This window comes from Murimonas intestini, assembly GCF_024622195.1.
In the GTDB taxonomy this organism is placed as follows: domain Bacteria; phylum Bacillota; class Clostridia; order Lachnospirales; family Lachnospiraceae; genus Murimonas; species Murimonas intestini.
This window is the reverse complement of sequence record NZ_JANKBI010000017.1, coordinates 1-57671: the sequence shown is the minus strand read 5'-3', so window position 1 is coordinate 57671 and position 57671 is coordinate 1. Positions and strand designations below refer to the sequence as shown.

Genomic DNA, 57671 nt, shown 5'->3' with positions numbered 1-57671 from the left:
AAGGTCATGCAGATCAAGAATGACTACCAGCTGGAGTGGGAAGTGCGAGGAAATTACGGCATCCCCATTGAGAAAGGGGCTGGCGTCTTTAACGGTGATATGGGTGTTATCAGGGAAATAAATACATTTTCAGAGACAGTGACAGTAGAATTTGAAGAGCGCAGGTTTGTAGAGTATTCCTTTAAACAATTGGAGGAATTGGAACTGGCCTATGCCGTAACTATACATAAATCACAGGGAAGCGAATATCCGGCAGTGGTGATCCCTCTTTTATCAGGTCCGAGGATGCTGATGAACAGGAATCTTCTTTACACAGCGGTGACAAGAGCCAGAAAATGTGTGACACTTGTAGGCAGCCAGGATACATTTTATCAGATGATACAAAATACTACCCAGCAGAAGCGGTATACATCCCTGGATAAAAGAATCAGAGAGCTGTATGAGCAGGAAAAGGAGATGTCCGGTCATGATGCCGGTGAAGAGAGTTTCAGGTCCGGTTCTGATACGGAATCGGAGTTTCATACTGCTTCTGGACGTGTTTCTGAATTTGAGCCAGAATTTGACGCTGAATTTGATTTACATTACGACTGAGAATCATGGTTAGTTATAAGGCCCGGGAGAGAGCCTGAAAACAGATGAACTGGAAAGAAAATATTCTTGCAGTTTTATATCCGGCAAGATGTCCTGTGTGCGGGAGAATACCGGAGGGGGCAGGAAGAAAAATATGTGTAAAATGTGATGAACAATTAAAGCCGCTCAGAGGCTCCAGATGCTTTAAGTGCAGCAAGCCTCTGCACTCAGAGCAGAGAGAATACTGCGGGGACTGTTCATCAGCGAGGCATGCGTTTAAGCAGGGGATAGCAGTTTATCCCTATGATAAAGTGCTGAAGAAATCTATTTACCAGATCAAATACTACAATAAAAGAGAATATATTCCATTCTTTGCCGAAAGTGCGGTAAAAGAGACAGCGGCTGTCATAAAAAGATGGTCGCCTGATTTTATGGTTCCCATACCTTTGCACAAGAAAAAGCAGAGAATACGCGGATTTAACCAGGCGGAACTGCTTGCCAGGGGTATCGGGGAGAAGTTGGGGATACAAGTAAGAAATGACCTGCTTGTCAGAATCATAAATACTGTTCCCCAGAAAGAACTTACTCTGAAGGAAAGGCAAAACAATCTGAAAAAGGCTTTTAAAATTGTTGGAAATGATGTAAAATTAAAGAAAGTATTGCTGGTAGATGATATTTATACGACAGGCAGTACCATCGATGCAGCAGCACAGGCTTTGCTGGACGCAGGCGCAAAAGAAGTCTGCTTTATCACCCTGTGCATAGGAAGCGGCGGAACTTAAACTTTCCTTATTCTTTTTGGTATGGTATAATGTCGGTAGACATTATACGCGCCGCAGCGAAGCGAAGTGCGCATCTCCCAGAGGGATACTATATCGCAGATATGGTATAATGTCGGTAGACATTATACGCGCCGCAGCAATATATAAAATAAAAGGAGGAGCAGGATGATCCATCAGAAGCGTGTCAGCCTTATGACCAGGCTGGCTATTTATGAAAAACACAGTAAAGTAGAGCTTGACCAGGCCAGCTCCTATTACAGAAGCGATTATATAAGCACTTACCTTTTGAAAAATGGATTCAGGGCCACAGCAGCCTTCCTGATCGGACTTCTGGGATGGGGCTGCTATAATTTCAATAGTCTGATCAATAATCTGAATGATCTGGATTTTATGTCCATGGGCATTAAAATGTTGGTCTCTTATGTGGCAGTGCTGGCAGTTTATCTGCTGATAACATATATAGTATATACGATCAGGTTTTATCATGCAGGCAAACAGCAGCAGGAATACAGGATCTTATTGTGCAGGCTGGAGCAGGAGTATGCAAAGGAAGAGAAAGAGTCAGGCAGAAGAAAAGGAAAGAGTGTCAGAAACAGACAGACAAGAGGTAAAAGTACCAGGTAGAGAACAGGACAATTACAGTTATGAGGAGGCATGAATGGAGAGTTTGTTGCAGATAAAGGAAAAGTTAAAAAGTGTTTACGGAAAATACGACAGTTATTTTTTATCAGTCGTAAAATTTTTACTGGCGCTTGTAACTTTTTTAATGATAAATAAGGGACTTGGCTATTTTCAGAAGCTTGACAACATAGTTATCATATTGATTCTGGCATTAGTCTGTTCTGTCTTGCCGGTGAATGCAATCGTACTTATCGGACTGGGACTGCTGGCAGTGCAGCTGTATGGCTTATCCATGGCGGCGGCAATCGCAGGCGGTGCACTGATATTGATAATTCTCCTTTTACATTTTGGGATTGCTCCGAAATACGGATATGCACTTGTCATTACCCCACTGGCACTGGCACTTCAGATTCCGTGTGCTGTGCCCCTTGTGTTGGGATTGTGCGCTTCTCCCCTGGCAGGTGTGGGGACAGTGTTTGGTGTCATCCTTTTCTATGGCATTAATGTAATCATGAAGACGGACGTGTCGGCAGTTTCAAATTCAGCTTCAGCGGGAAGTGATATTGCAGGGCTGGCTATCATAGAAGAAATTAAAATGTATCTGGATGCAATCTTAAAAAATACTGAGATGATCGTTATGGTGATTACACTGCTGGCAGTTTTGCTTGTAGTATATGTAATCAGGAAGATGGCGATCAAACATGCGTGGAGTGTTGCGGTGGGTGCAGGAGCTTTTACCTATCTGGCAGTAACAGTTATAGGAAGAACAACACTGGAAATGGAGCTTGATCTGCTCTGGATGATTCTGGGTACCGTTCTTTCAGCAATCATAGCTGTAGTCCTGGAGTTTTTTGTGCTTGGTGTAGACTATAGAAGGACAGAATCTGTACAGTTTGAAGATGATGATTATTATTACTACGTAAAAGCAGTTCCTAAAATGAAAACAACGGCGGCAATGAAAGAAGAGAATGGACGCCGGAAAGCAGAAGAAAGAGTGAAGGCGGGAAGTATAAGGACAGCTGAGGGGCGTCTGGCGGAGGAAACAGGAAATTCTTCCCGAAGTGTTACAGATCGCTCTGGTGCGAATATCAGCGGTTCATCACAGGTGCGCAGCAGAGAGAGTACAAGAGCAGTTTCTCATGAAAGGGTCAGAGAGAGTTCTGTCAGGCCTGAAAAAGAACGTGTACGTGAAAATATACGCAGGCCGGAGGGAGAACGTACAAGGACAGCGGCGCGGCGGAATGCGGAAGCGCCTGAAGAGCGCCAGTACCGCAGAACTTCAGCTGCACCAAAGAAACCAGAGGTTCTGGATGTACCGAACGTGCAGAGAACATCGAAAAGGATGGGGAATCTGCCTGAAAGAGAGAAATAAAACCGCAGTAATGCGTACAGCCATAAAGAGGAGTATGAGCAGAGAGGCCGCTAAATTTCAGGCCTCCTGTATATGACAGACAGAAGGGGAGTGAAAAAAGATGGAGAGTATAAAAGCATTCTTTGATACCTATTTTTCATGGTTATCAATGCCTGCGCTCACCATTACCATAACCGATATTGTGGAAATATTGATTTTGGCATATCTGGTATACCGTCTTCTGGTATGGATCAGGAATACCAGAGCATGGTCGCTGCTAAAGGGAATCGTATTTATATGTTTTTTTGTGTTCCTGGCAGCTGTATTTGAAATGAACACAATCATGTTTATTATAAGTAAGGGGATAGATGTGGCCATAATGGCAGCAATTGTTATCTTCCAGCCTGAACTGAGGCGTGCGCTTGAGCAGATAGGAGAAAAAAAGATATTTTCATCACTGATACCTTTTGAAAGCGCAAAGGAAGTAAAAGAGAGGTTCAGCGATAAAACTGTCAATGAACTGGTGAAGGGCACAGTTGAGATGGCCAAGGTTAAGACAGGCGCGCTGATTGTCATAGAGCAGAATACAACTCTGGCTGAATATGAACGTACAGGCATTGCTCTGGACTCCATTATTACAAGCCAGCTTTTGATAAATATTTTTGAGCATAACACACCTCTGCATGACGGTGCTGTAATCGTCAGAGGTGACAGGATAGTGTCAGCCACGTGTTATCTGCCGCTCTCCGATAATATGGAGCTGAGTAAGGAGCTTGGCACAAGGCACAGAGCCGGTGTTGGAATAAGCGAGGTGACGGATTCACTGACTATTATTGTGTCAGAAGAGACTGGAGGGGTATCTCTGGCATATAAAGGTAAACTGACGCGGGATGTGGATGCACAGACACTCCGCAAACAACTGGTTATTCTTCAGGACAAAACCGTAGACACAAAGAAGTTCAGGCTGTGGAAAGGAAGGGGAAAGAATGAAGAAAAGCAGGGATAATTTTTTGACTAATAATCTGGGGCTAAAGGTCATTGCATTATTTGCTGCCTTCTGTATCTGGCTGATTATTGTAAATATGAACGACGCAGAAGGAATAAGAACCTTCTATAATGTTCCGGTCACCATTGAACACTCAGAGTCGATCACCAGCAATGACAGAGTGTACAGTATCATTGAAGGTGATAAGGTAGTTCTGAAAGTCAGAGCAAGGCGTTCGGTGAGGGAAAAACTTCAGGCTTCAGATTTTAAGGTTACAGCTGACCTGAGAAATATGACTTTTATGGAGACTGTTCCATTGAAAGTTACATGCAGCAATACTTCTGTTTCAGAGGACAATATAAAGGTTACTCCATCATCCCTGAAGATAAGTGTGGAGAATAAGGCCGAACTGGAATTTCCGGTAAAGGTATCTACAACAGGTACACCGGCGAAGGGTTATGCTGTAGGACGCACAGAGATTGCAGATGGCAATACAATACTTATTGCTGGTCCTGAAAGCCTTCTGGCCATCATTGATAAGGTCACACTCCCCATATCTGTGGATGGGATGTTATCAGACAGTGTACTTGAAGCAGGGCTGAAAATCACAGATAAGAATGGTGCTGAATTTACCGAGGCCCAGATGAATTCTCTGGATATTAAGACTATAGAAGGATATACAATCACTACCCAGATGAAGGTTAAGGTAGAATTGTGGAGGCTGAAAACAAATATCCCTGTGATAGTAAATCCCAAGGGAACTCCGGCAGCAGGCTACAGAGTAGTAGAGATGACAACAACACCTGAAACAATCAGCCTTGCGGGGACAGAGGAAGCGCTTCAGAAGCTTGCAGATGGTTTTATACTTCCGGCATCTGAAGACATAGATGTAAACGGCGCATCAGCTAATATTGAGAAAGAAATAGATCTCCAGAAGGTACTGCAGGAAAACAGCGAGGAATTTGCAGACCTGAAATTTGAGGACGATGCTGCCACGACCATAAAGGTTAAAGCCCACATAGAAAAGCGGGGCAATAAGACAGTAAATGTGTCTATTGCAAACCTTGAGGTGATTGGAGCGCCAGGGGGAATGTTAATTAAGCTGACACCAGCCGATAAGGTTCCGGTAGAGGTTACGGCCCTCACAGAAGAGCTGGAAGATCTGGATGCAGACAGCATTACTATGAAACTGGATCTGACAGATTACCAGGAGCCGGGGAATTATACACTTCCTCTGGAAGTGACAGTACCTACAGGATATGAACTTGCTTCACAAGTTACCATCATAGTAAATATAGAACCGGAAGTCATCGAGACGGAAACAGCAGCAGAGGGGGAATAGAAAATGGTAAGTCAGAGAGTAGTAGTAAAAAATCCAACAGGCCTCCATTTGAGGCCGGCAGGAATCCTGTGCAAGACGGCAATGCAATTTAAGTCGCTGATCACATTCACCTTTCAGAACACCACAGCAAACGCAAAAAGTGTTCTGAGTGTTCTGGGGGCATGTGTAAAGAGCGGTGATGAAGTAGAATTCGTGTGCGAAGGTGAAGACGAGAAAGAGGCTCTGAAGACCATAATCGAGGCTATTGAGAGTGGGCTTGGGGAGTAAAGTTTAAATGTAAAGAATAAAAGGGACGCTGCAAAATCATTAATATAGATTTTGCAGCGTCCTCTTTTTATGCGAGCAATAAATCAACCATGCTTATTGCCAGCTATCTGACATTAGGATCTGTAGGATCCCAGTTCTGTGAAGCAGGTATCTTCGCCACAGTCGGCTTGCCAAGAGGCATTGCCTCATAATCGCTGATAGTAACAGATGTTCCTACCGGACAATTATCATACAGCCATTTAGCGTCTCCTACAGTAAGACGGATACAACCGTGAGATGCAGCCTGTCCAAGCAGGTTGTATTCATTTGCAGGTACTGAGTAGTAATTTTTAGCTGGCATAGGAACAGAGTGGAATAAAATCTCACTTGTTATATGTGAGCAATACTGACCCCAGGTAGGTCCATCCAATTCATGCCATCTCAGTTTATCCAGGATCTGGAAATTACCCGTAGGTGTAGGTCCATAAAGGCCGGTAGAGCAGGCCATAGCTTTAACAGCTGTATTGCCTTTATAAATAGTGATGCAGTTATTAGCACGGTTTAATTTAATAGACCAGCTTCCAGGAATCTCGCTTGGATTTACGCTGATGCCTCCGCTGTTTCCAAAATTATATGTCTTTCCGTCAACAGTCTGTGTTCCGGTATACATACGCCCTGATAACGGGTCAAGGTAGTAGCGTTTCATGTTAACCATAATCCATCCGGTTTTCATATCACCGTTGTTTCCAAGATAATACCAGTAACCATTAGATTTGATCCATCCGGTCTGCATAGCCCCGGAAGTGTTTAAGAAATACCACTTGCCTTTTAACTGCTGCCATCCTGTCAGCATTTTACCGCTGCCATCCATATAGTACCATCTTCCGCCTGAAATCTGCCATCCTGTTTTCATGGCGCCGGAATTATTAAATAAGTACCAGTTGCCGTCTACCTTCAGCCATCCTGTAGCCATAGCACCTGAGCTGCGCAAATAATACCATTTTCCGGCATCATTCATCCAACAGTTAGCCTTCATAGTGCCGTTGCCATTCAGATAATACCATTTGGAACCAACTTTTTTCCAGCCGGTCGCCATAGACCCGTTGCTGTTTAAATAATACCAGTCACTTCCGGCCTGGAGCCATCCTGTTTTCATAGCGCCTGAACCAGTTAAGTAATAATATTTTCCGCCTACATTTATCCAGTCATTTGCTACCATAATTCCTGTACCGGGCTGTAAATAATACCATTTGTTCTTGGACTTCACCCAACCGGTTTTTTTGGAACCGGAACCATCCATATAATACCAATTGCCGTCGATCCTCTGCCATCCGGTGAGCATTGCGCCGCTGCCTGTGACAAAGTAATCTTTGTTATTGACTGTTATCCAGCTGTTTGCGGCCATTCTTCCATCAAGAGGACTGTAGTAGTACCATATACCTTTAGATTTGCGCCAGCCTGTTATCAACTGCCCTGACTTATTGGCATAATACCATGTGACCCCATCATTGCCTTTGAAATCACCGGTACGCATTACGCCGTCCTCACCAGTATAATACATTTTTCCGCCCTCACGGATGAGGCCTACTGCCATCATTCCATTTTCAGGAGCGAAATAATACCATCTATTATTGATGTTTTTCCAGCCGGTATCAAGGTGTCCGTCCGGATTTATAAAGTACCATACATTGTCCACATTCTGCATGCCGCTTATTCCAGCTGCAAGTGTTCCATCATTGCGGAAAAGCCAAAGAACATTATCAATATAAACAGGGCCGGTTGCACGGCGCCCTCCTTCATATGGATTGAGATAGTATCTCTGTCCGTCTTTGTCGAGCCATCCGCTGTAAATATTTCCGCTGCCGTCATAGTAGAATACATTACCTTGCCCGTCATCTGAAAACATATCAACCTTAGGCGCTTCAGTCTCAGCAATTGCCTGTGGGACATCAGCAGCAAATGGAACAGCAGCAGGTACCTCTGTCGAAGGAACTTCAGTAACAGGCGGTTCAGCTGCCGGAGCATCAGTCACTGGAACTTCGGTCATGGGAGCATCAGTTTCTGGCGCTGCAGTCCCCTCAGTCTGGCCAGTCATTGGAGTTTCAGTATTCTGTTCTGTCATTGCGCCGGATTCAGCTTCTGCCGCTCCTGCCACCATTGGCATAGCGAGCATTAACCCTGCGCTCAGGCAGATTACAGAAAAAAGTTTTTTCATTTTCATAGCTTTTTCCTCTCATATTTCTTTTTCAATGTACACTTAACATAAGTTACCTACCTATAATTTACTATAAAAAGGAAATGAAATCAATCGAGTTTCAAAGATTTATGATAATATTAAGAAATTATAAAATGTTCAAAAAGTGTTGACATATATGTTCAATAATTATAAAATCAAGATGTTCAAAAAATGAACATACTTGGAGGGATACTAATTGGATAAATTTGATAAAGTATTATACATAATAAATCAGCGGGAAGTTAAGAGCCAGAGAGACCTGGCTGCAAGTGCAGGGATATCAGTTGGTCAGGCAAATTCTATTCTGAAGGAACTGGAAGCTGCAGGATGTATAGAAAAGAAACAGGGCTGCTACTATTTAAAAAAGAAAGGCAGAAAAGCACTTGAAGAGAAGCTGAGGCAGAATCTGGAGCAGAGAATCAGCTTTGACGGAGAGTCCCAAAAGCGTCTGAGGACAGCAGTAATTCTGGCAGCGGGTGAAGAGAAAAATTTTGAATGTCCGTCCGGGCTGTTAACGTTAGACGGCGAGGCCGCAGTTGATATTTTGATCAGGAAAATGATGAATCTTGGCATCGAACAGTTTTATATAGTTACAGGCTATGAGAAAGAACGATATGAAGAACATTTCAGAGGCCGCAACGTTCATCTGGTGGAAAATCCCCGTTATAAATGGACAGGCACGATGGCATCGCTTGCACAGGTCAGACCGTATGTAAAAGAAGATTTCCTGCTTGTGGAGTGTAACCAGATTCTGGAGGAGGGAGCGTTTGAGAAGGTGATATATGCTCCGGGACCTGACAGCCTGCTGCTGGTGAATCCCAGCGGGTCTGCGGACTGCGCTTATGTGGAGATGGATAAGCACGGAAATATATTCCGGATTTCAAAGGATATACGCCAGATGAACAAAATTGACGGAGAACTGGTGGGAGTGAGCAAGATTTCCAGGGCTCTCTTTGATAAAATGATGGAATATTATCAGGATAATGAAAATCCATTCCTGAATTACGAGTATGTAATTGAAAATATAGGCAGGCTGTATAAAATACAGGGTGTCATCGCGGATGACCTTGTGTGGGGGCTTCTGGAAGATGAGGCAATGTACGCGAAGGCAGAAAACCTGATATATCCCAGAATAAAGATAAGAGAAAAGCTGGCAAAAGAAAATAATGCAAGAGCAACCCTGAAAGAATGCCTGCAGATAGAAGAAAAAGATATAGAAAAACTGCGTATTATCGGTGGTATGACGAATATGAACTTCTATGTGAGGACCTGTAGTAAAAAAGAGTATATATTGAGGATGCCAGGCGCAGCTACAGAAGAAATGATAAGCAGAAGCAAAGAACAGTTTAATACGCTTCAGGCTTCGTTGGAGGGTTTCCATCCCCAGATCTTATATTTTAACGTTAAATCGGGGGTCAAAGTGACAGAGTACATTAAAGGCGCCCAAACATTAAATGGGAAGACAGCCAGACTGGAAACAAATATGAAGCGAACAGCATCTATACTGAAAAGACTCCACCAGTCAGAAATCCAGATGCAGGGTGAGTTTGACGTATGGAAAGAATATGAAAGCTATGCTGAAACAATTAAAAATATGAACGGAAGGTGGTATCAGGAGTCCAGAAATATAGAACCCTTTTTTTACAGGCTGCGGGATGACCTGGAGGCTCTTGGGCGGGTAAGAAAACCATGCCATAATGATCTGGTGCCGGAAAACCTGGTAAAAGAAGAAACTGGCAGGATGTACCTGATCGATTGGGAATATTCAGGATTTAACGACCCAATGTGGGACGTGGCTGCACACCTGCTGGAGGGAGAGTTTTCCAAAGACGAAGAAGAACTTTTCTTATCTTATTATTTTGAAAATGGCATTACTGATATTCAGAAACAGAAGATAGAGATTTTTAAAATGTGCCAGGATATATTATGGAGCGCCTGGACGATTATAAAAGAAGCAAAAGGCGAAGATTTAGGTACTTATGGAAAAGACAGGCTTGCAAGGGCAGTGAAGGGAGAAAAAGAGTATGAGAAGAGATATGGAAAGCGTTAAGAAGAAATTAAATACATCAGGGGTTGATTGGACTATCACCATATTTCCTCTCGTTATTATTATCTGCATATCAGCACTTTTAATGGTGGTACCGGATGCAGCAGGAAATGCGCTTACCTTCCTTAAAAATTTTTTTGTTAATAAGCTTGGCTTTTTCTATATTCTGCTGGGGCTGGGCGTTCTTCTTACGGCAGTGGGGCTCGGCTTGTCAAAAAAGGGAAATATCAAATGCGGGAGTATTTCAAAACCAAAATACAGTAATTTCAGCTGGGGCGCCATGATTTTTACATCTACCATGGCGGCGGATATAGTATACTGGTCCCTGATAGAATGGTGCTACTACTATACAGCAAAGCCCTTTGCAAAAGAGGCGCTGACGCTGGCGGAACAGCAGGATTATGCATCTGCGTATCCGCTGTTCCACTGGGGTCCAATACCTTGGGCTATTTATCTTCTGCCAGCGTGTGCATATGCTTATATGATGTTTGTGAAGAAAAGAAAACGTCAGACGTTATCCGAAGCCTGCAGGCCGATTCTGGGAGAAAGATCAGATAGAAAAACAGGCAGGATCATTGATATCTTTTCAATCGTAGGTCTTCTGGCAGGAACGGCGACAACATTTTCACTGGCTACACCGCTCCTTGCTGAAGCAGTCGCACGGATTCTGGGGATAGAGACGTCACCTGCACTGTCTGTTATGATACTGATGGTTATTGGCCTCGTGTTTATTGTGGCAGTGCTGAAGGGGATGAAAGCCATATCCTATCTGGCCAATATATGTGTTATTCTGTTTGCCATGATGATCGCATTATTTGTTATTTTTGGGCCAAAGGTGTATCTGATAGAAACGGGAATCACTGCTATCGGAAATGTAATAGATAATTTCTTCCATATGGCTACCTGGATGGACCCGCTCAGGCTTTCAGGCAGCGGCGGCATGGGCTTTCCTCAGAATTGGACGATTTTTTACTGGGCGTACTGGATTGCATGGTTTGTGGCAACTCCGTTTTTTATCGCAAGGATTTCAGAAGGAAGGACAATACGTCAGATTATATTTGGGGGCCTGACATGCGGGCTGCTGGGGACATATACTTCGTTTATTGTATTTGGAGGGTTTGGACTGCACCTTCAGACATCAGGTACAGTAGATCTGGCGGGTTTGCTGGCTTCAGGAGCAGAGCCTTCAGCTGTTATTATGCAGATGTTTGAACAATTTCCTGTAACTGAGGCAGTACTTGTAGTTCTAGTTCTGGCCATGATCGCATTTTATGCCAGTACATTTGATGCTATCACACTTGTTGTGGCGGGATATTCGGAGAAGGATATGGGACAGAAGGAGGAGCCAAGGAAGAGGCTGCGTGCATTCTGGGCATTCGTATTTCTGCTTCTGCCGATAGCTCTGATGTTCTCGGAGAGTACTCTGAGCTCGCTTCAGACAATTTCTATAATAGCGGCATTTCCATTGGGAGTTATTATGATACTGATCATAGTCAGCTTTTTTAAAGAGCTCAAAGAAGATAGTAAATAGACAGCGGAAGAAAAGGCAGCAGGGGCAAATAACTGCCTGCTGCCAGAGTACCTGAAACGATTACAGGTTGATTTCCTGGAAGTCGATCCATAAATCATCATAGATTTTGACCTTTATTTTATCCTGGAAGGTATATGGAGTTGCTTTGAAACTGTCTTTTTCAAGGTAATATACAAAAATAGTTTGCTCAATAGGGTTCACAATCCAGTATTCCCGAACGCCTGCGTCAGTGTATAAATTCAGCTTCCGGATGTAGTCATGACTGGAATTACCCGGGGAGATAATTTCAATAATCCAATCAGGCGCACCAGTGCAGCCCTTGTCTGTGAGTTTGTCAGGGTCACATATTACGCTTATATCCGGTTCGACTATAGTTTTTCTGTCATTGAACAACTTAACGGCGAATGGGGAAGGATAGACTTCACAGGAGCCGCCCTTTGCCTTGATATAGTTATAAATAGTGTTGTTGACAGCGTTTAAGATTTTTTGGTGTATCCGGCTGGGTGCTGCCTGGTAATAGAATTGGCCGTCAATGAGTTCGGCCCGGATATCCTCCGGCAAATTATAATAGTCGGTTTCTGTGTAAATTTGTTTTTGTGGTATTGCCATGGTATACACTTCCTTTCATGGTGGCTATTGGCTGGCGATTGTTTCTTTTCCTGCTTCGGGGACGTTTTCCATGATGTCCCCGGGTTGGCAGCTTAGAGCATCACAAATTTTTCCGATAGTGTCACTTTTTACAGTTTCATTTTTTGCCAGTCTTGCCATTATTGAGGCGGTAACGCCCGCTTTTTCCTGGAGTTCCCCTTTTTTGATGTTTCGGTCAATGAGAAGGTGAAAAAGTTTTCTGTATGTGATTGCCATTTTGTCAGCTCCTTTCTGTATGATTGTATCGTAACATTAAAATAACATAAACGCAATATTTATTTTGAATACAAGAAAAAAATATTATAAACGGTATATTTATCCTATATATATACAACATAAACAAGAGTGCTACATACCATTGCTGCATTTCTTAATAAGCTTGACACTGATAGAAGCACCTCCTATAATATACATGACAGTAACCAACAACAAAAGGATAAGGGGAAAACCTATACCAAACAGGAGAAATAAAGGGGAGAGATAATGAGACACTTTAAAAAGGCAGCAGCGTTGGGCCTGGCATTTTTAATGACATTTACTGCGCTTCCAACAGAAGCATATGCATCAGGAAGTGTTGAAACAGAAAGTGTACAGGAGAAAAATACGGAGAGCCAGGAAGAGAGTACAGAGAATACAGAAGCTGCAGCTCAATCAGAAACAGCTGGTGAACAGGCAGGCGGGACACAGACAGAGCCTGAAACAGCTGCAACGCTGCCCGGTCAGGGCGGGCAGCCGGAAACATCGGCTCAGTCAGAGAGCTATACTGAGCAGGAGTCTGATGCCAATTCCTTGAGCAAGCCAGGAACAGAGACGGATGCAGAAAACACAGAGGCAGGGACGGAAATTCAGACAGAGCCGGAGACTGAAAGTGAGCTGGAAAGTGAATCAGAAAGTGAAACGGAAACAGAAACGGAGAGTGAATCTGAGTCTGAGTCAGAAAAAGCAGAAGAGGCAGTTCTGGAGTTTTTGTATGCAGCAGCTCCGGAAATGGCATCCGAAGCCGGACAGGCAGTTATTGCAAAGGTGAAAAGTAATGGAAGGCCATTAGAAAAAGCAGTTATCTATTATAAAGGTCAGGATGGCAATGAATACAGTGCAGAGGCTGTAGAACTGGTAGAAAATTATGCAGCATTCCTGTTTAGCGGCCAGGGGGTTTTACAAGACTCATTTACAAAACTGGAAGTATACTGGGATGGGATGTTACATACGGCAGATCTTATGAAAATGCAGAGCGCGCCTGACACACTTGTGGCTCAGGACAACAGTCCTCAGGTGATGGCTGCCTCAGAAAGTGCCGAGGAGGCAGCAGTATCAGGTATGGTGGCAGAGGATTCTTCTCAGATAGAGGGGGCTCTGGAGTATGCAGCCAGTCAGGCGGCCCAGAATGGTGGAATGTATAGAAGCAGGGCGTCATCACGAAGTGTTGAACCGCGGGATGGAGGAAATGTGATAATTGTCCTGGATCCCGGACATGGAGGAAGTGACCCGGGGGCATGCAGGACTATTAACGGTATTTCCTATGTGGAGTCGGCTATAACGATGCAGATGGGATGGGCGGTAAAAGCAGAGCTTGAGACTTATGAGGGTGTAACTGTTTATCTGACAAGGGCCGAGGATAGATATGTTACATTAAAAGACAGGGTGGATTATGCAGCTGCCCTGGGGGCAACAGCTCTTGTGAGCCTTCATATAAATTCTACAGTTGATGTTCAGCAAAATTATGCCACTGGTGCTTTGGCATTTGTACCTTCTGGAAATTACAGGCCTGAGCAGGCATATGATACGAAAATACTTTCCGAGTGGATTTTGAAAGAGTTATCTGAGGTAGGATTTAAGAATAATGGCCTTTATAAGAACCTGTCAGAGACAGGAGATCAATATCCCAATGGAAGCCTGGCAGATTATTACGGTATTGTAAGAAGAAGCGTTCTGGCAGGATTTCCGGGTATGATCATTGAACATGGATTCGTAAATAATCCTTCTGATGCAGCCACCTGGTATAATGATGCCGGTATTGCAAAGATAGCTCAGGCAGATGCGGCCGGTATTGCCGCATATTATGGGCTGCAGAAAAAAGGTACGTCCGGAGGAAACAATGGGCAAAATAGCGGGACATCCCAGGGTGGCAGCACGTCAGGAAGCAATACTGTCCCGCCTTCATACAGCGGACCAACAGGCTGGCAGCAGACATCAGAGGGCTGGGTATACTTGAAGAAGGATGGCAGCAGGACTACCGGCTGGATGGATGACCCGGGGGATGGCAGAACATATTATCTGAACAGTTCAGGAATCATGCTGAAAGGCTGGCAGAGAATCAATAATATATGGTGCTATTTTAATGAACAGAGCGGATATTTTCAGCCGGAAGTTAAGTATATCCCTGAATTCCAGCAGGGATTGACTGGCTGGCAGAGCCTGAATGGTGTGTGGTATTATCTTGATGGAAACAGCCAGGCCGTAACCGGATGGAAAAAGGTAAACGGCAGATGGTATTACATGGCAGACAATGGGGTCATGCAGACGGGCTGGCAGCAGGTGGACGGAAAATGGTACTATCTGAATGGAAGCGGAGCGATGCTGACAGGCTGGCAGAAACTTGACGGCAAATGGTATTATCTGAATGGAAGCGGAGCCAGGCAGACTGGCTGGAAGCAGCTCGGCGGCAAATGGTATTATATGGACGGCGATGGGATAATGCAGACAGGCTGGCAGCAGGTGGACGGAAAATGGTACTATCTGAATGGAAGCGGAGCGATGCTGACAGGCTGGCAGAAGCTTGACGGCAGATGGTATTATCTGAATGGAAGCGGAGCCAGACAGACAGGTTGGAAGAAGCTTGGCGGTAAATGGTATTATATGGATGAGAATGGTATCATGATGACCGGCTGGCAGCAGGTAGAAGGTATATGGTATTACATGAATGGAAGCGGGGCCATGCTGACAGGCTGGCAGAGACTGGGAGGTAAGTGGTATTATCTGAACGGAAGCGGAGCAATGCAGACTGGCTGGAAAAAGCTTGGCGGTAAATGGTACTATATGGATGAGAATGGTATCATGAAAACTGGCTGGCAGCAGGTGGAAGGTATCTGGTACTATTTGAACGGAAGCGGTGCAATGCTGACGGGGTGGCAGAGACTGGGAGGCAAATGGTATTATCTGAATGGAAGCGGTGCGATGCAGACGGGCTGGCTCCAGCTGAAAGGCAAACGGTATTATCTGAGAGACAGCGGAGCTATGCTGGAAAAGGGGACATATCTTATTGATGGCCAATATTATACGTTTAATTCCAGCGGAGCGCTTATTTAGAGAACAATAGAATAGAGATGGGCTGTTGCAAAGCAGGTGGACAATCTATCCTGGCAATGGCTCATTTTTTTGTTCTTCTATAGGAAACTTCATTCCCTATAGAAGAACCCCCTTCGGGAGGATGCAAAAAAGGAGCATCGCTCCATAGATGATTGCTCAGCTATTTGCAACGCTCCCTTTTGAATATGCAGGGATTAATCATTTCACCCAGGCACCGCTGGAATTAAAGGTGTATTGAACACCGTCAATATTTGCTGTGGTGCTTGCCAGCATTCTGCCATTATCGGACAGATAATACCATTTCCCGCCTGTATATATCCACTCATTTTCAGCCATAGAACCGTCTGATTTCAGATAGTACCATATGCCCCCTGATTTCACCCAGGTATTTGCCTTCATGACTCCGCTCTGGTCAAAATAATAGTATTTGTCATTTATATAAGACCAGCCGTTTGCTATCATACGTCCATTGTTGGACAGGTAATACCATTTCCCATTCAAACGTATCCATTCATTCTCAGCCATGGAACCATTCGATTTCAGGTAGTACCATATACCGTTTGATTTGATCCAGGTATTTGCCTGCATAACGCCGCTGGCGTTCACGTAATAATAAATCCCATCTATATATAGCCAGCTGCTGACTGCCATTTTGCCGCCGCTTCGCAGATAGTACCATTTCCCGTTAGATTTCACCCACTCGTTCTCACCCATAGTGCCATCTGCATCCATATAATACCAGCTGCCCTTGGAGCTGATCCATCCTGTCTTACAGATTCCGTTTGAATTAGCAAAACTCCAGTATTTTTCACCCTTTGTCCAGCCGCCTGAGGACATGGCACCGCTTGCGTTAAAGGAGTAGAGCTTGCCGTTTATCCTTGTAACGTCTTTGACCATGATTCCGTCGGGCTGCATGTAATACCATTTCCCGCGGACCTTTTTCCAGCCTGTGACAAGGTATCCTTCAGAATCTGTCAGGTAATAGTTATTGTTGATCAGAATCCATTTATCAGCATCGGTAACAGCCTGATCAGAACCATTGTAGAGACGGAGAACTTTTTTATTTCCAATCATCTCAGTGCGGACACTCTCCTGACCGGGGATGGCCATTTCAATTTCAGAACTGCCGGCATTCATATAGGCGATAATAGCGCTGTTAGCCGGAAGCCCGTTAGTGGAATAAAGCGTAGTTCCAAGACTCTGAAGATCTTTTGAAGTGGAGGACATGACACTGCTTAAAGGTCCTGTCACTACCGCATACTGAGGATTCAGCGTATTTAAAAATACTGAAGAATTAGAACCTGACAGGCCGTGGTGCGCCAGCTTTAGAAGATCCACTTTGCCCACCTGGGAAGCTACCTTTGATTCAATATAGGTAGGCGCATAATTGTTGATGTCCGCAGCAAGAAGAGCACTTAATCCATTTGCTGAAACTTTTACGGCCAGGGCATTATAATTATCATCAGGCCTGGTAACTACACGGCCCAGCGCATCGTACTCCCTCTCGGTATTCAGTAAATCAATGGTCATCTCTCCCATGGTAAAATGACTGTTTTCTGCAGTGAAATTCTGGATCACAGGAATATTCAGCCTGGCAGCTGTCTCCATAACATGGTCATAACAATACTGGTTGTCCCAGAGGCTATATACACCCGTTATATAACTGTCATCGTATTCTCGCAGATAAATCCTTTCTGCTCCAAATACTTCCAATATCTCATCGGCACTGCCAATATGGTCACTGTGGGCATGTGTGCCAATATAAAAATCCAGCTTCGTGACACCGACACTCCGCAGATAATTAATCACAGCAGCTTCACTGCCGCCCCATGTCACAATCTTTGGACGGCTGTCGGGACCTGGATATCTTGGGTCACTGCCATCAGGGTAATCAGTATCCTCACCTGAATCTACCATGCCGAAATGGCCGTTGCTTTCCAGCAGTATGGCATCCTGCTGGCCCTCAATTGCTATGAAGTGGATCCTGGTCTGCCCCTGAGCTTTTGAAGTAAACGCTGATGCCATGCACGTTACCGCTAACAGAGCAGCAATCAGAAAAACACTCCGTATCTTTTTTCTCATTTCGTTTCATACTCCTTTATATACTTCTTCTTATTAAAATACTAACATATATCGTGATTTATTTCAACGAGCACGGGAGATATATTTACATAACTTTTTGTGAATGGCGTTCTAAATTCTGGTGTTCTAAAATCTTTATAAATAGATGAAGGGCAAAGTTGAATAAGATAAATATTCATGTTATAATCCAACTATTGGGCTGTCGCAGGGTGTCGGATTTTGATATTCAGAGGCAGGAGCAGATAAAGGAGCAGTTTTTATGTTTGGAGAATACAGGCCGGAAGATTTAAAACGGGTGAAAGAGATCGAATTGGAGATCTTAATAGAATTTATCAGAATCTGTGAAAAGCACGATCTGAAGTATTTTGCTTATGGCGGTACAGCGATAGGAGCCGTAAGGCATAAGGGGTTTATTCCCTGGGATGATGATGTGGATGTGGCTATGGTCAGAGATGAATACGAGAAATTTATATCCATAGCTATGAAAGAGCTTGGGGAAGAATATGAACTGACAGCCGGGAATATTCAGATGGACTGCTCGGCAGTATTTGCACGGATATCAAAGAAAGGGACTCTGCACATTACGGAGCAGGAAAACAGGTGGAAGAGAAAACATGGCATACGCATAGATATTTTTCCCATGGATTTTGTCCCTGAAGATAAACAGGAGTTCAAAAAGATGATATCGAAGGTCAGGTTCTGGCGTGGTTTGTACATAATCAAAAATATTAGAAATCCGCTTTTTGAAAACGGCGGCTGGAAGGATAAGGCCATTAGGACAGCATGTTTTATTATGCATTACCTGCTGAAGCTTGTACCTGTCAAATTTATAGTGAAAAAGATGATGGACAGCTACCGGGCATACGAGGGGAAAAGTACGCTGGTAGACTGCCTGGATGATAATTATCCTGAAAAATGGGTGTGCAGCCTGGATGATATCTATCCTCTGCAGAAGGGTGAATTTGAGGGAGTCTCCATCAGCCTTATGCACAGGAATCATGAAATGCTGGTAAAAGGATATGGAGATTATATGGAACTTCCCCCAGAGTCTGAGCGGGAGAACCATTACCAGGGATTCCTGGAATTTTAGAGTTACAGTTCAGCCGTCTGCCATTCGGTAGCTGTCTGACCTGTACGTTTTAGATTACTATTCACTGCGTATTGTGCCGTTACATGAATAATGTTATAATGGTAGCTGTTCAGCAGGATTATGTTTTATTGCTGAATGCTGCGTATAAAGAAAAATGAGAACAGACAGAAAGAGCGGTAAGAAAATGCCATTATATAAAGAATATGATGAACTGACACTGAGAAAACTTCAGGAGATCGAGCTTGGAATCTTAAAGGATTTTGTGGATCTCTGCAATAAATATAAGATTGATTATTTCGGCTGCGGAGGAACGGCTATAGGGGCAGTCCGCCATGGCGGATTTATTCCCTGGGATGATGACATAGATATAGCGCTGCCCAGAAAGGATTATGAAAAATTTTTAAAGGTTGCCGAGAAGGAATATGGGGATAAATACAGGGTCATCAATACAAGAAAAGATCCCAGGTATCCGCTGACAACTACAAGATGGATGCTGAACGGGACAAAGTTTAAGGAAGATGCCTTAAAGGACATTCCCTGTGAGCTTGGCATATTTCTGGATTTATACTGCTTCGATAATATAGCAGATGATGATAAAGAGATGAAAAAGCAGGGTTACGCAGCCTGGTTCTGGGGCAAGCTTCTCATTTTGCGCTCTATTCCCAGGCCGGTTCTGTATTTTGGCGGATGGAAATCAAAGCTTGTGTATGCCTGCTGCAGGGCAGCCCACATATTCCTGAAGGTATTTGGAATTTCAGGGCGTTCACTTTATAAGAAGGCAGAACATGCTGCAGGCAGATATTATAGGCAGGATACGAAGCGGATGGCTTACTTTTTCGATCCTACGCCATTTACTAGTGTTGTACAGAAGGAATATATTTTTCCGACTGTAGAGAGGGATTTTAATGGGATACAGGTGAGATTCCCCAATAAATTAGATGCATATCTGAAACCGCGGTATGGAGACTATATGACGCTGCCTCCGGAAGATAAGCGTCATAACCATCCGCCGTATGAGCTGGATTTCGGGAAATATGGAAATGAAACGAAGGCGGAGACATGATTAAGAAATTTTTTCTGGCTCAGTCAGGAAATCAGATGAAAAGCGGATATTTTTGGACCACGGTATCCGGGCTGCTTTATTCCGGCAGTACTTTTCTCATGCTGCTTTTCGTTACCCATCTGACAAATGCATATGAAGGCGGGGTTTATTCCATAGCCCTGGCAATAGGGCAGCAGCTGGTGACGATTGGATATTTTAATGTAAAGACATATCAGGCATCGGATATAAAAGAGAAATTCACCTTCAGTGACTATCTGGTGAACCGTTTTGTGACTACATTTTTAATGCTTCTGATCGGTATCGGATGGATGGCGCTGGGAGGATATGAAGGAGAGACACTGCAGGTCATCATATGGATGCTGATATTTAAGATGGGCGAGTCAGTGGCTGATGTCCTTCAGGGGCTTTTTCAGCAGAAAAACAGGTATGATATATCTGGAAAATGTGTATTTTTTGAAACGGCCATCTTTCTGGCAGGATTCGCCGGAAGTTTGTGGATCAGCAGGAGTCTGCCGGCAGCAATGTGTGTGATGGCGGTTCTCTACCTGCTTTCACTTCTTGTTATTGACTGCAGGCTTGTTTCTGCATTTTCAGAGATTAAAATTAAATTTGATTTTACAAGACAGAAGCAGCTTTTTTTGGAATGTCTTCCCTTATTTATAAATTCTTTTCTGCAGATGTATATAAATAATTCAGCAAAGTATGCCATAGATGCACATGAGACAAAGGAAGTGCTGGCTTATTTTAATGTATTGTTTATGCCCGCATTTGTGATCAACCTTTTTGCGGGAATCCTGCTGAAGCCATTGGTTACTTCCCTGGCACTGCGTTATCACGAGAGGGAAAAAAGTGTATTTGTAAATACATTAAAAAGACAGACTGTAATGATTGGCGGACTGACAGTCGTATGCGTGCTTGCGGCCTATGTGGCCGGAATACCTGTGCTGTCTTTCTTATACGGCCTGGATTTGTCAGACTACAGGATGGCCCTTTGTATTATGATACTGGGAGGTGCTTTCTGTGCGGTGTATACAATGTTCCAGTATGCAATCATTATCATGCGGCACCAGTATTACAGTCTTATAGGCTGTGGGATCACAGCCCTGACTGCTTCTGTACTGATGCCCTGGATGACAGGAAAATATTCTATTATGGGGGCTGCATGGGGATATCTGGCCCTGATGATAATGATGTCAGTGATTTATATGGTTATGGCGGTATATTTCATGAATAAAAGCTGGAGCGGCAAAGATAATGGAGATTGAAGATGAATAGTAAAAAAGCAGTAGTTCTGCTTGCGAGCTACAATGGAGAAAAATATATAGGGCAGCAGCTGGACAGTATTATAAGACAGACTTATCCGGTGGAAGCTGTGTATGTGCGGGATGACGGGTCAACAGACGGCACTCCTGGAATATTAAAGAAATACAGTGAGAAATATCCCAATATCCATGTGGTAGAATCCACAGGAAATCTTGGCTATCCGGGATGCTTTTATGCTTTGACGGACCTGGATATTGATGGGGACTATTTCTTTTTCAGTGATCAGGATGATGTGTGGCACAGAGAAAAGATAGCCAGGGCAGTCGAAATGCTGGAAAAAGAAGATGGCAGTATGCCTGTCGCTTACTATGCAGGCTATCACATCTGCGATGAGAATTTGAATATAGTTTCAGAATCTTTTAAACAGGACAGGCCAATAGAATTTATAGATACCTTATTTGAAGTATGCGGCCTGGAGTTCACTATGGCTGTCAACAAGGCGGCAAAGGATTTTCTGCTGACCCACAAACCTGTCAGAGCCAGGGCAAGAGGAACCTGGATGAGTATGCTGTATTCAGGGTTTGGAAAGATCATCTATGATAACCGCCCATGTGCACTTTACAGAAGACATTCAGCTTCAGTGACTTCTTCTGACATGGGATTCATTGGTCTGTGGAGCTGGCGCATAAAGAAATTCTTTGGAGGGGGCTTTGAAGGATACAGGGTTCTTTTGGAGGATTTTTGTGAGACAGCAGGGGGAGAACTGGAGGAAAAAAATAAAAAGGCTCTGGAATTATTTGCCCGGAAAGAATATCTGCCAAATGTATTCCTGAAGATTTTTTATCCACACAGGCTGAGAAGAAAGCTGATTGATGAAGTAATGCTGAGATTTGTATTTTTGATTGGAAAATTGTAACTGTTCAGTGCCTCACAGTTACATGCAGAAAGTGAGGAAATATAAGATGCCGGAAGAGTGGCGGGAGCATACCTTTGTAATATGTGCCTATAAGAAAAGTGAATATCTGGAAGACTGCATCAGATCTTTGAAAAAGCAGACAATAAAGAGTGAGATCCTTATGGCAACATCTACACCAAATGACTATATCAGCGGGCTGGCTGAAAAATACCAGATTCCTCTGTTTATCAATGAAGGAGATTCAAATATTGCAGGTGACTGGAATTTCGCTTATCATCAGGCAGCTACGCCTTATGTGACCCTGGCCCACCAGGATGATATTTACCAGAAGGAATATGCTGCGCATGCCAGGGAAATGATGGATAAGTGCAGGACGCCGCTGATCTTTTTCTGCAATTATTACGAGCTGCGCGGAAAAAAGCTTATAAAGGATAACAGCCTGTTAAAGGTAAAACGGTATCTGGCTGCGCCTCTTGCCCTTAAAAAGGCGGGAAAAAGCAGGCTTGTGAGAAGGCGCCTGCTGGGACTGGGAAATTATATCTGCTGTCCTTCTGTGACATACGCAAAAGAGAACCTCCCCAAGACTTTATTTAAGGCGGGATTCCGCAGTAATGTGGACTGGGAAGCATGGGAAGAGATATCCAGATTAGACGGGAGTTTTTTATACGACAAGGCATTTCTCATGGCCCACCGCATACATGAAGGTTCAGAAACTACAGCTGTTATAGAAGAGACAGGTCGGGGTGAAGAGGATTATGAAATGCTGTGCCGGTTCTGGCCGAAAAGAATAGCCGGCCTGCTGGAACGGGTATATAAACAAGGTGAAAAGTCAAATCAAACGGAGATAAATGAATGAAAATACTGATTGTGATACCTGCTTATAATGAAGAAAAAAGTATAGAGCGGGTCGTGGATAATTTAATAGAGAATTACAGCCAGTATGACTATATTGTTGTAAATGACGGGTCAAAAGACGACACAGCCAGGGTCTGCAGGGACAGGGGGTACCGGTTTATCGATCTGCCAATCAATCTGGGGCTGACAGGGGCATTCCAGACAGGTGTGAAATATGCCGCTGCAAAAGGATATGACAGAGTGCTTCAGTTTGACGGGGACGGCCAGCACAGGGCAGAATACATACAGGACTTAATGGATGAGATGGATAAGGGGTATGACATTGTCATTGGCTCCAGATTTGTGAATGAGAAGAAGCCAAAAACCTTGAGGATGGCAGGGAGCCGTCTGATCGCGGCTGCAATCAGAATCACCACGGGACAGAAGATAAAAGACCCCACATCGGGCATGAGGCTGTTTAACAGGGTTATGATCGAACAATTTGCTGTGGGCCTGAATCACAGCCCGGAGCCAGATACGATCTCATATCTGCTGAAATGCGGGGCGAGGATTTCAGAGGTCCAGGCTAATATGGATGAGAGGCAGGAAGGGCAGAGCTATCTGAGCTTTGCAAAATCTATTGGGTATATGGCAAGGGTAGTTACATCGATTATACTCATACAGAATTTCAGGAAAAAAGAGCCCATTGCCAGAAAGGATGAAAGATGACACCAATACTTAGAATAGTTCTGATTGCAGCTTCTGTATGCACTATGGGGTATATGCTTAGAAAGATCAGACAGTCAAAGGTCAAAATAGAATACTCTATATACTGGATCGTCTTTTCGTGTATTTTAATAGTTTTCAGTGTATTTCCGCAGATACCCAGCGTATTGTCTAAAATTCTGGGAATCCAGACACCTGTTAATTTTATTTATCTGTTTATTATTTTTATCCTTTTAATAAAACTGTTTTACAACAGCCTGCTGCTGTCAAAGCTGGAAGAGAAGATTACTAATCTTGCACAGAGGGTAGCTGTAGAAGAGACGATAGAGAAGGAAAAAGCGGAGTATAAAGAAAATGAGTATAAAGAAACGGGGCGGGAGGATAATGCGAAGTGATAAAAGGTACTAAAATAACGAAAAAGAAAATATGGGCTGGTATTGCCATAATTTTCGGTATAGTCATGCTCCTTCTGCATGCTGTTCTTATCTATGACAAAAAAATATCGGAACTAAAAGATAATCCCAAAGAGATATTTAAGGTGTCGAATGAAGGGAAGATCATCGGTGATCTGCAGAAGGACAATGAGATCCTTCAGACAGTTTCAGGGCTTGATTTTGAGGTGGATTCTCTGGAAGTGTGTTTTGGAACCTTCGGCAGGACAAATACAAATACCCTAAATATTTCTTTCGAAAATGCGGATACTAAGGAAATAATTGGAGAATGGAGTTTAAATGCAGCAGATATTATAGACAATGCTCCCCAGTACTTTGAATTTAGCGAGCCGCTGCAGCTTGTGGAGACGGAAAAATATCTTATACGCATCAGTTCACAGGACGGTAAATCCGAGAACAGTGTTACAGCGTATATGACTGAAAAGAGTGTGTTCCCGGAAGGAGAACTTTATCTGGGGGGAGAACTCCAGAAAGGTGACCTGGCATTTGCGTTTTGTAAAGGGACAAAAGGTTACCTGGTATGGATGTTTATTCTCATAGAAGGGGTGTTATTTGCACTTCTGGCAGCTGTCTGTTATGGAGGCTTCTGGAAAAAGTGGAAGATAGAGAGGATGTTTGCAGTAACGGCTATCCTGATTGGAGTGCTGTATATGCTTATTATGCCCCCGTATTCCGCACCAGATGAGCAGAGCCATATTAATACCAGCTATTATTTTTCCAGCCGGCTTCTGTTTCAGGAGGGAATAAACGAGGATGGTGAAGTCCTCATGCGCCAGGGAGACCAGCTTTTGAATTCCAGCCATATTTATTCATCAGAATATGTCTACAGCACTGTCTGGAATCATTTTTTTGAAATGGACAGAGGCGGGGAGATGACCGCAGTTCCGGGAAGCTATGTGCTTAATGCTCCGTCTGTTCTTTTTCTTCCTCAGACTCTGGGAATTACTTTGGCCAGAATACTGCATTTTGGCTGTATTCCAATGCTGTATCTGGGCAGGCTTTTTGCGCTTCTCTTTTATGTGCTGTGTGGGTATCTGGCAATTAAAAAGATTCCCTTTGGGAAAATGGCGCTGTTCTTTGTGGCACTGCTGCCGATTTCAGCAGAGCTTGCGGCTTCATTTTCTTATGACAGCGTGATAAACGGGATCGCCTTCCTGTTTATAGGCTACTGTCTCTACCTGGCTTATGAAAAAGAAAAGGTGGGCATACGGGAATGGCTTCTTTTAGCGGCCTTGATGGCTGTGCTGGCTCCCAGCAAGATCGTCTATGTGCTGCTGGCTCTTCTGTGCCTTCTTATTCCGAGAAAAAAGGCGCAGACAAAGAAAAAGTATTATATGGGCATGGGGATCATGGCGGCAGGAACTCTGCTTCCACTGGCTGTTTCAAGGATAGCTGTTATGACCAACTACATTTCCAGAGGAACTAATACAGTATCTTATGCCGGAAAGGAAGGGTTCACTGTTGCAGGACTTCTGCAGATGCCTAGGGCTCTTGTCAGGCTGGTATATGATTCATTTAAGGTGAATGGGGAATTTTATCTGCAGACCCAGCTGGGCGGGCTGTTAAGCTGGCTGTATTTGAATATTCCCTGGAACATACTGATTTGTTTCTTGATAATTCTTGTCTTATCCTGTATTATGGAAGAAAAAGAAAAGGTATATGTGGATGCGAAGGCCAGGACTATATTTGGCAGCACAGCCGTACTTGTTATACTGGCGCTTGCGGCGGTGTTCCTGCTCACCTGGACAACTACAGATGCAAAGGCTATCCAGGGAATTCAGGGAAGGTATTTTACACCCATCCTTCCGCTGATCTTGTTCTCCTTCAGGAGCAGGAATCTGACATTTAAAAAGAACATCAATTACCAGCTGATCCTTGGCTGGTGTATTATGCAGTACTATACATTGTGGACTATATTTGAAACTATACTTGCATGGACGTAGAAAAGGAGATAAAGGTATGAAGATTTTAGTGACAGGATGCAACGGCCAGCTGGGCCGCGCAGTAAATGAGCAGTACGCAGGAAACGAGAATGTGGAACTCATTAATACAGATGTAGATCAGCTGGATATTACAAATGTGGATGATGTCCTGAAAATGGTCAGGGGCGTGAAACCTGATGTCATACTCAACTGTGCGGCCCACACGAATGTAAATCTATGTGAGTCCCAGCAGGATCTGGCATACAGGATCAATGCGATCGGGCCGAGAAATTTAAGTATAGCGGCTGCTGATGTGGATGCAAAAATGGTTCAGGTATCTACTGACTATGTATTTGCAGGTGATGGAAACAGACCTTATACAGAATTTGATCCTACGGACCCCCAGAGTATGTATGGGGCAACAAAGCTGGCAGGAGAGCAGTTTGTACAGCAGTTCGCAAAACGCTACTTCATAATCAGGACTGCCTGGCTCTATGGAGACGGCAAAAATTTTGTTAAAACCATGCTGCAGCTGTCAGAAAACAATGATAAAGTCCGTGTTGTGGGAGACCAGCTGGGGACGCCTACAAGTGCGGCAGAGCTTGCCAGAATGATCAAATATCTCATTCCCACAGAGAATTATGGGATATTCCACGGAACATGCGAAGGCGTATGCAGCTGGGCGGATTTTACAAAGGAGATCTTCAGGCTGGCCGGGAAGAAGACAGAAGTTGAGTATATCACCACAGATGAATTTCCTACACCTGCTAAACGTCCGGCCTATTCTGTGCTGGAAAACTATATGCTGAAATTAACTACAGATTACAGCTTTGCACAGTGGGAAGATGCCATTGCAGAATATATGAAATGGCTGCTGGGATAAGAAAGACAGAGAAAGGGCAGGCGTATGGTGATACTGCAGATATTATTTACAACGGCGTTTTTTGTGATCGTACCTTGCATATTGGGATCATTCTGGACTGTCAGGAGACCAGTGACTCCCCATACTGTTTTTGTGATGTTATTATCGGGGCTGGCAGCTATGCTGGCCCTTTTTGAAGTCATTGTGATCCCATGTGTTCTGCTGGGAGTGCCATATGGCATATTCTGCTGGGGATTTACAATCTTTCTGCTGGCACTCTCTGTATTTCTGCTTGTCAGAAACAGAAAGCATTTTATTGAAAGCTTTGGAAAATTATTAAGAAATTTAAACGGATGGGGTTTCGCAGGGATTTTTGTGCTTATTCTTATAGGAGTTCAGATCTTTGTGCCTGTATGGTTTCGCGCAAATACAGGCTGGAATCCCACCGCAGCAGTAATACAGACTTCCATTAGCACGGATACCATGCTGAAGTTTGATGCATATACGGGGCAGCAGCTTTCCGGATTACAGTTATCAGAAGTTATTTTCCCGCTGCCGCTGCTGTACGGGATTGTATCAAAGATCACGGGTATATCCCCGGCTCTTCTGTTATATACGCTTATGCCTGCTGTCTGGATTTCTTTTGCATATGCAGCCCAGCTGATGACAGCCAATGTGCTGCTGGACGGAAAGCAGAGACAGGAAACGGTGTACATGTTTTTTGTGTGTATGCTCACAATGTTTGGATTTTACAGCAATAGAAGCCTGTTCATGAAATTGCTTCAGGAGAGCTATACATGGGAAAGCATTATTTTTTGTATCCTGATACCCTCGGCGGCAGCATTAGTGCTGACCGCTGTAAAGAAGCCACGAGCGGCGGCATCAGGGGCGACGGCCGTAAAGAAGAAGCCATCATCTGCCGCATCAGGCCAGACGGCTGCCAGAAAAAGGCGCGGGAGGCGGAAAAATGGGTGAGTCAATGCTTAGAATTTTAGATACCAGGCAGTTGTACTTTGGAAAAAGTATGGTATTTGGCCTGTTTCTCGCTTCCCTGCTTTGGCTGGCAGCAAGGGAACAAAAACAAAAACCGGCTATAAAGGCAATAGGGTACGGGAGCATTGCATATATCCTGCTGACCATGAATCCTATAGCGCTTACAACCTATCTCAAATGGTTTGATGAAAAGGATGTTTATTGGAAAGTGTTTTGGCTTCTTCCCATCCTGCCTGTTATCGGATATGTTTTTACCGAAGCAGTTTCAATGGGAAAAAGAAAAATTGAGAAAGCCTGCATCTTATTTGCTTTTTCATTCCTGATTATTTTAAGCGGCAGCCTTGCCTTTTCTTATAATGCTTTTGAAAAAAGAGAGACAAAGGAAAAGCTGGAGCAGGATGTCATGAACATACTTCCGCTGATAGAGAGCGCAGAGGGTGAGGGATATGCAGCCGTAACAGATACACTGCTTCCGTATATCAGGGATTATACAGGTAAGATCACCCTGCTGTATTCCAGAAACCTGGAGGACAATACAACGGTCTGCTATGGGGATGTGGAACTGCGAAAGCAGGCAGAAGCAGTCAGAGACCAGATGAACAGCGGGCCGCTGGATGCTGCCGGGCTGGCCGGGGCAGCAAAAGAGGCAGGTGTAGCGCTGATAGTTCTGAATGCGGGGACCTGTGATGTGCAGCAGATGGAAGCGGCCGGATATAAGCTGACAGGATACAATACGAAGTATGAGGTATATACAAATGTTGACAGCACTTGAGAGCGTAGGAATGATCATTTTATATTTATTTATGTTTCTGGCATTTGGGAGCATGCTGACAGGGCATATGAAAAAGTGGAAATTCTCTTTTTCACTGTCCGTGTTCTTAGGGATGCTTTTTTACTATTCAGTTTTCCAGCTTCTGGCAGTACCTGTCACATTGCTGAAGCAGCCGCTATCACTTCTGTCTGCCCTGTGGGCGGCCACAGTTGTTATTGTGACGGTCATATCTGTTATACGAAACAGAAAGATGTGGTATAAAAGGGGAAGAGAGCTTGCGCTCTGTTCCGGAAAACAGAAACTATTACGTCTGGTGCCTGCTGTGATTACAGCGGCAATGGCCGTCTATGTGTCTCTGAGACAGATATATTACCTGGATGCAGCCTATTATGTGGGAAATGTGACAACGTCTGTGTTCACAAACACAATCAACAGATATGACCCCTATACGGGCAATCCTCTGGAAGTATTCGCCATACGCTATCTGTTCTCAAACTACAATATACAGGACGCAGTTGTCTGCCAGATCACAGGGATCCACCCACTGATAGAGACAAAGACGATTATGGCTGCAGTAGTAATGATAGTTTCGAATATAGTGATGTGGCAGATATGCGGCCTGTTCTATAAAGAAGATACTGGAAGCAAGGTGATGATGTTTGTATTTGCAGCTGTCATTCAGCTGTTTAGTGTTACTTATTATATTACCTATTCCAGCAGCTCCTTTTTGCTTATGCGGACTTATGAGGGGAAAAATATACTTGCCAGCATCCTGGCGCCGGGGCTTCTGCTCCTGTTTGGCAGGATCGTGCAGCAGCCAGAACAGAAGGCCAACTGGATATTTTTATTTCTGTTATCCTTCGCAGGGCCTGTTTTGTCTACATCTGCGTCAACCCTGCTGCCCGTGGGACTTTCAGCCTGCCTGCTGCCTTATATGATATGGAAGAAAAAAGCGCGGATTATGATTCCCTATTTATGCTGCATACTGCCAAGTATCGTAATATTCGGAATATATTTCTTGTCCACTAAGGGATTATTTTACATCAGGGCATGGTGAGGTGGAGGAATGGATATAATACTTAAGTTAAACGAAGCTTTTGAGAGTTTTATGAGTTACTTTAATGGCAGGAAGGAAAGTATAGCGTTTCTTGGCGTTTATTTTCTTGTACTCATATATATTTGGTTTCAGAAAGATAAAGAAAAGATACAGATGCTGATACCTATGTCTGTATTCCTGGCAGCAACAGTATTCAATTTTTTTGTGATGGAATATTTAGTTATTCCTCTTGGGCTTGATACTGAGTGGTACAGGATGTACTGGCTGGTGCCTGTAATACCTGTGACGGCATACGGTGCTGTAGAATTGATACGGATGCAGGAGAACAAAATAAGGAAATGCGTGATAGCCGCATTGTGTATCATGTGTATTTACCTTTGCGGACAGCCGGTCTGGAAACTTGGGTATAACCTGCAGGATAACGAATATAAAGTCCGTGACTCCCTTATAGAAATCGTTGAAATCATACGCCAGGACAGGCAGGGTGACACCGCCAGGGTACTTTTCCCGTCAGAATATTATATTTATGAAGTCAGACAGTATGATGCTTCTATTTTAATGGCTACGGGAAGAGATACGGCCATGTCGGCTGTCAGGAAAGCACAGAATGGGGAGGAGATAATTTTTTCAGAAAACCCCGGTGAGAGAGTGCAGCAAGAACTGGCAGCAGCAAATATGTGCAATAAGAGAGTTGATCCGGAGGTACTAAAGGCTGACCTTGCAGCGACCGGTACAGAGTATGTCGTCTGCGATTCAAAGACAGACAGTGAGGCGTGGTTTGAGGAAGCAGGTTGTGCGGAGATTGGGGGGAGCGGGCAGTATAAGGTTTTGAAAGTAGTATTTTAAATTAAGAATGGAAGAAGAGGGAAATAGAGGCTGCATTTTTATTGGTGTTGATTTTGCAGGTAAAATCACATATAATTAATATGCACATATGAAACGTATAAAATAGGAGCATAAAAAGTATGGAAAAAAGAGAAGAATATAAGCGTTTAATTATGTTTACGGCTTCTTTCATAATTATAGCACTGCAGACATTGGTATTTGCCCATTTATGGTACAGCTATTACCGATTCGGAGAAATAATAACGATTGAATTTTGGAAAAGAGGGAACTGGACAGTAATCGCAATTTATGCATTGATGGTCTTTTTATTTTCAAATGCATTTGGTGCATTTAAAGTTGGATATCTAAGGGTTATGGATGTTTTGTTTTCCCAGTTTTTGTCAGTCTTGTGTGTTAATGGCGTGACATATCTGCAGTTGGCATTAATTGGAAGATGGAAGTTTCTAGAGTATAGCCTGCCGATTGTAAAAATAACTGGTATAGATTTAGTGCTTGTTTTCTTCTGGGTTATATTTATGCGATGGATCTATGCAAAGATATATCCCCCAAGGAAGATGCTTCTTATCTATGGGGAACACAGCCCGGACGCATTGATTGAAAAAATATCGACAAGAGAAGACAAATATAATATCTGTGAAACTATTCATATTGATTCAGGAATGGAAGAATTACAAAAGAAAATTGGTTCATATAAGGCTATTGTACTTGGGGATATACCGTCAGGAATCAGGAACCGTCTTCTTAAATATTGTTTTGCTAAGTCTATCAGATGTTATACGATCCCCAAAATATCGGATATTATGCTTCGGAGTGCAGATGATATACATCTGTTTGATACACCCCTTCTGCTTTCTAGAAATAGAGGGATGACGGCGGAGCAGAAGTTTTTCAAAAGAATGATGGACGTTATTGTTTCAGTATTAGGTATTTTAATAGCATTGCCTTTTATGCTGATTATATCTGTGTGTATTAAAGCGTATGACAGAGGGCCTGTCATATATAAACAGGAGCGCCTTACATTACATGGAAAGCCTTTTTATGTGTATAAATTCAGAAGTATGAGAGTAGACTCTGAGAATGAGGGTGCACGTCTGGCTATGAAAAATGACGACAGGATAACGCCGGTAGGCAGAGTGCTGCGAAATATTCATTTTGATGAACTTCCTCAATTGTTTAATGTTTTAAAAGGGGACATGTCACTTGTCGGTCCAAGACCTGAAAGACCATGTATTTTCAAAGAGTATGAAAAGGAAATTCCAGAATTTACATTCAGATTAAAAGTAAAAGCTGGTTTAACAGGATATGCTCAGGTCTATGGTAAATATAATACAACACCTTATGACAAACTTAAGTTGGACCTGACCTATATAGAAAAGTATAGTATTTGGCTTGATTGGAAAATAATGTTTGCCACAATAAAGATACTTTTCCAAAAAGAAAACACTGAGGGCGTAGAAAACTGGCAGACAACTGCTGCGACTAAAGAAAAAACTCATGAAATAGAAGAAGAGTGACAGGAGATAATATGGGATTCTCTGTATTAATGTCGATTTATGAAAAAGAAAAACCGGAATATTTCAGGGAGGCAATAGACAGTGTGCTTGCACAGACTATGCCTCCGGATGAAATAGTTCTTGTTGAAGATGGACCGCTTCCATTAGAGCTGGATTGTGTTATTGAGGAATATCATAAGAAACATAGTATTTTAAAATTGGTTCAGCTAAAGGAAAACGTCAAATTAGGAAAAGCCTTAGCGGAAGGGTTAAGGTATTGTAGCTGCGAGTTTGTGGCAAGAATGGATACGGATGATATAGCTGTTAAAGATAGGTTTGAAAAACAGTATAATTATATGCAGGAGCATGGAAATGTTTCTGTGGTAGGAGGAAGTATCTGTGAGTTTGGAGAGAGAGGCGGGGAGGTTAGAATCAAGAAAATGCCTCTTTCACATGAAGAGATTAGAGAGTATGCGAAATATAGGAATCCGCTTAACCACATGACGGTAATGTTTAGAAAGGAAGATGTTCTTGAGGCTGGTGGCTATGAACATTTTCCTTTTTTGGAAGATTATGATTTATGGTGCCGGCTGCTTGCTAATAGGAAAGTACTAAATAATCTGCCGGATGTGTTAGTTAATGCCAGGTGTGGAGACGGACTCTATGGACGGAGAGGAGGATGGAAATATTTTACAAGATATTGCAAACTTAGAAAAAAACAACGCGGACTGGGACTGCTTAATTGGCTGGAATATTGTATTAGTATTGTTTTGACTTTTGGAGTGACAGTGCCGGGAAACAGAATTAGGAAAGTTATATATCGATATGTCTTAAGAAGAAATGATAATAAATTACAAAATATTGAAAAAAGGCCGTTTTGATTGCAATATCATATGGCTTGTGCTAGAATAGGAAAGGCAATGGTTATAAACTGTATACAAAAACCAATAAAATGAGAGAAAATCAATGAACGAAAAAATTTTGACGGTTGTAGTACCGTCTTATAATGTTGAAAAATATTTAAATCAATGTCTGGATTCATTTATTGTTGAAGATATTCTTGCAGATTTGGAAGTGCTTATTGTGAACGATGGTTCTAAAGATAACACAGAAAAAATTGGTCTGCAGTATCAAACAGAATATCCACAAACATTTAAAGTCATTACAAAGGAAAATGGCGGGCATGGTTCAGCAATTAATACGGGTATTTCAAATGCGTCAGGAAAATATTTTAAAGTCGTTGACGGAGATGACTGGATTAATACATCAGAATTGAAAGATTTTATGCGGTTTTTAAAGAAAAGCAGCGTGGATATAGTGGCATCAAATTACTGCTGGATCGATCACGGTACTCAGAAGCCCATGCAGCGTCAGGAGCATCCATTTGAGGGTATAGAGTATAAAAAAGATTATCTATTTGATGAGATCAGCAGCAGAGTTTTTATTAAGATGCATTCTATGACCATTAAGACCCAAATATTAAGTGAACATAATATAAAAATTTCTGAACACCGGTTTTATGTGGATGCGGAATATATCTTTTTTCCTATTCCTTATGTAAGAACGGTTTCTTTTTATGAATCAGAGATGTATATGTATCGTTTAGGGCTTCCGGGACAGAGCATGGATGTTAAAAAAATGCAGAAAAATTTGCAGCATCATTATGACGTTCTGATGAGAATGATATCATATTATGAGGAGTTAGATAAGTCTGGGTTATCAGAAGCTAAACTTAAGTATCTTCAGTACAGTATTTCCAGAATGCTTACCAGCCAGTTTAAGATTTATATTAGCTTTCCTCTGGGAAATGGTATGCGAAGAAAGATGATGGATTTAGATAAACAGGTAAAAGCTGCATACCCTCAGATATATAGTGCTGTAACTAATAAAAGTATCTGGATATTGCGCAAAAGTGGTTACTTGCTGTTTCCGGCGGCTGTAGTGAGCTTTAGGCTTTTGAAGGCGAAAATAAAGTAAAAGGGTTGATTATGTTGAAGATTGTGACGTTTATAATACCTGCTTATAATGCAGAAAAGTATTTAGAGAAATGTTTAAAATCCTTTTTAAGTCCGGAAATTAATGAAACAATAGATGTCCTTATAATTAATGATGGGTCTGGTGACAGGACTTCCATGATTGCCCGTGAATTTGCTGAAAAGTATCCAGGGATTTTCAGGGTTATTGATAAGGCCAACGGGGGCCATGGTTCAACTATTAATATTGGGGCTGAAAAGGCTTTAGGTAAGTATATAAAAGTAATTGATTCAGATGATTGGGTTGAGACAGATAATCTGATAAAATATGTTGAAAGCCTAAAAGAATCTGAAGCTGATGTTATCCTGACTCATTATTATACGTTTGATATAAATACGTGTAAAAAGCAGCAGCATAAAGTATATGATGAGGATTTTAACAGTACAAAAAGCCTAAAAGATATTATGGGACAATTCGACAAATACGATGATTGTCTTTGTTTTCATGGGATTACGTATAATACAAAATTTTATAGATCATGCGGAATAAATCTATCAGAGCATGTGTTTTACGAAGATAATGAATATGCTACCTTTCCTTATTATAAAGCGGAGACAATCTGCAGCCTTGATTTATTTCTGTATGTATACAGGGTAGGAGATGTCAGCCAAAGTGTATCTGTTGAAAGCCGAATTAAGAAAATAGATCATGAAAGAAAAGTTGCATCTTCTATGATAGATTTTTATTATTCGCATAAAATGAGTGAGGCGGCTAAAGATTATTTTTGTGTGAAAATAACAAGAGTGCTTGCCAGCTATTGGATAACTTGCTTTTTGTGTATACCAGACAGAAAGGAAGGAAGGCGTCTTGGAAAAACAATGTACAAACAGCTTGAAGACAAAGATGAGATCAGAGATGCTTTGAAAAAAAAATATATAACGCTGCTGTTTATGGGCTATTTACATTTGGATAAAAAGTGTCTGGACAGGATGATTGAGTTTGCAAAAAAACGGAGGCAAAGATGAATCTGATAGGAAGAATGCAGGGATTCTATAAATATAAGGATTTGCTGGTGCAGCTGGTATCCAGGGATTTAAAATTAAAATACAGGAGAAGTTTTCTGGGATACGTTTGGAGCATACTAAATCCTTTACTTTTGATGCTGGTAATGACAATTGTATTTTCACATATATTCCGTTTTGATATAGCGAATTATCCGGTATATTTGATTATAGGACAAACATTGTATAATTATATGAATAATTCCACAACGCATGCTATTTATTCAATTACAGATAACGGGCCTCTTTTGAAAAAGACATATGTACCCAAGTATATCTTTACGCTTGCGAAGATTACAAGTGGGTTAGTGGATTTCCTTTTTTCTTTGGGAGCTATGCTTTTAGTAATGATTTTTACAGGTATTTCACTGAATTTTAAAATGCTTTACCTGCCTGTTATTGCTGTGCAGCTGTATCTTTTTTGCTTGGGACTTGGAATGTTTCTGGCGCAGGCTGCTGTTTTTTTCAGAGATATCCAGTATATCTATAATGTGGTCTTGATGGCGTGGATGTATTGTACTCCTGTTTTTTATCCGATGGATGTTCTGCCTGCAACGCTGCAGTGGCTGGTATCACACTTTAATCCGTTGTATATATATATACAGCAGTTCAGGAGCATTGTCCTGGAAAATCAGTTTGTATCTATGAGATTTGAAGGGCTGGGATGGCTGTATGCTTTTATAGCACTGCTTTTAGGATGCATCACATTCTTCAGGTCGCAGGACAAGTTTATACTTTATATTTAGCAGTGAAAGGATAAAAAATGGAAGATTACATCGTGTCAGTTGAAAATGCAACTGTGCGCTTTAATATGGCGTCGGAAAACATTGATAATATAAAGGAGTATTTTGTAAAACTCATACAAAGGAAATTGATGTTTCAGGAGTTTTTTGCTCTGAAGGATATAAATCTACAGATAAAAAGAGGAGAGGCTTGGGGAATCATAGGGACAAACGGGTCTGGAAAGTCCACATTGCTTAAATTGATCAGCGGGATACTTAAGCCTTATAAAGGAAAAGTTAGGGTAAACGGTATTATAGCACCGTTGATTGAGTTAGGAGCAGGCTTCGATATGAATCTTACAGCAAGAGAGAATGTTTTCCTGAATGGAACTTTACTCGGTCATTCAAAGAAATATATGGAAGAACATTTTGATGAGATTATTGAGTTTGCAGAACTGTGGGATTTTTTGGACGTGCCAATGAAGAATTATTCGTCAGGTATGCAGGCCAGACTTGGTTTTTCAGTGGCGACCATGGTTCGGCCGGATATTTTAATCGTAGATGAGATTCTTGCAGTAGGCGATTATAAGTTTACAAAAAAGTGTGAGCAGAGGATGAAAGAAATGCTGGATGGAGGGACTACGTTATTGTTTGTTTCACACACTATTGAGGATATAAAAGAGATGTGCACCCATGCAATATGGATTGATAAAGGCATTGCAATGCAGCAAGGGCTGGCTGAAGAAGTCTGTAATGCCTATATAGCAGCACAGCAATAAAAATTGAGGAGGAATAAAAAATGAAATATGATTATTTGGTAGTTGGAGCCGGATTATTCGGGGCAGTATTTGCCTATGAGGCAAACAAGAAAGGGAAAAAGTGTCTTGTGATTGACAAAAGGGATCACATAGCAGGAAATATTTACTGTGAAAAGGTTGAAGATATCAATGTCCATAAATATGGGGCACATATTTTCCATACCTCTAAAAAAGAGATTTGGGACTATGTCAATCAGTTTGCAGAATTTAATAATTACGTCAATTCACCTGTGGCGATATATAAGGATGAATTATATAACCTGCCGTTTAATATGAATACATTCAGTAAAATGTGGGGTATCCGCACCCCCGAAGAAGCAAGGAAAAAAATTGAAGAGCAGGTAAAGGAACTGAATATAACTGAGCCTAAGAACCTGGAAGAGCAGGCGCTTTCTTTAGTAGGCCGTGATGTATACGAAAAATTGATAAAAGGATATACAGAGAAACAGTGGGGGCGTGACTGCAAGGATCTGCCTTCATTTATCATAAAACGTCTTCCTCTGAGGTTTATTTACGATAATAATTATTTTAATGACCGTTTCCAAGGGATACCAATGGGCGGATATACAAAAATAGTTGAAAAAATGCTGGAGGGAATCGAAGTTAAGACAAATACGGATTTTTTTGAGTTTAGAAAGGAAAATCCAGATATTGCAGGCAAAATAATATTCACTGGAATGATTGATGAATACTTTGGTTACAAGCTGGGAGCTTTGGAATACCGTTCTGTTAGATTTGAGACGGAGGTACTGGACTGTGAAAACTATCAGGGAAATGCTGTGGTGAATTATACGGAAAGGGAAGTTCCATATACTAGAATCATCGAACATAAACATTTTGAGTTTGGAAAACAGCCTAAGACTGTTATATCAAAAGAATATTCTTCAGAATGGAAAGTGGGAATGGAACCTTACTATCCTGTAAATGATGAAAAAAACAACACATTATTTGAACAGTACAAGGAACTTGGAACTAAGGAAGAGAATGTGATTTTTGGAGGCAGACTTGGAAATTATAAGTATTATGATATGGATAAAGTAATAGAAGCTGCTCTTGAGGCAGCAGGGCAGGAGTTACAGGAGAGAGAATAAAATGGCAAAAAATACAGTGATATTACAAAATATTTTATTTCCTGAAGTAGGAGTGTGTACGGAAAGGGAGTTGTATTTTCGTTATAACAGCAAAGTGAGCTCGTTGGCGGAGGAAAAGGGTATTCTGTTCATGCAGGATGGAAAAGTGAAGTTTGATACCTATTTCAATGGATTTTCAATGGGAAAGTGGAAGAAATATACAGTGCTGGATAGTTTGAAACTTAACCTTTGTATAAGAGGAAAGTTTCTTGTTGAGTTATGCAGTATAGAAAAAATCCATAAAGATATCCTGAAAAAAGTGCTAAGCAGGGAAGTTGTCCAGTGTGATGAAAAAGGCGAGGTTCAGGTAGAATTCCCACAAGGTAATGGAAAAGGGATGTATACCTTTTCATTAAAAAGTCTGGATAAAAAGGCCTATTTCTATGGAGGATGCTATTGTACTGATGTTGAAGAAGAGAAGCTGCGTAAAGTAAAGATTGGTATAGATATTTGTACATTCCGCAGGGAAGCCTTTGTTGAAAAGAATATTAGAATCCTGAAAGAGAGCATTCTGGAAAATGAAAATAGTTTAATGAAGGACAATCTGGAAATTTTTATTTCAGATAATGGTCAGACTCTGGACAGGGAAAAGTTACAGACTGATAAAGTCCATATTTTTCCGAACAGAAATCTGGGAGGCTCAGGCGGTTTTACGCGTGGGCTTATAGAAATCAACAAGAGTAAAAATGATAATGGCGTTACACATGCACTTCTGATGGATGACGACATTGTTATTGAGACAGAGTCTTTATTTAAAACGTATCGAATATTGACGATGCTGAAAGATGATTATGCGGATGCCTTTATCGGCGGAGCAATGCTCAGACTGGACAAACAGAATATCCAGGAGGAGTCCGGCGCCTCATGGAATGCGGGATATCTGAATTCACTAAAAAAGAATTTGGATTTGAATTTATTAGATGCCTGTCTGTATAATGAGTTTGAAGAGTATACCGAATTTAATGCGTGGTGGTATTGTTGTTTCCCTATATCGGTAGTAAAGGATGATAATCTGCCGCTGCCAATATTCATCAGGGGTGATGACGTGGAATATGGACTGCGCAACATGAAGCATCTGGTTTTAATGAATGGCATTTGCGTGTGGCATGAACCATTTGAAAATAAGTATTCTTCATTTTTACAGTATTATATTTTAAGGAATCAGCTGATCGATAATTCTTTTCATTTTCCAGGATATAAAAAGAAGACTTTCTACCGGGCATTAGTTGGAAGCTGTCTGCGGGAAATGATGTATTACCGTTATAAAAATGTTGACTTAATCCTGCGAGGCGTGAATGATTTTTATAAGGGACCTGAATGGCTGATGAATCAGGACGGAGAACAGCTTCATAAAGATATAATGGCTTCCGGATATAGAGGCGTTGATATTGATGAACTGGATATACCGTTTAATTATCCGATGTATGAGAATAGTAGGATAAATGCAGATAATAAAAAGAAAAAAATGAAGAGAATACTTACGTTTAATGGTATGCTGCTAAAAGCCAAAGGGTATAATGTTGTTCCCATGGCAGGGGCAAGGCCAACTAATTTTTATAGAAAGAAACGTGTATTAAATTATGATATAACAAGTAATAAAGGTTTTATAACAGAGAAGAGCTATAAAGAATTTTTTAGATGTATGGGCAGGCTTATAAAGGTTTCAACTGCAACACTTGGAAAATTTGACAAAGCAAAGAAGGTTTATCAGACAAAAGGGCCTGAACTTAGAACCTTAAAGTTCTGGAACCATTTTTTGGGATTAGAAGAGGAAAGATAAGTTGAAAAAGAAAGCAATAGCAGGCGGAATAGTACTTTATGTTATAGTGGTACTTGCCCTGAGAATTGGGGATCTGCCATATGAAAAAAATGGGGAAGCGGATCTGGGAGCTGTGCAGATAGAAACAGGACAGGTCACAGACAATGTACCACAGACAGATGTGCCGGAGAACAGCAGACAGTTTGAAACAGTCAATAATACGCGGGAATATTCAGACGCTGACAGCCAGGAACTTTATAATGAAACTTCAAGAGTGAGCCTGATGCCAGGGGATACGGAAGATATTATAAAACAAAAAGCATTGCCGGCACTGGAGCGTATGGCACAGGAGGACCAGAAGGAATTAATGGGGAATCTCCAGGTGTTGAAAAGGATAGAGAATTTAGGCGCGGTGACAGAAGAGTTTAATACTCCGGAATACAACTGGAAAGTATTGTATCAGGATTCAATAAACACTGTAGATGCTTTCCTCAGCAACTTTACTGAAAAAGTGATATTTGACGGGGATAAAGCTTCTGAACTGAATGTATTTCTCGATGAAAATGCAGGAAAAGTAGTAGAAATAGCAGCAGATAAGATCGAACTGGATGAGACGATAAGTGTTCCGTCAAACAGTTATCTTAATGGAAATGGTGTTATTATTACAGGAGAAAACTCTCTGGATTATGGCGTACTGCTTGAGAATGCAGAGAATATTTGCCTGCAGAACCTGCATTTTGCCGGCGGTATGAAGCATGCAGTTTATATCATTTCATCGGAGAATGTACTGCTGAACAAAAATATAGTTGAACAGTCAGAGAACAAAGGGATAGTAGTGATGGGGACTAACAGCTATATTAACCTTGTGAAAAACCAGATCTTTGAAAATGGAGATGGTGCGGTATTTTTAAATGGAAAGATAACTAACTGTATTATAGAAAACAATGTTATTATGAATAACAGAGGGGCAAATAATTTCAATGCCGGGATTTCAATTTCCTCAATTCCGATAACGGACTTAAAGACACCATATAATGCAGCACAAGATGAGTATTTGTATGATATTACAGAGGTGCCGTATAACAATGTAATACGTGGGAATGAAATAAAGAATGGATTTTCTTCTGGAATATATTCCCATGGAGGATACCAGAACTACATCATTGACAATAATATCGTCGAAAATGATAAAGAGGGAATCTGCCTTGATTTCGGAAGCTATGGCAATTATATAGCTAACAATGATATCATACAAAATGGGGGCAGGAGAAAACAGTCTGATACAGACCTGGAAAATGATTTTATTAAAGATCTGGGCAGGCTGGAGGATGGTTCGTCACCAGCTAAATTGCCGGGGATTTCACTGGATAATGCAGCTTATAATATTATCATGGCAAACAATATTGATGGGAACTATGGAAGCGGGGTAAAAATGGTACGTTCAGGCTACCGCAATCTTATTATTGAGAATATCATAAGTGATAATAATATTGGCGAGAATCAGACGTTTCATTTCTTCGGCGTAGAACTGGGTTATGCACAGCAGCCGGATCAGCCTGTGGAGGGGATGGATTTTACCTCAGATTATGAGAATATCGTTTGCAGAAATATTATAAGCGGAGGACATTATTCAGGAATATTTCTGGCGGAAGAGGCTTACTGTAATGACATGATAGATAATGTGATTCTGGATTGTAAATTGTTTTCTGTAGAATGCTTGAGCGATAAGTTTAACAGTACATTGAATAATGATACTAATGTAGCGGCAAGCGGGATAGAATTAATAAAAAATTAGAGGAAATATAGTATGATAAAGGTCAGATTTAAATCACTTGCGATAATAGCGTATTTGTATATTACTATACCAATTTTTATTTTTTTTGGTACATGGCTAAAATTATATATAGGCATACCTATGGCTGCTGTATTTGGATTTGGCCTTTGGAAAATGTTAAAAAAGGATTATTTTGGTCATATGGGAGTTCTTGAAGTCCCGAGAAAGGCCTTGATAGTTTCTTGTATTCTTTTATTGACATGGGTGTGGGTATCGGGAAATGGGGGCTTTTTTTATCAGACTTGGGATCAGCATTGGAGAAATGCTGTTTTAAGAGATTTAATTAATTATAGTTGGCCAGTGGTGTATCCTGAGACTGGGGGCGGATTGGTTTACTATTTAATGCATTGGATAGTGCCTGCTATTTTTGGCAAGTTATTTGGATGGACAGCCGCCAATATTGTACTGTTTATTTGGACGACGTTAGGAGTTCTATTAACGTTCTTTTTGTTGCTTTATATATGCAAAGCATGTAAAAGCTGGCATGTTATAACGATTAGCATCGTATTTATAACTTTTAGTGGTTTAAACCAGATTGGTATGGCACTGATGGATTTAATTGGAAAAGGTACATATGGTCTGACTGTTTTAGGTAGTGAAGGGCAGGCATTTTCAACAGATGCGTGGCTTAATGGAATTAATGGTATACAGTATTCCAGTAATAACACTTTACTAGCCTGGGTATATAATCAGACAATTGTACCGTGGATAGCGTTACCTCTGATTTTGGAAAATAGGAAGGTTAGAAATTTTGCATTTATTGGACTTTGCATACTTCCATATGCACCTTTACCTTTTTGTGGATTTTTAGCCTTGTTTATAATACTTGCATGTATGTGGATGTTTCCAGTCATTAAGAAGAGGCAATTTAAATTATTGGCAGGTGAAGTATTTAGCGTACCGAATCTTTGCTCAATCTTTTCAGTATTTATTGTGTTTTTGTTATATTTTAAAAATAATGTCCAGGGTACAACTGTGGGTACTTATATACAAGAGGATATTAGTGTCAAACAGTTTTTATTATTAATAATAGCGTTTGCGTTGTTTTGGCTGCTAAAAGTGGGGATTTATTATTTGTTACTTTTAAAGAATTATAAAAAGGATTTTCTTTTTGTGAGTATAGGAATCGTACTTATGATTATTCCTTTTATAAAAATTGGGTCCAGTGCTGACTTTTGTATGCGTGCATCTATACCATGGACTTTTCTTTTGATGATTTATGTTTTGCAGTATTTTATTAAAGAAGGAAAAAAGAGTGATAAGATGTTGACCAGGGTATGTCTTATTATAGTGCTGACGCTGGGGGGGTATAATATATTTACAGATACTGTATGGGAGGTAAAGCAGATTTATATGCATCGGCAGTTCCCTATAGTAGCTGATGAAAAAGGCAGTTTTGAAAATGATAAAGGCGGCGGCAATTTTGTGACAGACAATGCTGATGAAAAAGCATTTTATAAATATTTAGGAAGATAGATAGGAGGAAATGGTTATGAAGGTAGTCATACTAGCGGGAGGATTTGGAACCAGAATAAGTGAAGAGAGTCATCTGAAACCTAAACCCATGATAGAGATTGGAGAAAGACCTATACTATGGCATATTATGAAAGAGTATTCTTATTATGGGTTTAATGAATTTGTAATCTGTCTTGGTTATAAACAATACATTATAAAAGAATTTTTTGCTGATTATTTTCTTCATACATCTGATATTACCTTTGATTTAGCAAAAAATGAAATGAAAGTACATAATAATTATTCTGAACCATGGAAAGTAACTTTAGTAGATACAGGCCTTAATACCATGACAGGTGGCAGAATAAAAAGGATAAAAGAGTATGTAGAGAATGATACTTTCATGATGACATATGGCGATGGAGTATCAGACATAAATGTCAGGGATTTGCTGGAGTATCATAAAAAGAATGGAAAGATTGCTACTCTTACAGCTGTGAACGTAGGGCAGCGGTTTGGTGTATTAGATATTTCGGGTAAGGATAATTCAATAAGGGCATTCAGAGAAAAGGCTGAGTCTGACGGAAGCAGGATAAATGCAGGGTATATGGTATTGGAGCCAGCTGTTTTTGATTATATTGATGGAGATAATACTGTTTTTGAACAAGAGCCTTTGCGGGCACTGGCAAATATGGGTGAATTATGTGCATATAAGCATAATGGCTTTTGGCAGTGTATGGATACTCAGCGTGAAAAGGAAAAATTAGAAAAAATGTGGGCAACTGGACAGGCCCCATGGAAAGTGTGGTAATTATGCTGGATTTTTATAAAGGCAAAAGAGTCCTGGTAACGGGACATTCGGGATTTAAAGGTGCCTGGATGTGCAAAATTCTGATTAATGCAGGGGCTAAGGTTACAGGATTTGCCCTAAAGCCTCCTACCGAGCCTAACCTGTTAAGTATGTGCGGCATAGCAGCAGAGATGGAATCTATAACAGGGGATATTAGGGATTACGAACATTTAAGCGATGTGTTCCGGAAGGTACAGCCGGAAATAGTATTTCACCTGGCTGCACAGCCTATTGTAAGGGATTCATATAAAAATCCGTTATATACATATGAAACGAATGTGATGGGAACAGTTAATGTCTGCGAATGTATAAGACAGAATTCTTGCGTGAAATCCTTTTTGAATGTTACGACTGATAAGGTTTACGAAAATAAAGAATGGGAGTGGGGATATAGGGAAAATGAGCCGCTTGATGGTTATGATCCGTATTCAAACAGTAAATCCTGCTCGGAACTTATCACTCACAGCTATAAGAGATCCTTTTTTGATAAAATGGGAACGTCAGTATCGACAGCCAGAGCAGGAAATGTGATTGGGGGCGGTGATTTTGCAAATGACCGTATTATACCAGACTGCATAAGAGCAGCAAAGAAGAAAGAAAACATCATAGTCCGTAATCCACATTCCACAAGGCCGTACCAACATGTCTTGGAGCCCCTGAATGTTTATTTAATGATTGCTGAGATGCAGTATATGGACTGTGCATATGCTGATTATTATAATGTTGGTCCGGATGATTGTGATTGCCTGACAACAGGTGAACTTGTTGATTTATTTTGCGAAAAATGGGGAAGCGGGATTCGTTGGGAGAACAAGTGTGTAGAAGGGCCGCACGAAGCTAACTTTTTGAAACTGGACTGTTCTAAGATAAAACGTGTTTTTGGATGGCGTCCGCGGTGGCATATAGAGGAGGCAATTGAAAAGACAGTAGAGTGGTCAAAGATATATGTTGAGGGCGGTGATGTATCAGCCTGCCTTGACAGGCAAATCCTGGAGTTTTTTGCGGGTTGAGAAAAGAAAAAGAGGATTTTATTAAAACCTTGTCATAATATGAAAAAAGTGTTACAATGGGTGACAGAAATGTGATAAGTGGCAACTAAAGATAAGGTATGAAGTCTGATAATAGGTAATAGATATGTTATGCTATATCACATATTATTTTAGTAAGGAGTTAAAACGTTAATGTTTGAAAATAAAACAGAACTTGAGGCAAAAAATGAAATATTAAATATGGTAAAAGTTTACTGTGATACTTATCATATTAAGAAAGAGTACCAAAGGGGTGACCGTATTCCTTATGCTTCGAGAGTATATGACAGCACTGAGATGGTTAACCTTGTAGACAGTTCTTTAGAATTTTGGCTGACGTCAGGAAGATATACGGAAAGATTTGAGAAAGAATTTTCTAAATATTTGGGAATACGTTATTGTTCCCTTGTCAATTCTGGATCTTCAGCGAATCTATGCGCGTTTATGGCTTTAACATCTCCTTTATTAGGAGAGCGAAGCATAAAAAGAGGGGATGAAGTAATTACTGTAGCTGCCGGCTTTCCGACTACAGTAGCTCCAGCTATACAATATGGAGCGGTGCCTGTATTTGTAGATGTGACAATCCCACAGTACAATATTGATGTGGATCAATTAGAAGCGGCGTTATCTGAAAAGACAAAAGCTGTTATGGTGGCTCATACTTTAGGAAATCCATTTGATTTGAAGCATGTAAAAGAATTTTGCGATAAAAATAATCTGTGGCTGATTGAGGATAATTGTGATGCTTTAGGAAGCAAATATTTGATTAATGGAGAAGAAAAGTTTACAGGAACGATAGGTGATATTGGTACATCTAGTTTTTATCCTCCACATCATATGACTATGGGAGAAGGGGGAGCTGTATATACAGATAATCCTCTGTTGAATAAATGTATACGTTCATTCCGTGACTGGGGGCGTGACTGTATCTGCTCATCAGGTCATGATAATATGTGCGGACATCGTTTCGACAGACAATATGGGGAACTGCCGTTGGGATATGATCATAAATATGTATATTCGCATTTTGGTTATAATTTGAAGGCTACAGATATGCAGGCTGCAGTCGGATGTGCCCAATTAGAAAAGTTCCCTTCCTTCGTTGAAAAGAGGCGTCATAATTTTGAACGTTTATACAATGCACTGTCCGGTTTAGAGGATAAGTTGATTCTTCCTGTTGCATGTCCAGATTCTAAGCCAAGCTGGTTTGGATTTTTGATTACATGCAAAGCAGGTGTGAATAGAAATGAAGTAGTCCGGGCAATAGAAAATCAGGGAGTGCAGACTAGAATGCTCTTTGCGGGAAATTTGATCAAGCATCCGTGTTTTGATGAAATGAGGGCAAGCAAAGAAGGGTACCGGGTTATTGGAAATTTGGAGAATACAGACCGTATAATGAATGATACGTTTTGGGTTGGAGTTTATCCTGGAATGAATGATGAAATGATTGATTATATGGCTGAGGTTATTAGAAAGGCTGTAGTGTGAAACCTTAAGTTAGTTACTTGAGGAATGAAAAGATAAGGGGGTAAAGTAATGAGACAAAGGCTGGCAGATTATGTAGCGGATTTTTTAGTGGCAAAAGGGATAACTGATTGTTTTATGGTGGTAGGCGGTGGTGCTATGCATCTCAATGATGCTTTTGGACACAAGGAAGGACTACATTGTACATATAATCATCATGAACAGGCTTCTGCTATCGCAGCCGAGGCGTATGCGAGGGTCAATAATAAAATTGCGGCTGTCTGTGTTACTACAGGACCAGGAGGGACGAATGCTATCACAGGTGTTGTCGGGGGATGGCTTGACTCAGTACCGATGCTTATTATATCTGGCCAGGTCCGTTATGATACGACTGCACGGTATGCGGAACGCTATACTGAGGGGCATCCTTTACGTGCAGCAGGTGATCAGGAATTCGATATCACCAAAGCAGTAGGATGTATGTGCAAATATGCAGTCATGCTTGAGGAAGCCAACCAGATCAGATATGTGCTGGAAAAGGCATATTATCTTGCACTTTCAGGTCGTTGTGGCCCATGCTGGATTGATATCCCTGTGGACTACCAGGGATGTTACATAGAGACAGATACACTTCCAGGTTATTCTCCTTCAGAGGATCCAGATGAAATGCCTGAGAAAGTGAGCGATGACGTTCTGGAATGCATTCTTGAAAAGGTGAGAACATCCAGGAGGCCTGTATTGTATGCTGGAAATGGAATACGCCTCTCAGGAGGGTACCAGGCATTCCGGGAGGCAGTTGAAAATCTTGGTGTTCCTGTGGTCACATGTTGGGATTCTATTGATGCAATAGAAGACGCCAGTCCCCTCTACGTGGGACGCGGCGGTATTATGGGAGATCGCCCTGGAAATTTTGCTGTTCAGAATGCTGACTTTGTACTGGCTGTAGGAAACAGGCTCTCAATCAGGCAAGTAGGATACAATTGGAAATCTTGGGCGAGGGAAGCGTATGTGGCGATGGTTGATATAGATCCGGCTGAATTGAGGAAACATACGATTCATGTAGAACTTCCAGTTTGTGCAGATGCAAAGGACTTCTTTGAAGGACTGAACAGGAAGCTTACTAAAGTAAACAGCCCGCTTTTTAAAGGTAGGGAATGGCTTAACGCCTGCCAGGGGTGGAAACGGGATTATCCGGTAACATTACCCCAGCATTGGGAAGAAGACGGGGCTTATGCAAATGTATATGCATTTATTAAATATCTCAGCAGCAGCCTTCCAGAAGGGAATATGACTGTTGTGAGTAATGGGAGTGCATGTGTTGTTGGAAGTCACAATTATGTGATTAAAAAGGATGCTCGTTTTCTGATTAACAGTGCAATTGCGAGCATGGGATATGGCTTACCAGCTGCAATTGGCGCTTGTATTGCTTGTAGTAATGAAACAACGGTATGTCTGGAAGGTGATGGAAGCCTGATGATGAACTTGCAGGAACTGCAGACGGTATTACAAAACAAACTGCCAATTAAGCTGTTCTTGATAAATAATCAGGGCTATCATTCGATTAGACAGACGCAGAATAATCTATTTAGCGAGCACAGTAATGTGGGGATAGGACCAGAGAGTGGTGATTTATCCTTTCCAGATTATGAGAAAATTGCTAGAGCATTCGGTTGGCCGTATTACTCGGCACACAGTAATGCTGAAATGAAGGAAGCGGTTGATGTAGTCTTAGAAACAAAAGGGATGGCTTTCTGTGAGGTGTTCGTCTCACCGGATCAGAATTTCGAGCCGAAAAGTGCAACCAAACGTCTAGCGGACGGTACGCTTGTTAGTCCGCCGTTGGAGGATTTGGCACCGTTTTTAGGGCGCGAAGAAGTGCTAAAGAATCTGTTTATAACACCAGTAGATGAGTAATTAGACCTATAAGAAGTAAGGAAGGGGAGATTGATCTCTCCCTCTTATTTCTTCATGGGCCATAACAGTCCATTGAAAGGAAGAGGAATGCTATGAGAAGAGCAATTGTTACAGGCCCGACTGGTGCAATAGGAGTGGCATTAGTACAGAAACTGCTTGCTGAAGACACAGAAGTATATGCCGTGTGTCGGCCTTGTTCTACACGGCTCGGGAATCTTCCCAAGGACAAGCGGTTGCATGTCATTAGCTGTGATCTGTCACAGCTGAAAAACCTTAAGGAACAGATACCAGTGGCGTGTGATACCTTCTATCATCTGGGTTGGGACGGGACCACGGGAAAGATGAGGAACGATGTATATGTACAGATACGTAATGTGTTCTATTGTGTGGATGCAGTTGAGGCGGCATATGATTTGGGGTGCACTGTGTTTATTGGCACAGGTTCACAGGCAGAGTACGGACATTGTATATCTCGCTTGTCTGAAGCAACCCCGGAATCCCCTGATACCGGCTACGGAATTGCAAAACTCTGCGCCGGGAAGATGTCACGTCTCAAATGTGGTGAGTATGGAATCAAGCATATTTGGACAAGAATTCTGAGCGTTTATGGCCCTTACGATGGAGACGGTAGCTTGGTGATGACAGCAATAAAAGGGTTCCTGGAGGAAGAACCACCTATTTTAACTAGGTGTGAGCAATTGTGGGACTATATTTATTCGAAGGATGCTGCGGATATTCTCTATCAGCTTGCCCGGAAAGGGAACGACAAAAAGGTATACTGTGTAGGGAATGGTAAGGCAGTCCATCTTTCGGAGTATGTACAAGAAATAAAGAAAGCGTCTGGTGCTAGGTGTGTACCAGTTTTTGGTGGAATCCCTTATCCTTCAAATCAGGTCATGTACTTGTGTGCGGATACTTCAGCCTTAGAAGAAGACATCGGCTATTCTCCACAGTATACGTTCTGTGAGGGAATACAGGAGACTATAGAATGGTATAAAAAGGAAAAAGGTTATGAAAAAGATTAGCATAATGATTCCTTGTTACAATGAGGAAGAGAATATCAAACCGATTACAGAGGCAGTTGTTGAGATGATGGTGCATGAACTCCCGCAATACGATTATGAGCTTCTGTTTATTGATAACTGCTCACAGGATCGGACAAGGGAATACATAAGGGAATTGTGCAGCGAGAACCCGAAGGTGAAGGCAATTTTTAATGTAACAAACTTTGGACAGTTCAACTCGCCATTCTATGGGATGTGTCAGACATCAGGTGATTGTACAGTGGTGTTATGCTGTGATTTTCAAGACCCAGTAGAGTTAATTCCGCGTTTCGTGGAGGAATGGGAGAATGGCTATAGAATAGTAAGTGGGATAAAGACGAGCAGCAAGGAAAATCGCCTGGTGTACTGGATACGTTCAGCATACTACAAAGTCATCCGCAACATGTCAGAGGTGGAGATGATTGAGCATTTCACAGGGTTCGGACTTTATGATGCGTCCTTCATAAAACTTTTACGAGAGTTAAAAGATCCACTTCCTTTCTTAAGAGGTATCGTAGCGGAATATGGGTTTAAGAGAAAGGACATTGAATATGAACAGCCTAGGAGACGTGCTGGGAAGACAAAGAACAACTTTTATACATTATATGATGCAGCGATGCTAAGCATTACGTCCTACACGAAGGTTGGGCTGAGGATTGCTACATTCTTGGGATTTGTATCATCGATTATCTGTTTTGTTATAGCAATCGTGTATCTGGTTTTGAAACTGTTGCACTGGAATGAAATGGTGATGGGGATGGCGCCTATAGCTATTGGAGTATTCCTTATTGGATCCATCCAGTTATTCTTTATAGGTCTATTAGGCGAATATATTTTAAACATCAACAAGCGAGTAATGAATCGGCCTTTGGTTGTTGAGGAAGAAAGAATTAATTTTGAAGAGTGAAAATAAAGAAAATCGGCAAATTCAGAGCAGTTTTCAAGTATTATAGCTGGAATCCATATAACCTGTATTTATATAATTAAGCGTAGATATAGTGCTATTGGAAAGGAGAGACTAGAACAGAAGTCATTATAATAATCTGTTTTAGCTGAAACGAAAATGAAACATGTTATGAAACACTGGGAGATTGTGATATACACAATAGCTGTTTGTACAATATTAGTCACAATAATCGCTATTTTTTTTGATAGAGAGTCTATTACAGAATACTATAATGTAAAACAAGGCTCTGTGTTAGAACAGAGAGAAGATACTAATAAATTAAGTTCTTTGTTTGCAGGTAATGGGACAAAAAAAAGTCCTTATTTAATCAGTACTATAGATGATATTGCCAAACTAAGAGATGTATTAGTTGATAACATTGATTGTGAAGGTATTTATTTTGCGCAAACAGATGATATTGATGTGTCTAATGAAGGTATCTGGCAACCCATAAGTCCCATAAATGGTGAAAGTTTTTTTATGGGTGAATATGATGGGCAGGGACATATAATAACTAATCTTTTACTTAGTCATGAAAATACATCTTTTTTTGGAAAAGTAGGCGGATTAATTAAGAATTTAGGATTTGAAAATATTACCATTAATTCTGATAATTGTGCAGTTATTTTAAATAATGTGGTGGAAGAACATCAGTTATCAGTTGTAAATTGCTATATTAAAAATGTGAGTATATCTCAAGAGTTTTTCAATGTTGGTTTATTTGCAAATGATTTTTCGAGAGGAACATTGATCCACTGTTGGAGTAATTCTAACATGCATTTTATTATAGATACAACAATGGATTATGCATCAGTTAATTATTGCTTTTATATGGGTGATATTTATGATTTATCTAGGGAATTGCTAATTTATTCTGAGAACAACAGTAATATTGCTAATATAACGGAAAATAGAATTTCGGAAAGTATGAATTCTAGTATGGATCAAATTGCTAATTATGGGGTTACAGGAGAGTTTTATGGTTTTCAGGGAGATAGTCTTGAAAAACTGAAATTTTCAAGACAGTTAATAACGATAAATAATAAAGAAAATCTGACTATACTATATAAATTTATTCGGAATTTGATTATCTATGCAGGACTGTTTGCTTTGATCTTTCTGATTTCATTTGTAATATCAAGAAAGAACAAAATTAATATTACCAAATGGGTTTTTTATGGATCGCTATCAGTGTGTATGATATTAACCATAGTTTATGGAGCAATGACACACGGAGTATCAATAATCGCTTTGCTGTATGATGGTAGAAGTGATGGACAATTAAAAATGTTCACGGATTTTTTTGACTGTATAAGACCAGGTTTTACCGCTTATACGGATAGTCAAAACGGGATATCTACTATATATCCACCATTGGTTTCTGTTATATTCGGACTTTTGAATATGTTTATTCCTAGGGAGGAGTTATATAGTTCGATTGCAGCAAGAAATAGTCAAATGGGAACAGTTATGATAGGATATGTAATTGCACTAGCAGCTATTTTATTTTATAAGACTATTATAAAGTATAAACGAGGGTCTAAGTTTGAAATTGGTGTTTTTATAATGCTGATAGCCTTCTCTTATCCTGTATTACATGATCTCGAGCGTGGAAATGTTTCTATTTTTTGTGGAATGCTTATTACTGTATTCTTGTTTGGATATCGATCAAGTAGTGTTTCAAAACGAAATATTGCATACATTGCGTTGGCTGTTGCAGCAGGTATTAAGATTTATCCGGCGCTATTAGGAATCCTTCTTTTCAGGGAGAAGAGGACAAAAGAAATATTTAATTGTCTATCTATAGGAATTATTATTAATTTGATTCCAGCCATTTTTTTGAATACTGGTTTTTCATCTATTGCATACATGGTAATTAATGCTAAAACAATGATTTCAAATAATTCTATCATTGGCGGAAAGGTAGATTTGTCACGTTTGATTCAAATACCGCAGAAAATTAGTAATTCTTTAGTTCTGGATGGAATAGTCGAACATTATTTTTTAATCTGGATTATATTGGCGTTATTGGTACTTATAGTGATTTTATATAGTAGAATTGAAGACTGGAAGATTTTTTCATTAGCGATTCTTGGGATTATTCTTTTGTCATCATTCTCTCCATTTTACTATTATATATATATGTTGGGTCCTTTAATTATTTTTCTGGATTCCAACATAAGAAGAAAAAAGAGAGATATTCTTTATGCCCTTTTATTTGTTGGTATATTTATGACGTTTGCATCAATTCATAAGTATCCATTGGTAGCTTTTATACCAGAAGAAGGTGTATGGAATATGACAGTAATTGCAGGGTGTACATCGGTGGTTTTTTTTATAGTATTGTTATTGGAAGGAATATATGATTGTCTAAAAAGATTAATTAAATGTGGTAGATGGAATGGATAAAGATCATATTTTAAATAAAATCAAAAGTTTTTTTAGTGATTCTATATGGAGTATCCTTGCATTGATGATGCTCAATATAATATCACAATTTATTGTCTATCCAGTATGGTCACGATACTATGGAAACGAAAAATATGGAAATATTGTTTATGCTATGTCTTTAGTAAATATTTGTGCTGTATCCGTAGGTGTAGCATTGAACTATGCCAGGATGTCTGAAAGCTCGAAAAGAACAACAGTAAATGGAGATTACAATATACCTCTTGTAGGATTTGGTTTCCTGTCATCTATATTTTGTTTTTTCATGGTTTTATATGGAAATATAGGAATGACAGTGTTGGAGGCTATAGTTGTCGCCATCCTTTGTTTCGTTACTGTTTGTAGATATTACGCAGATGTAGAATATAGACTAAACTTAAATTATAAAGGGTATTTTATATACTATCTTATAATTAGTTTTGGATATGCAATAGGAATAATCCTTTTTAAAGCAACAAAATGTTGGCCAATTGCTTTGTTAATAGGAGAAATATTTGGAATAATATGGATAGTAATTAAAGGAAGACTTTTTCGGAATTTATTTAAAATTAGTAAAAATTGGAAAATAAATATACGTGCTATTCTTATTTTAATCCTTACAAATCTTATTAGTAATATTATTTTTAATGGTGACAGACTTTTACTGCAATATTTAATAGGGGGGGTTGCAGTTACAATATACTATCTAGCCTCATTAGTTGGAAAGACAATGAGTTTAATTACAACTCCATTAAATAGTGTTTGTATTGGCTATTTAGTGAAGTACCGTGGAGATATAAAAAAGAGTTTGATAAATTTTTTATTTGTGATAACAATTTTGGGAATTATATTAGGAACTGTTGTAGGGGTAATAGGATCGCATATATTAATACAAGTTTTATATCCTCAAACTTATGATTTGGTAAAAGGTTATTTTGTGATTGGGACATTAACTCAAGTCTTATATTTTGTTTGTAATATTGTGACAACAGTTTTGCTAAGGATCGCAAAGGAAAATATACAACTAATAATTAACGGTATTTACGCTGTGTTGTTTATTCTTTTATGTATTCCATCTACGCTCTACTGGGGGATCAGAGGTTTTTGTATTGCATTGTTAATTGTTAATTTACTCCGGTATTTTATTGCAATAGCATTTTGTTATGCAGCAATAAAAAATAAAAGTGTGAAAGGAAAATGAAATGAATTTTGCGTTAATTTTATCTGGAGGAGTTGGAGCCAGAATGAAAAATGTTGGCGTTCCAAAACAGTACATTGAAATTGATGGAAAACCAATCATAATGTTTACATTAGAAAAATTTGAAAGTAACAATAGAATTGATAAAATTATTGTTGTTGCTTCAAAACAATGGCATAGTCAAATTGAAATATGGAAAGAAGTATATCAAATTAATAAACTTGTAGGGATTGCCGAAGCAGGAGATTCACGCCAAGAGTCTATTTTAAATGGTTTAGAGTATTGTGGAATTCTTTCAAAGGAAGAGATGGATAAAGTTATTATTCATGATGCTGTCCGTCCATTTGTGAGTGAACATTTAATATCAACTTGTATAGACACACTGGATAAACATGAAGGATGTATGCCTGTTTTGCCAATTCACGATACTGTATATCAAAGTCAAGATGGAAAAAATATAACGAAATTGCTAGATAGAAATACCTTGTTTGCAGGACAGGCGCCTGAAGCTTTTCGATTGAAACGATATCTGGAAATAAACAGAATGGCTACAAAGGAAGTACTAAAAAATACAAGCGGCACTAGTATGATTGCTTATAGATATTCTATGGATGTTTGTATGATTTCAGGTGAAGATACAAATTTTAAGATTACCACACCATCTGATTTAATTCGATTTCGCACTATTATAGGAGAAAAAAATGAAAGCATATAACTTACATGCTGTAAACGATATCCGTTATGAAAATAAGGAAAAGCCCAGTTTAAAGGAAGGGTGGGCTTTGGTTAAGGTAAAGGCTGCAGGTATATGTAGTTCTGATATTCCGAGGATATTTGAAAAAGGGACATATCACTTTCCTACAATACCAGGGCATGAGTTTTCCGGTATTGTAGAAGAAGTATATGATAAAACGGATTCTGAATGGACGGGAAAAAGGGTTGGAATTTTCCCACTAATTCCTTGTAAGAAATGTACCAATTGCCTTCGAGGAAAATATGAGTTGTGTGATAATTATGATTATATTGGCTCAAGGAGAGATGGAGGATTTGCAGAATATGTAGTTGTTCCAATATGGAATCTAATTAAACTTGATGACGATATTTCATATATTGAAGCAGCTACAATAGAACCATTTGCGGTAGCATATCATGCTATAAAACAGGCAGAAATAAAAGAAGGTGATGATGTTGCCGTAATTGGTAGTGGAATGATTGGTTTTGCAGCAGCACAATGGGCGAAACTTAATGGTGCTCGCAACGTTTTGGTTATTGGAAGAAATAATGAAAAACAAGAAATTGCTAAAAAACTAAATGGCATCGGATATGTATGTAATAATGAAAAAATAGAAATGGTTTTTAATAAAGTAATAGATGCGGTGGGAACATCTGAGACAGTTGAATTATCAATCCGTTTGGCAGATTCGGAAGGAAGAATTATTCTCATAGGAAACCCTCAAAACGATATTTTTTTGCGGCAAAAAATATATTGGAGAGTATTAAGAAAGCAACTTACACTTGTTGGTACATGGAATTCTTCGTATGAATCAGGTACAAAAAGCGATTGGACTGAAGTGCTTAAAGGAATAAGAGAAAAGAAAATAATTCCAGAATTGTTAGTTACTGATATTTATGACCAAACGGAGTTATTAGATGCTTTAGAAATGATGAAGACCCATAAAAAATCATACTGTAAAGTTATGACTGTTTGGAATAACCCAAATTGAGTCAAGTGTACGGAGAAAAGATGAAAAGAGAAGAGTTACATTCGATATTATTTAATATTATGTGTGAAATCGATAATGCTTGTAAAAAAGAGAATATTTCATATTTCTTGGGAGGAGGGACGATGTTGGGTGCCGTACGTCATAAAGACTTTATACCATGGGATGACGATGCGGATATTTGTCTTTGGTACCGGGATTATCCATTATTTAAGAAAGCACTAGAAAAACATTTGCCCTCTTACATGAAAGTAATAGATTCGGAGACGATATCACCCAATTTTTATGATTTTGTATGTCGCGTTATAGATAAACGATATTATTGGCATGAACCACAGAAAATGGATCTGGAGTATGATAATCTGGAAAATTATATATGTGTAGATGTGTTTCTTGTGGTAAATAGTGCAAATACTTGGAGAAGAGCTAAGCGATTAATTTTGTGGCAAAAAATCACATATGGATTAGCCATGGGACACAGAAAATTTCAAAGAAATGATAAATACACCATTTCTCAAAAACTGCAAGGCACAATTTTATCGGTTACGGGGCGCTTATTTTCAATCAACACAATAGTGAAGTGGCGAAATAAGATCTTCATGAAGTATAATGATAAACCAGGGAAATATTGTTTGATAATAAATGATATTCCCAAATATTGGGATTTGCCATATGAGCGAGAATGGTTTGAAGGAACAGTAAATATGCCCTTTAGAGGCAAACTATTTCCTGTACAAAAAGGGTTTGATAAAAAAATGAAATTACAATATGGAGATTATATGAAACCACCAGTTGATCGAACAGAGTTTATCCAACATATGAAATGCGATTAGTTAGAAAGGACAATAAGTGAAACAAATAGGAAAAATATCTGCATCTATGATGTGTGCTGATTTACTTCATTTAAAAAAAGACATCGAGTTATTTGAAAAAAACAAAATTGAATATTTACATATTGATGTTATGGACGGAAATTTTGTCCCCAATTTTGGATTGGGCGTTGACTATATTAGAGGTTTGAGAGGTTTGACAAGTACGCCCCTTGATTTACACTTAATGGTCAATAAACCTGAAGAAAAATATGAGTGGCTAGGGATTCAACCTACCGATCAAGTCTGCATCCATTATGAAAGTACAGTCCATATACAAAGGGCTTTAGAAAAATTGAAGAAGTATCAATGCCGAATTATGTTGGCAATAAATCCAGGAACACCCATTTATAGTGTAGAGGAAGTGCTGGAATATATAGATGGAGTAACAATTTTAACTGTTAATCCTGGATTTGCAGGCCAGCCAATTGTAAAAAGTTGTATTAAAAAAGTTGAAAAAATGTATAAATTTTTATTAGGAGAAGGGTATGAGAATCTTTCTATAGAGGTTGACGGAAACATTTCCTTTGAAAACGCGAAAAAGCTAAGAGGTTTAGGAGCGGATATTTTTGTGGCAGGCTCGTCTAGTATATTTGGAAAAACTATTGTAATGGAAGACAGTATAAAACGATTTAGAGAAGCAATTAAACCTTAATTGTATAACGTGTTGTTGTATACAAAATATTTGCCAAAAACTCACCATCGATATATTCCACGCTCGTTGTAAATTTCGTCCCAACGGTCTGTCGATTTAGCTTTAAACGGTCTATTAGTTTTGGCATATCTATCTGACTGTTTTGGTCCATCGGTCTGAGCATGTGTTTATGCTTAAATCTTTCTTGTAGTGAAGATACAAGAAAGAAACATTTTATTATGCACAACTGAACTACAATCCTTGGAATTCTTGACATATGACAGCAGGACACTTCGTATAATGACTGCTGTAACCGGTATCATATCGGCTACAGCACAGAGAATCTAATTATGTCCCGCTTTCATGAGTTTAGCAAAGATCTCGTCGCGTTATGCCAAATGGCTCCGAAAGAGGTGGAGACAGCTTTCAATCCTCCAAAAAACAACCGTAGAAAAGATGATAACGTCATGCCAGACTATGCCGATATCCACGACCGTATTATGCGGGAGGAAAGCAAAGCCAACCTGTATTTTATGTGCCTGAAATACAAACAAGCGTACCTGTCCAGTATCAGTTCACACAGTTCTGCTACTATTACAACATATATGTTGAAAGGAATCATGGCTCTAATAAACTGCTGATGACTGTTGAACGGATGTAAACGCAAAATAGCAAGTACCTTTTCAAAATTATCATACGTGAGATAATAGGCTCATCACTATAAAGTCAAAAAAGTTTAGTACTCAACTATTTTGACCAGACTACAGGAGGTGAGTCATGAAATCTCA

General features: G+C 40.5%; 49 protein-coding genes (1 of these 49 running past the window's edge). 45 read left to right on the top strand and 4 right to left on the bottom strand.

Annotated features, from left to right (window positions below; translation table 11 throughout):
• The 7 genes from recD2 to NSB28_RS19725 all read left to right on the top strand — a co-directional run.
• Nucleotides 1–591: the 3' portion of an SF1B family DNA helicase RecD2 gene (gene recD2, locus NSB28_RS19755; protein WP_257497901.1), read on the top strand. 1812 nt of this gene lie to the left of the window's left edge; the window shows 591 of its 2403 coding nt (coding positions 1813–2403); its start codon lies beyond the left edge, outside the window; its stop codon occupies nucleotides 589–591.
• A gap of 44 nt (nucleotides 592–635) precedes the next feature.
• Entirely contained in the window at nucleotides 636–1352 is a 717-nt protein-coding gene (locus NSB28_RS19750; protein ID WP_109748342.1) for a ComF family protein, read from the top strand.
• A 165-nt stretch (nucleotides 1353–1517) separates the two neighbouring features.
• Entirely contained in the window at nucleotides 1518–1976 is a 459-nt protein-coding gene (locus tag NSB28_RS19745) for a hypothetical protein (protein ID WP_109748343.1), read from the top strand.
• Between the two features lie 34 nt (nucleotides 1977–2010).
• Nucleotides 2011–3345, top strand: a complete 1335-nt coding sequence (locus tag NSB28_RS19740) for a hypothetical protein (protein WP_109748344.1) — start codon at nucleotides 2011–2013, stop codon at nucleotides 3343–3345.
• A 100-nt stretch (nucleotides 3346–3445) separates the two neighbouring features.
• Nucleotides 3446–4330 (top strand): diadenylate cyclase CdaA, encoded by an 885-nt coding sequence (cdaA, locus tag NSB28_RS19735; protein WP_109748345.1) that lies wholly within the window; start codon nucleotides 3446–3448, stop codon nucleotides 4328–4330.
• Nucleotides 4311–5651: a CdaR family protein gene (locus tag NSB28_RS19730; protein ID WP_109748346.1), complete on the top strand. Its 1341-nt coding sequence runs from the start codon at nucleotides 4311–4313 to the stop codon at nucleotides 5649–5651. The genes cdaA and NSB28_RS19730 overlap by 20 nt, the downstream gene beginning before the upstream one ends.
• 3 nt (nucleotides 5652–5654) lie before the next feature.
• Nucleotides 5655–5918: an HPr family phosphocarrier protein gene (locus NSB28_RS19725; RefSeq protein WP_109748347.1), complete on the top strand. Its 264-nt coding sequence runs from the start codon at nucleotides 5655–5657 to the stop codon at nucleotides 5916–5918.
• Nucleotides 5919–6021: 103 nt separating this feature from the next.
• Here the strand turns inward: NSB28_RS19725 and NSB28_RS19720 are convergent, their stop codons facing one another.
• The gene (locus tag NSB28_RS19720; protein WP_109748348.1) at nucleotides 6022–8118 is read right to left on the bottom strand and encodes a L,D-transpeptidase family protein; all 2097 of its coding nucleotides are present in this window, start codon (nucleotides 8116–8118) and stop codon (nucleotides 6022–6024) included.
• A gap of 211 nt (nucleotides 8119–8329) precedes the next feature.
• On the opposite strand from NSB28_RS19720, the gene NSB28_RS19715 reads away from it, so the two are divergent.
• Both NSB28_RS19715 and NSB28_RS19710 read left to right on the top strand, forming a co-directional pair.
• Entirely contained in the window at nucleotides 8330–10183 is a 1854-nt protein-coding gene (locus tag NSB28_RS19715; RefSeq protein ID WP_109748349.1) for a phosphotransferase, read from the top strand.
• On the top strand, nucleotides 10158–11711 hold the full coding sequence (locus NSB28_RS19710) for a BCCT family transporter (RefSeq protein ID WP_109748350.1): 1554 nt from the start codon (nucleotides 10158–10160) through the stop codon (nucleotides 11709–11711). The genes NSB28_RS19715 and NSB28_RS19710 overlap by 26 nt, the downstream gene beginning before the upstream one ends.
• 60 nt (nucleotides 11712–11771) lie before the next feature.
• On the opposite strand, the gene NSB28_RS19705 is transcribed toward NSB28_RS19710, so the two are convergent.
• Together NSB28_RS19705 and NSB28_RS19700 are read right to left on the bottom strand one after the other, a co-directional pair.
• Nucleotides 11772–12320 carry a Uma2 family endonuclease gene (locus NSB28_RS19705; protein WP_109748351.1) on the bottom strand — a complete coding sequence of 183 codons (549 nt, stop codon included), beginning with the start codon at nucleotides 12318–12320 and terminating at the stop codon, nucleotides 11772–11774.
• A gap of 24 nt (nucleotides 12321–12344) precedes the next feature.
• The gene (locus tag NSB28_RS19700; RefSeq protein ID WP_109748352.1) at nucleotides 12345–12575 is read right to left on the bottom strand and encodes a helix-turn-helix domain-containing protein; all 231 of its coding nucleotides are present in this window, start codon (nucleotides 12573–12575) and stop codon (nucleotides 12345–12347) included.
• A 267-nt stretch (nucleotides 12576–12842) separates the two neighbouring features.
• Here NSB28_RS19700 and NSB28_RS19695 point away from each other — a divergent pair, with 267 nt between their 5' ends.
• Entirely contained in the window at nucleotides 12843–15665 is a 2823-nt protein-coding gene (locus NSB28_RS19695; protein ID WP_109748353.1) for an N-acetylmuramoyl-L-alanine amidase, read from the top strand.
• 198 nt (nucleotides 15666–15863) lie between these two features.
• Here NSB28_RS19695 and NSB28_RS19690 read toward each other — a convergent pair whose 3' ends face one another.
• Nucleotides 15864–17747, bottom strand: coding sequence for an MBL fold metallo-hydrolase (locus NSB28_RS19690; RefSeq protein ID WP_109748354.1), 1884 nt, complete (start codon nucleotides 17745–17747; stop codon nucleotides 15864–15866).
• Nucleotides 17748–18006: 259 nt separating this feature from the next.
• On the opposite strand from NSB28_RS19690, the gene NSB28_RS19685 reads away from it, so the two are divergent.
• From NSB28_RS19685 to NSB28_RS19515, 35 genes are all read left to right on the top strand, one after another.
• Complete coding sequence (locus tag NSB28_RS19685) at nucleotides 18007–18837, top strand: LicD family protein (RefSeq protein WP_109748355.1); 831 nt, start codon at nucleotides 18007–18009, stop codon at nucleotides 18835–18837.
• Between the two features lie 184 nt (nucleotides 18838–19021).
• Nucleotides 19022–19900 (top strand): LicD family protein, encoded by an 879-nt coding sequence (locus NSB28_RS19680; RefSeq protein ID WP_109748356.1) that lies wholly within the window; start codon nucleotides 19022–19024, stop codon nucleotides 19898–19900.
• Nucleotides 19897–21165: a lipopolysaccharide biosynthesis protein gene (locus NSB28_RS19675; RefSeq protein WP_109748357.1), complete on the top strand. Its 1269-nt coding sequence runs from the start codon at nucleotides 19897–19899 to the stop codon at nucleotides 21163–21165. The genes NSB28_RS19680 and NSB28_RS19675 overlap by 4 nt, the downstream gene beginning before the upstream one ends.
• Before the next feature lie 2 nt (nucleotides 21166–21167).
• Entirely contained in the window at nucleotides 21168–22079 is a 912-nt protein-coding gene (locus NSB28_RS19670) for a glycosyltransferase (protein WP_109748358.1), read from the top strand.
• 46 nt (nucleotides 22080–22125) lie between these two features.
• On the top strand, nucleotides 22126–22935 hold the full coding sequence (locus NSB28_RS19665) for a glycosyltransferase family A protein (protein ID WP_109748359.1): 810 nt from the start codon (nucleotides 22126–22128) through the stop codon (nucleotides 22933–22935).
• Entirely contained in the window at nucleotides 22932–23642 is a 711-nt protein-coding gene (locus NSB28_RS19660; RefSeq protein ID WP_109748360.1) for a glycosyltransferase family 2 protein, read from the top strand. The genes NSB28_RS19665 and NSB28_RS19660 overlap by 4 nt, the downstream gene beginning before the upstream one ends.
• Complete coding sequence (locus tag NSB28_RS19655; RefSeq protein WP_109748361.1) at nucleotides 23639–24034, top strand: DUF2304 domain-containing protein; 396 nt, start codon at nucleotides 23639–23641, stop codon at nucleotides 24032–24034. Before NSB28_RS19660 ends, NSB28_RS19655 begins: the two co-directional genes overlap by 4 nt.
• Nucleotides 24031–26034, top strand: coding sequence for a DUF2142 domain-containing protein (locus NSB28_RS19650; protein WP_109748362.1), 2004 nt, complete (start codon nucleotides 24031–24033; stop codon nucleotides 26032–26034). The genes NSB28_RS19655 and NSB28_RS19650 overlap by 4 nt, the downstream gene beginning before the upstream one ends.
• Nucleotides 26035–26050: 16 nt before the next feature.
• Complete coding sequence (gene rfbD, locus NSB28_RS19645) at nucleotides 26051–26896, top strand: dTDP-4-dehydrorhamnose reductase (RefSeq protein ID WP_109748363.1); 846 nt, start codon at nucleotides 26051–26053, stop codon at nucleotides 26894–26896.
• A gap of 24 nt (nucleotides 26897–26920) precedes the next feature.
• Nucleotides 26921–27850: a DUF6077 domain-containing protein gene (locus NSB28_RS19640; RefSeq protein WP_109748364.1), complete on the top strand. Its 930-nt coding sequence runs from the start codon at nucleotides 26921–26923 to the stop codon at nucleotides 27848–27850.
• Nucleotides 27843–28640, top strand: a complete 798-nt coding sequence (locus NSB28_RS19635; protein ID WP_109748365.1) for a hypothetical protein — start codon at nucleotides 27843–27845, stop codon at nucleotides 28638–28640. Before NSB28_RS19640 ends, NSB28_RS19635 begins: the two co-directional genes overlap by 8 nt.
• Entirely contained in the window at nucleotides 28624–29697 is a 1074-nt protein-coding gene (locus NSB28_RS19630) for a DUF6077 domain-containing protein (protein WP_109748366.1), read from the top strand. The genes NSB28_RS19635 and NSB28_RS19630 overlap by 17 nt, the downstream gene beginning before the upstream one ends.
• A gap of 9 nt (nucleotides 29698–29706) precedes the next feature.
• Complete coding sequence (locus NSB28_RS19625) at nucleotides 29707–30543, top strand: hypothetical protein (RefSeq protein ID WP_109748367.1); 837 nt, start codon at nucleotides 29707–29709, stop codon at nucleotides 30541–30543.
• A 119-nt stretch (nucleotides 30544–30662) separates the two neighbouring features.
• Nucleotides 30663–32057 (top strand): sugar transferase, encoded by a 1395-nt coding sequence (locus NSB28_RS19620; RefSeq protein WP_109748368.1) that lies wholly within the window; start codon nucleotides 30663–30665, stop codon nucleotides 32055–32057.
• 11 nt (nucleotides 32058–32068) lie between these two features.
• Nucleotides 32069–32917: a glycosyltransferase gene (locus tag NSB28_RS19615; RefSeq protein WP_109748369.1), complete on the top strand. Its 849-nt coding sequence runs from the start codon at nucleotides 32069–32071 to the stop codon at nucleotides 32915–32917.
• An 85-nt stretch (nucleotides 32918–33002) separates the two neighbouring features.
• A complete protein-coding gene (locus NSB28_RS19610) occupies nucleotides 33003–34013 on the top strand; it encodes a glycosyltransferase family 2 protein (RefSeq protein WP_109748370.1) in 1011 nt (336 codons plus the stop codon).
• A gap of 11 nt (nucleotides 34014–34024) precedes the next feature.
• Nucleotides 34025–35035, top strand: a complete 1011-nt coding sequence (locus NSB28_RS19605; protein WP_109748371.1) for a glycosyltransferase family 2 protein — start codon at nucleotides 34025–34027, stop codon at nucleotides 35033–35035.
• On the top strand, nucleotides 35032–35817 hold the full coding sequence (locus NSB28_RS19600) for an ABC transporter permease (protein ID WP_109748372.1): 786 nt from the start codon (nucleotides 35032–35034) through the stop codon (nucleotides 35815–35817). Before NSB28_RS19605 ends, NSB28_RS19600 begins: the two co-directional genes overlap by 4 nt.
• A gap of 17 nt (nucleotides 35818–35834) precedes the next feature.
• Nucleotides 35835–36572 (top strand): ABC transporter ATP-binding protein, encoded by a 738-nt coding sequence (locus tag NSB28_RS19595; protein WP_109748373.1) that lies wholly within the window; start codon nucleotides 35835–35837, stop codon nucleotides 36570–36572.
• Between the two features lie 20 nt (nucleotides 36573–36592).
• Nucleotides 36593–37702, top strand: a complete 1110-nt coding sequence (gene glf, locus NSB28_RS19590) for a UDP-galactopyranose mutase (RefSeq protein WP_109748374.1) — start codon at nucleotides 36593–36595, stop codon at nucleotides 37700–37702.
• Between the two features lies 1 nt (nucleotide 37703).
• Nucleotides 37704–39521 carry a glycosyltransferase gene (locus NSB28_RS19585; protein ID WP_109748375.1) on the top strand — a complete coding sequence of 606 codons (1818 nt, stop codon included), beginning with the start codon at nucleotides 37704–37706 and terminating at the stop codon, nucleotides 39519–39521.
• Between the two features lies 1 nt (nucleotide 39522).
• Nucleotides 39523–41295, top strand: coding sequence for a right-handed parallel beta-helix repeat-containing protein (locus tag NSB28_RS19580; protein ID WP_109748376.1), 1773 nt, complete (start codon nucleotides 39523–39525; stop codon nucleotides 41293–41295).
• Nucleotides 41296–41307: 12 nt separating this feature from the next.
• Nucleotides 41308–42810 carry a hypothetical protein gene (locus NSB28_RS19575; RefSeq protein ID WP_109748377.1) on the top strand — a complete coding sequence of 501 codons (1503 nt, stop codon included), beginning with the start codon at nucleotides 41308–41310 and terminating at the stop codon, nucleotides 42808–42810.
• 16 nt (nucleotides 42811–42826) lie between these two features.
• Nucleotides 42827–43600, top strand: coding sequence for a glucose-1-phosphate cytidylyltransferase (rfbF, locus tag NSB28_RS19570; RefSeq protein ID WP_109748378.1), 774 nt, complete (start codon nucleotides 42827–42829; stop codon nucleotides 43598–43600).
• Nucleotides 43585–44649: a CDP-glucose 4,6-dehydratase gene (gene rfbG / locus NSB28_RS19565; protein WP_257497900.1), complete on the top strand. Its 1065-nt coding sequence runs from the start codon at nucleotides 43585–43587 to the stop codon at nucleotides 44647–44649. The genes rfbF and rfbG overlap by 16 nt, the downstream gene beginning before the upstream one ends.
• Nucleotides 44650–44820: 171 nt before the next feature.
• Nucleotides 44821–46155: a lipopolysaccharide biosynthesis protein RfbH gene (gene rfbH, locus NSB28_RS19560; protein ID WP_109748379.1), complete on the top strand. Its 1335-nt coding sequence runs from the start codon at nucleotides 44821–44823 to the stop codon at nucleotides 46153–46155.
• 48 nt (nucleotides 46156–46203) lie between these two features.
• Nucleotides 46204–48045, top strand: a complete 1842-nt coding sequence (locus NSB28_RS19555) for a thiamine pyrophosphate-binding protein (RefSeq protein WP_109748380.1) — start codon at nucleotides 46204–46206, stop codon at nucleotides 48043–48045.
• A gap of 92 nt (nucleotides 48046–48137) precedes the next feature.
• A complete protein-coding gene (locus tag NSB28_RS19550) occupies nucleotides 48138–49070 on the top strand; it encodes an NAD-dependent epimerase/dehydratase family protein (RefSeq protein ID WP_109748381.1) in 933 nt (310 codons plus the stop codon).
• Nucleotides 49057–49995, top strand: coding sequence for a glycosyltransferase family 2 protein (locus NSB28_RS19545; RefSeq protein WP_109748382.1), 939 nt, complete (start codon nucleotides 49057–49059; stop codon nucleotides 49993–49995). Before NSB28_RS19550 ends, NSB28_RS19545 begins: the two co-directional genes overlap by 14 nt.
• Nucleotides 49996–50151: 156 nt before the next feature.
• Nucleotides 50152–52443, top strand: a complete 2292-nt coding sequence (locus NSB28_RS19540) for a glycosyltransferase family 87 protein (RefSeq protein ID WP_109748383.1) — start codon at nucleotides 50152–50154, stop codon at nucleotides 52441–52443.
• On the top strand, nucleotides 52436–53662 hold the full coding sequence (locus tag NSB28_RS19535) for a lipopolysaccharide biosynthesis protein (protein WP_109748384.1): 1227 nt from the start codon (nucleotides 52436–52438) through the stop codon (nucleotides 53660–53662). The genes NSB28_RS19540 and NSB28_RS19535 overlap by 8 nt, the downstream gene beginning before the upstream one ends.
• A gap of 1 nt (nucleotide 53663) precedes the next feature.
• Complete coding sequence (locus NSB28_RS19530; RefSeq protein WP_109748385.1) at nucleotides 53664–54374, top strand: IspD/TarI family cytidylyltransferase; 711 nt, start codon at nucleotides 53664–53666, stop codon at nucleotides 54372–54374.
• Nucleotides 54361–55383, top strand: a complete 1023-nt coding sequence (locus NSB28_RS19525; RefSeq protein WP_109748386.1) for a galactitol-1-phosphate 5-dehydrogenase — start codon at nucleotides 54361–54363, stop codon at nucleotides 55381–55383. The genes NSB28_RS19530 and NSB28_RS19525 overlap by 14 nt, the downstream gene beginning before the upstream one ends.
• A 20-nt stretch (nucleotides 55384–55403) precedes the next feature.
• Nucleotides 55404–56213 (top strand): LicD family protein, encoded by an 810-nt coding sequence (locus tag NSB28_RS19520; RefSeq protein ID WP_109748387.1) that lies wholly within the window; start codon nucleotides 55404–55406, stop codon nucleotides 56211–56213.
• Between the two features lie 16 nt (nucleotides 56214–56229).
• Nucleotides 56230–56904, top strand: a complete 675-nt coding sequence (locus NSB28_RS19515) for a ribulose-phosphate 3-epimerase (protein ID WP_257497899.1) — start codon at nucleotides 56230–56232, stop codon at nucleotides 56902–56904.
• Nucleotides 56905–57671 lie beyond the last annotated feature (767 nt).

What these genes read in the sequence shown, in the direction of transcription:
- NSB28_RS19750 (WP_109748342.1), top strand. Translation starts at nt 636, where the DNA reads ATGAACTGGAAAGAAAATATTCTTGCAGTTTTATATCCGGCAAGATGT.
- NSB28_RS19745 (WP_109748343.1), top strand. Translation starts at nt 1,518, where the DNA reads ATGATCCATCAGAAGCGTGTCAGCCTTATGACCAGGCTGGCTATTTAT.
- NSB28_RS19740 (WP_109748344.1), top strand. Translation starts at nt 2,011, where the DNA reads ATGGAGAGTTTGTTGCAGATAAAGGAAAAGTTAAAAAGTGTTTACGGA.
- cdaA (WP_109748345.1), top strand. Translation starts at nt 3,446, where the DNA reads ATGGAGAGTATAAAAGCATTCTTTGATACCTATTTTTCATGGTTATCA.
- NSB28_RS19730 (WP_109748346.1), top strand. Translation starts at nt 4,311, where the DNA reads ATGAAGAAAAGCAGGGATAATTTTTTGACTAATAATCTGGGGCTAAAG.
- NSB28_RS19725 (WP_109748347.1), top strand. Translation starts at nt 5,655, where the DNA reads ATGGTAAGTCAGAGAGTAGTAGTAAAAAATCCAACAGGCCTCCATTTG.
- NSB28_RS19720 (WP_109748348.1), bottom strand. Translation starts at nt 8,118, where the DNA reads ATGAAAATGAAAAAACTTTTTTCTGTAATCTGCCTGAGCGCAGGGTTA.
- NSB28_RS19710 (WP_109748350.1), top strand. Translation starts at nt 10,158, where the DNA reads ATGAGAAGAGATATGGAAAGCGTTAAGAAGAAATTAAATACATCAGGG.
- NSB28_RS19705 (WP_109748351.1), bottom strand. Translation starts at nt 12,320, where the DNA reads ATGGCAATACCACAAAAACAAATTTACACAGAAACCGACTATTATAAT.
- NSB28_RS19700 (WP_109748352.1), bottom strand. Translation starts at nt 12,575, where the DNA reads ATGGCAATCACATACAGAAAACTTTTTCACCTTCTCATTGACCGAAAC.
- NSB28_RS19695 (WP_109748353.1), top strand. Translation starts at nt 12,843, where the DNA reads ATGAGACACTTTAAAAAGGCAGCAGCGTTGGGCCTGGCATTTTTAATG.
- NSB28_RS19690 (WP_109748354.1), bottom strand. Translation starts at nt 17,747, where the DNA reads ATGAGAAAAAAGATACGGAGTGTTTTTCTGATTGCTGCTCTGTTAGCG.
- NSB28_RS19685 (WP_109748355.1), top strand. Translation starts at nt 18,007, where the DNA reads ATGTTTGGAGAATACAGGCCGGAAGATTTAAAACGGGTGAAAGAGATC.
- NSB28_RS19680 (WP_109748356.1), top strand. Translation starts at nt 19,022, where the DNA reads ATGCCATTATATAAAGAATATGATGAACTGACACTGAGAAAACTTCAG.
- NSB28_RS19675 (WP_109748357.1), top strand. Translation starts at nt 19,897, where the DNA reads ATGATTAAGAAATTTTTTCTGGCTCAGTCAGGAAATCAGATGAAAAGC.
- NSB28_RS19670 (WP_109748358.1), top strand. Translation starts at nt 21,168, where the DNA reads ATGAATAGTAAAAAAGCAGTAGTTCTGCTTGCGAGCTACAATGGAGAA.
- NSB28_RS19665 (WP_109748359.1), top strand. Translation starts at nt 22,126, where the DNA reads ATGCCGGAAGAGTGGCGGGAGCATACCTTTGTAATATGTGCCTATAAG.
- NSB28_RS19660 (WP_109748360.1), top strand. Translation starts at nt 22,932, where the DNA reads ATGAAAATACTGATTGTGATACCTGCTTATAATGAAGAAAAAAGTATA.
- NSB28_RS19655 (WP_109748361.1), top strand. Translation starts at nt 23,639, where the DNA reads ATGACACCAATACTTAGAATAGTTCTGATTGCAGCTTCTGTATGCACT.
- rfbD (WP_109748363.1), top strand. Translation starts at nt 26,051, where the DNA reads ATGAAGATTTTAGTGACAGGATGCAACGGCCAGCTGGGCCGCGCAGTA.
- NSB28_RS19640 (WP_109748364.1), top strand. Translation starts at nt 26,921, where the DNA reads ATGGTGATACTGCAGATATTATTTACAACGGCGTTTTTTGTGATCGTA.
- NSB28_RS19635 (WP_109748365.1), top strand. Translation starts at nt 27,843, where the DNA reads ATGGGTGAGTCAATGCTTAGAATTTTAGATACCAGGCAGTTGTACTTT.
- NSB28_RS19630 (WP_109748366.1), top strand. Translation starts at nt 28,624, where the DNA reads ATGTTGACAGCACTTGAGAGCGTAGGAATGATCATTTTATATTTATTT.
- NSB28_RS19625 (WP_109748367.1), top strand. Translation starts at nt 29,707, where the DNA reads ATGGATATAATACTTAAGTTAAACGAAGCTTTTGAGAGTTTTATGAGT.
- NSB28_RS19620 (WP_109748368.1), top strand. Translation starts at nt 30,663, where the DNA reads ATGGAAAAAAGAGAAGAATATAAGCGTTTAATTATGTTTACGGCTTCT.
- NSB28_RS19615 (WP_109748369.1), top strand. Translation starts at nt 32,069, where the DNA reads ATGGGATTCTCTGTATTAATGTCGATTTATGAAAAAGAAAAACCGGAA.
- NSB28_RS19610 (WP_109748370.1), top strand. Translation starts at nt 33,003, where the DNA reads ATGAACGAAAAAATTTTGACGGTTGTAGTACCGTCTTATAATGTTGAA.
- NSB28_RS19605 (WP_109748371.1), top strand. Translation starts at nt 34,025, where the DNA reads ATGTTGAAGATTGTGACGTTTATAATACCTGCTTATAATGCAGAAAAG.
- NSB28_RS19600 (WP_109748372.1), top strand. Translation starts at nt 35,032, where the DNA reads ATGAATCTGATAGGAAGAATGCAGGGATTCTATAAATATAAGGATTTG.
- NSB28_RS19595 (WP_109748373.1), top strand. Translation starts at nt 35,835, where the DNA reads ATGGAAGATTACATCGTGTCAGTTGAAAATGCAACTGTGCGCTTTAAT.
- glf (WP_109748374.1), top strand. Translation starts at nt 36,593, where the DNA reads ATGAAATATGATTATTTGGTAGTTGGAGCCGGATTATTCGGGGCAGTA.
- NSB28_RS19585 (WP_109748375.1), top strand. Translation starts at nt 37,704, where the DNA reads ATGGCAAAAAATACAGTGATATTACAAAATATTTTATTTCCTGAAGTA.
- NSB28_RS19575 (WP_109748377.1), top strand. Translation starts at nt 41,308, where the DNA reads ATGATAAAGGTCAGATTTAAATCACTTGCGATAATAGCGTATTTGTAT.
- rfbF (WP_109748378.1), top strand. Translation starts at nt 42,827, where the DNA reads ATGAAGGTAGTCATACTAGCGGGAGGATTTGGAACCAGAATAAGTGAA.
- rfbG (WP_257497900.1), top strand. Translation starts at nt 43,585, where the DNA reads ATGGAAAGTGTGGTAATTATGCTGGATTTTTATAAAGGCAAAAGAGTC.
- rfbH (WP_109748379.1), top strand. Translation starts at nt 44,821, where the DNA reads ATGTTTGAAAATAAAACAGAACTTGAGGCAAAAAATGAAATATTAAAT.
- NSB28_RS19555 (WP_109748380.1), top strand. Translation starts at nt 46,204, where the DNA reads ATGAGACAAAGGCTGGCAGATTATGTAGCGGATTTTTTAGTGGCAAAA.
- NSB28_RS19550 (WP_109748381.1), top strand. Translation starts at nt 48,138, where the DNA reads ATGAGAAGAGCAATTGTTACAGGCCCGACTGGTGCAATAGGAGTGGCA.
- NSB28_RS19545 (WP_109748382.1), top strand. Translation starts at nt 49,057, where the DNA reads ATGAAAAAGATTAGCATAATGATTCCTTGTTACAATGAGGAAGAGAAT.
- NSB28_RS19540 (WP_109748383.1), top strand. Translation starts at nt 50,152, where the DNA reads ATGAAACATGTTATGAAACACTGGGAGATTGTGATATACACAATAGCT.
- NSB28_RS19535 (WP_109748384.1), top strand. Translation starts at nt 52,436, where the DNA reads ATGGATAAAGATCATATTTTAAATAAAATCAAAAGTTTTTTTAGTGAT.
- NSB28_RS19530 (WP_109748385.1), top strand. Translation starts at nt 53,664, where the DNA reads ATGAATTTTGCGTTAATTTTATCTGGAGGAGTTGGAGCCAGAATGAAA.
- NSB28_RS19525 (WP_109748386.1), top strand. Translation starts at nt 54,361, where the DNA reads ATGAAAGCATATAACTTACATGCTGTAAACGATATCCGTTATGAAAAT.
- NSB28_RS19520 (WP_109748387.1), top strand. Translation starts at nt 55,404, where the DNA reads ATGAAAAGAGAAGAGTTACATTCGATATTATTTAATATTATGTGTGAA.